Origin of the sequence: Burkholderia sp. Ac-20353 (assembly GCF_017104785.1) — a bacterium.
In the GTDB taxonomy this organism is placed as follows: domain Bacteria; phylum Pseudomonadota; class Gammaproteobacteria; order Burkholderiales; family Burkholderiaceae; genus Burkholderia.
Map to the genome: position 1 here is coordinate 57,672 of NZ_JAAGPL010000013.1, position 57,671 is coordinate 115,342.

Sequence of the window (57,671 nt, forward strand, 5' to 3'; positions counted from 1 at the left end):
CGTAAAGGGCAAGCGCTTGTTCCTCGTGGGTGCGGGCGGCGTCGAGGTTACCCTGGAGCAACAAGCACGCGCCAAGTGAGCCATGCGCCTCCACAAGCAAGCCCGGATCCCTTGCACGCCGCGCCATGCACAGCATTTGCTTACCCAATTCCCGCGCAGTCGCATACTCCGCGCGCGTCAAATAGTGAATCCTCAGTCCGAGTTGCACCGCGAAGAGCTGCGAAGTTTCACCAATTTGCTCGCACAACGTCAGGGCGCGGGTATAGGTCGCCGCCACCTCCGGCACGCCATATCCTCGCACGTCCATCAAGGCCGGCCCCAAGGAGAGCAGCAGCGTCAGCTCTCGATGCGCGCGTGTGGGCGTGTCGGGCAGACGCTTGAGCAACTCCAGCGCCGCGCCGAGGTGATGCATCGCATCCGGATGGGCTGAATGCCGGAGAGCCTGCTGTCCGGCACGGTGCAGGTACTCCACGGCCTTCGGGATGTTGCCGCTTAGGCTGTAGTGATGCGCCAATTCGCTGCAATAGTCTGCGATGCGGGTTGGGAACAGCGCCTCGATCGCCTGCGCTGCGCGCTCATGCAATGCACTGCGCCGCTCGGTCAGCAGCGAGTGGCCGGCGACCTCCTGCGTCAGCGCGTGCTTGAAGGAATATTCGACTTCCGGGAACGCGGGCCGCTCATAGATGAACTCCGCGGCTTCCAGGTGTGCAAGAAGTTGGCGAAGATCGTCGTCCGTGTGCGCGCTCGCGCCGCCACAGATGCGCTGGATCAAGCTGAACGGAAACTCCTTGCCGATCACCGAGAGAGTCTGCAGCAGTTCCTTTTCCGCGACCGGGAGCCGATCGATGCGGGCGGCGAGCACCCCTTGCACGGTGGTCGGAATATGCAGCGCGGTCGGAATTTTCTCGATCCGGTAACGGCCGGGCTCGCCGAGCAGCGATTTCTCCTCGGCCAGTGTCTGCATCACTTCCTCCATGAAGAACGGATTGCCCTCGGTCTTCTCCAGGATGAGCTGCTTAAGGGGCACAAGGGTGGCATCGTCCCCGAGCAGGGCCGTGAGCAATCCCTGGGCGTCGGCCGGGCCAAGCGGTTCGAGCCGCAGTTGGCTGCAATAGCCTGCGCTTTCCCGGACAGGCTGGTATTCCGGGCGATAGTTCAGCAGCAGCAGAATCCACGAGTTCGTCACGCGCTCGATGAGGCACGCGAGAAATGCTTCGGTCTCGCGGTCGAGCCATTGCAGGTCCTCGAACAGTAGTTCGATCGGCTGATCGCGGCTCTCGCGCACCAGAAGTTGTGTGATTGCATCGAAGGTCCGATCCCGCCGGATCCGAGGATCCATCTCCGCCAGCGCCGGGCTGGGTTCGCCGATGGCAAGCAGATAGAGCAAGTAAGGCACCAGATTCTCAAAGCTGCGCTCGAGCGTCAGCACCTTGCCCATGACCTTTTCCCGGCACCGTCGCTCGTCGTCCTGCGCTGCGACCTGGAAATAGTTCTTCAAAAGCTCGATGAGCGGCAAATTGGCAAAAGCCTTGCCGTGCGACACCGAAAACGTCTCCAGCACCAGGCAGCCGCGACGCGAACGCTCCTTGAACTCGTGGAACAGCCGCGACTTCCCGACGCCCGCCTCGCCAACCACGCCAACCACCTGCCCGTGCCCCGTCCGCGCCTTTTCCAGCGCTCGGTTCAAGTGTTCCAGTTCCGCCTCACGGCCAACGAACCGCGCGAGGCCGCGATGCGCGGCCAGTTGTAGGCGTGTGCGCAATGCGCCGAGACCCAGCACCTCGTATACCGAGAGTGGCGCGGGAATGCCTTTGATTTCGGTGGCCCCCAACGCCTTGAACTCGAAATAGCCCTCGGCCAGCCTGTGGGTAGACTCACTGACCAGGATCGAGGCGGGCGTGGCGATGCCCTCCATTCGGGACGCAATGTGGATCGTGTGTCCGACTGGATCGTAGTCAGTATGCAGGTCGTCCGTGCGGATTGAGCGAACGACGACCTCCCCGGTGTGGATGCCGACACGTATCTGCAGCGGAATACCTTTGTCCAGACGGATTCGATCACCGTGGCACCGCATCGCCTCCTGCATGCGCAACGCCGCGAAAAGTGCCCGCTGTGGGTGGTCCTCGTGGGCGATGGGCGCACCGAACAGCGCCAGGATGCCGTCGCCAAGCGACTTGGCGACATAGCCCTCGTAGTAGTGGACGGCCTCCATCATCAGCGCGATGACTGGTTCGATCAGGCGATGGGCATCTTCCGGGTCCAGATCGTGAATCAGCGCCGTAGAGCCGGCCATGTCGGCAAACAGCGCCGTCACGGTCTTGCGTTCGCCAGCAATCTCGCCCCGCGCTTCCATGGCCGCCTGCTCGGCGCGGATGCGCTCGGCAAGGTGGTGTGGCGTGTAATGGATCGGAGCCGGAGAGGATTCGGAGACCGGCGCGCGCGGCATGGGCGCTGGACCCGCAGAAGTCAGGGGTGCGCCGCATTCACTGCAGAATTTGGCGGACGGGTCCGATGCGTGGCCACACTGCTGACAAGTGCGCGACAGCTTGGCGCCGCACTTTTCACAAAGGGTGGCCCCGATGGCGTTCTCGCATCCACAATTTGCGCAGCGCATACCACTCCTTCCCCTTACAGAAGGCAGGCATTTAGACATTATGCGCTGCATCCACTCCCGGCAAGCGTGAATCAAAAGGGAGTCTCCGGCTGCGATCCTCGATCGGTGAGGCTCTCCCGATAATGCGGTCGATGGTCAGGCGCTGCGAGAAGTTGGACTCTCAAACAACAAGTCTCTTGCCCTCCGCAGTGTCGACATACAGGTCACTCAACTAAGTCTCTCAAAGTGGTGCGGGCGCTATGTGATGCATCGGCTGGATGGTCCGCGCGACGCACCGCGTCCGGGTGTGCCCAGATCGATCGACGATGCGCGTGATCGGTGGGGTTTGAAGCGGTTTTTTGTCCGCCCCGTCCGCGCGAACGGAATAGGAGTCGATGACCACGCGTGAGAAGTCGATCCACTCCGCTGCTTGATGTTTCGCTAGATCGAGTGTGTTACCGGTCGAAGCTCGTAAATCGACCGAGCCATTCAGTACAGGGGGTACGGGTGAAGAGGTTGAGGCGGGTATTTCTTGATGTGCTGCACGGTGCCACTACTCGATGTGACAGTTGGAACTAAGAAGCGTGCGCGTCACTGCCATACGCTGTGCTTGCCGAAGTCGATGAGCCAATCGAGGAAGATGCGCGCGGGTGTGCTGAGCTCCTCGCTTTCGGTATAAATAATGTATTCCGACAAGCCCGTCTTGACTGAGATATCAAGCGGGCGAACAAGGAGTGTCTCCCGTGCCTCGTCCGGAATCCCATAACTCCAGGCCAGAGCCACTCCTTTCCCGCTACACGCAGCCCGGTACACCAGATCGAAGTTCGAAAGCGTCAAGTTCTTGTGCAGGGCACCATGCGGCGCGCCAACTTTCTCGAACCATGCATCCCATGAGTTGAAGTCTGTAATGTTCGAGTCGAGTTCGATAAGCTCGCACACCATGAGGTCCTTGAGGCTGTTGATGCAGTGTTCCTCCCGGTAGGCGGGGGTGCATACGGGGAAAATCTCTTCATCAAACAGTTTGACCTTGGTTACGTTCGGCCAGTGTCCATCGCCGTAGCGAATGGCAAGGTCGACCGGATCCTGCCATGGGTCGACTGGTGTATTGCTCGCTAGTACGCGGATATCAATGTCCGGGTGTTGACTGCGGAAATCGATGATCGCCGGCATCAGCCAGAAGCTGGCCATCGCGTTGCTCGCCGCGATGGTGACCGTACTTGTATCAAGCGCCTCAATCATCGTCACGGCTCGACGAATGGTATTGAGGCTCTGCGCGATGGCCTGCTGGAAGATGAATCCAGCCCGCGTCAGCTGAATTTCCTTGTGGCGCCGGTTAAAGAGCGCCACGCCCATTCTTTCCTCCAGAACCTGAATCTGTCGGCTCACCGCACCCTGTGAGAGATGTAGTTCCTCCGCGGCCTTGGTGAAGCTCATCAATCTCGCTGAGGCTTCGAATGCTGCAATCGTGTTTAGCGGCGGTAATCGCTTGCGTGATGTGGCCAACTGGAGCCCCTCTGAATCCGGTCCTTCGAAAATGCGTCTGCATCATGGCGTTGAAGAGGTCAATTTACTGGATTCAAAAAATGCGGGCTAGTCGACGGAGGCTCAGCGGTGATCGGGATTTACCCTACACGTGAAGCCCTTGGGCGGCGGGCCTCGCCGCAAATCCCCCGGTAACTCAGCGATTTGAGGCCGCTTTCTGCTGCATCAAAAAACGCATGCATAACCCCAACACTTTTGAGTTTCCCGAGATTTTATGGCTGCCTAAGTTTGAGCCATCGAAGCTCGTCGTCCGCGTACCGCGTTCGCGAGTCGGTGGAAGCCTTTCGGCCAAGTCAAACTGTTCCAACGTGGCGAAAAAATGAAATCTCATTATCAGGCTGTCGTGATTGGCGGCGGTGTCGTTGGTTGCTCTGTTCTCTATCACCTGACCAAGTTCGGATGGAAGGATGTTGCGTTGCTGGAACGCAAGGTCCTGACCGCGGGTTCCACGTGGCATGCCGCCGCCGGTTTTCATGCGATCAACAGCGATCCTAATGTTGTACGTTTGCAGGCATACACCATCGCGCTTTACAAGGAGATTCAGGAGGTCGGGGATCAGGACGTCGGGCTGCACGTGCCTGGTGGCATCGCAATGGCCGCAACACCCGAACGGTGGGAGTTTCTGCGTACGGAGTGGTCGCGCCATCGCTTTATGGGCATTGAAAGCGAGCTCATTACGCCGGCTGAAATCAAGGCGTTGTGTCCTCTCGTCGACACAAGGGATGTACTCGGCGGTTTGTGGACTCCGGATGAGGGGCATCTGGACCCATATGGCGCCACGCAAGCTTATGCGCGGGCCGCAAGGAAAGGTGGTGCCGAGATTCATCAGCACACCAAGGTCGAAAGTCTGGAGCAGCGACCGGACGGCACGTGGAATGTGTATACCGACAAGGGCATGATTCACGCCGAGCATGTCGTTAACGCTGCTGGGCTGTGGGCACGCGAGGTCGGCATGATGGCGGGCGTCAAGCTTCCGCTGATCCCGATGGAGCACCACTACCTGATCACGGAGTCGATTCCCGAGCTGGAAGCCTTCGGGAAGGAGATCCCAGTGATCGTGGACCTCGACGGCGAAATCTACATGCGACAGGAGCACTCCGGAGTGCTCTTCGGTGTGTATGAGAAGAACTCGACGCCGTGGTCGCTTGCCGGTACGCCGTGGGACTACGGAGAGACCGACTTGCTTCAGCCGAAGCTCGAAAAGATTGAGAACGAACTCATCAAAGGCTTCGAGCGTTTTCCGAGCGTGGGGAACGCCGGCATCAAGCGCATTGTGAATGGTCCCTTTACGTTTACACCGGACGGCAACCCGCTCGTCGGCCCCGTACGCGGCAAGCGCAACTATTGGGCCGCCTGTGGCTGCATGGCTGGCTTCAGCCAAGGCGGTGGAATTGGGCTCGCGCTCGCGCAATGGATGATTTACGGCGAGCCGCAGGGCAATGTGTTTGGATTTGACGTCGCGCGATTCCCGAAGCTTACGCAGAACTTTGTCACCGAGAAAGCAAAGGAATTCTACGAGCATCGCTTCTATCTTGCCTGCCCCAACGAGCAGTGGCCGGCTGGCCGCCCGATGCGGACGACGCCCCTTTACAGAAACCAGAAAGACAAGAATGCAGTCTTCGGTGTCAGCTATGGGCTCGAAATGCCGATGTGGTTTGCTCGGTCAGCGGAGGAGGCGTTCGAGACACCAACTTTCAAGCGTTCGAACGCATTCGAAATGATCGCCGAGGAGTGCGCGAACGTGCGCGAGAACGTCGGCATGTTCGATGCGAGCACCTATGCAAAGTACGAGGTAACGGGCCCAGGAGCATACGCTTGGCTGGACCGCATGTTCGCTTCGAAGATACCAGCGGTTGGTCGCGCCCGCTTGGCTCCCATGCTCGGCGAATCTGGTCGCCTGATGGGCGATCTCACGATTCTTCGTCCGACAGAAGAAACTTTCTTTATTACTGGCTCGGGATACCTGCAGGAGTGGCACATGCGGTGGTTCGAATCCCACTTGCCCTCGGACGGGTCAGTGCGCATCGAAAACCGCAGCGACTCGCTCTCGATGTTGGCGATCGCCGGCCCGAAGGCGGCAACACTCTTGGAACGGCTGGTGGGGACAACCGCCATTGACGCGGCGAAACCTCTCCTTTCCGTGACCGCTGCCGAAGCGGGCGTAGTGCCGGTCATGATGGCGCGCATGTCATTGACCGGTGAGTTCGGATACGAGCTTTATTGTGATTCAAGTTACGTACGCACCCTCTACGAACAGCTCTTTGAGGCAGGTGGCGATCTCGGGTTGCGCGAGTATGGCGTCTGGGCATTGCTGTCGATGCGCCTCGAGAAGGGGTTTGGCATCTGGTCGCGCGAGTTCGGACCGGAGTACACGCCGTTCATGAACGACCTCGGTCATTTCGTTGATTTCTCCAAGCCCGAGTTCATGGGGCGTGAAGCCGCGCTGCGTAATAAGGACGAAACCCCAAGCCACCGGCTTGTGATGTTTGAGGTGGCCGCCACCGATGCGGATGCGAGCGGATTTGAACCGATCTGGATTGGCGAAAAAGTGGTCGGATTCACGACATCAGGTGGCTATGGGCACACCGTCAAGAAGAGTCTGGCTATGGGTTACATCGAGACAGCACACATCGACGCAAGTGCAGCCTACGAGATCTCCGTGTTGGGCGAGCGGCGTGGTGCCAGCCTGCTTCGGGAAATTCCGTACGACCAGAAGGGCGCGCGCATGCGGGCTGCCGGGTGAAGGGTAAGGGAGGCGATAAAGAATGAAGGTTCTGGTAGGTGTAAAGCGGGTTGCAGACCCGAATGTGAAGGTTCGCGTTCGAAGCGACGGCAGTGATGTTGATCTTGCGAACATAAAAATGACCATCAATCCCTTTGACGAGATTGCCGTCGAGGCAGCGATTCGGCTGAAGGAGCAGGGAGTGGCATCCGAGGTCGTCGTTGTGTCGTGCGGAACGACGGCCTCGCAGGATGCGCTGCGAACGGCGTTGGCGATGGGGGCCGACCGGGGGATTCTGGTCCAGACTGATGCGGAATTGCAGCCGCTCGCAGTGGCGAAGCTTCTGAAGGCGGTCGTCGGGCAAGAGTCGCCCGAAGTCATCCTTCTCGGCAAGCAGGCCATCGACGACGACTCCAATCAGACGGGGCAAATGCTCGCTGCGCTTCTTGACTTGCCGCAGGCTACGTTTGCTTCGTCCATCGAGCGTCACGATAAGCAACTCGTCGTCATCAGAGAGACCGACGACGGACAGGAAACAGTCGTAATGGATCTGCCGGCTGTCGTCACGGCTGACCTGCGGCTGAATGAGCCGCGCTACGTAACACTTCCGAACCTGATGAAGGCAAAGAAGAAGCCGCTTGACGTACTGGACGCAGCCGAACTTGGCGTAGATATCGCCCCGCGGTTCAAGACAATCAGCGTTCAGGAGCCTGCGCCGAGAAAGACAGGCGAACTGGTGCCGGACGTGGCTACGCTCGCGTCGCGCCTTCGTGCCAAAACCACTTCGATTTAAAGGGCGAAACCATGTCCATTCTCGTTATTGCCGACGTTCTCGAAGACGAATTGCTTCCATCGACCCCGTGCACGGTCACGGCCGCGCGTGAGATTGCGCGTCACACTGGTACTGGCGTGCACATCTTGCTGGCAGGACATCGCCTCAACGCATCGATTACGACGGCCTCGATGCTCGGAGTCGAGAAGGTCTTCGTGGCAGATTCGGAAGTACTGGCCGATCGGAATGCCGAGAGCATCTCATTAACGGTGCTCGCTGTCGGCGCGCTTGGATATACACACATACTGTTCGGGGCCAACAACTTCGGAAAGAGCGTGGCTCCTCGCGTTGCAGCAAAGCTTGATGTGGCGCAATTTTCCGACATCACCGCCGTAAAAAGCGATACGGTTTTCGAGCGACCAACGTATGCCGGAAACGTGATTGCTATGGTAGAGGCCATCGATTCGGTCAAGGTCGTAACCGTGCGTTCCGCCGCATTCGAGGCGACTGCAAGTTCGAGCGCTGTGGCCCCCATCGAGGCGTGTGCTGCCGTCGAGCACCCTGGCAGAGCGCGAGTCACCGAACGTAATGCCGATGTTTCGGACCGTCCGGACCTGAGCTCCGCGAAGATTATCGTGTCTGGCGGACGCGGGTTGGGGAGCAAGGACAACTATGACAGATTGCTCACGCCGCTCGCCGACATGCTGGGTGCCGCACTTGGCGCATCGCGTGCCGCAGTGGATGCCGGGTTCGCTTCCAATGATCGCCAGGTTGGCCAGACGGGGAAAATCGTCGCACCCGACGTGTACATCGCTATTGGAATTTCCGGCGCCATCCAGCATCTGGCTGGCATGCGGGATTCGAAAATCATCGTCGCTGTCAATTCCGACCCGGAAGCACCTATCTTCGGCTTCGCCGATTACGGGCTCGTTGCCGACTTGTTCACTGCTGTTCCGGAATGGCTGGCAGCCAACTGATAGCGGGTTGTGCCGGCGATTCCCACCGGCCAATGTAAGCATGAAGCCGCTGGTCTCTTCCGAGACCAGCAGGACTCGGAGAGAATGCAGTGAAGGACATTTTCATATCAGTGAATCTTGCGGACGCAATCAATCGAGGATTCGCGCAGATTGTTCAGCAATACGCGGAACAGTTTCACAAGGCAAGTACCTGGTTGCTGTTTTGGTTGCTTAACCCCATCGATCATTGGCTACAGGCCACACCGCCGCTCGTTCTGCTGTTTTCCCTGGGACTGTTGACCTGGCTGGGGACTCGACGGTTGGGAACGAGCCTCGCCATGGTCGGGCTTACCTATGCGATTGGTTGCCTCGGTCTGTGGGACAAACTCATGTCGACCGTGTCCATTATGCTTGTATCGGTGCTGGTTACGGTTCTTATCGGGATCCCATTGGGTATCGCCATGGCGAAGTCGTCAAAGCTTCGCAGGGTGTTGAATCCAACTCTCGATATGATGCAGACACTGCCATCGTTCGTATACCTGATTCCAGTGCTGATGCTTTTTGGTCTGGGACGTGTGCCGGCTATTTTCGCTACGACGGTGTATGCCCTCCCGCCGCTCATGCGTTTGACAGAATTGGGATTGCGGCAGCTTCCAGAGGATGTTCTCGAGGCTTCGCAGGCTTTCGGCGCGACGTCGTTTCAGCAGCTTTTCAGCGTCGAGCTTCCTCTCGCACGTCCATCCATCATGGCAGGCCTGAACCAGGCAGTGATGATGTCGCTCGCGATGGTCGTGATTGCTTCAATGATTGGTGCGAGGGGGCTTGGCGAAGATGTGTTGTCGAGCATCAACAATCTGGATATGGGCCAAGGCCTTCAGGCAGGTCTCGCCATCGTCATGCTGGCAATGGTATTTGACCGGGTGACACAAGCCTACGGGCGGTCCCGTCGGGAACGGCTGCGGTCGGCAAAGGGTGGAGCACAGCGGAGGTCAAGGTCCAGTTCAATCGGTACGGAAGAGCGCCAGGAGGCAAATGTATGAGTGCAACGCTGCTTGAACTGCGAAACGTCTACAAGATTTTTGGGCGCGACTCAAAGAGTGTGCGTGCAGCTCACGAGTCATCGAAGAAGGGCATTGGCCGTCAGGACATACTGGACAGCACGCATTGCACTGTCGCAGTCCGTGACGTGTCCTTTAACATTATCGAGGGCGAAATTTTCGTCATCATGGGCCTTTCGGGTTCTGGAAAATCGACTCTAGTCCGCCACTTCAACCGGCTCATCGAACCCACCTCCGGACAATTGCTTTTCCGCGGGAAAGACATCCTGAAACTGTCCGCGGCAGAGATGCGATCGGTGCGTCGGCACAATATTGGTATGGTTTTCCAGAGCTTTGCTCTTCTGCCGCACAAGACGGTGCTGGAAAACATCGTCTTCGGACGCCTTCTCCGCGGGGATTCAAAGGCAGAGTCCATCGCGGACGCGCAGAAATGGATTGACGGCCGTATCGGTTTGAGAGGCTACGGCGACAAGTTCCCGGACGAACTGTCGGGTGGCATGCGGCAGCGCGTTGGTCTTGCTCGCGCGCTTGTGTCTAACCCAGATGTGTTGCTGATGGATGAGGCATTCTCTGCGCTAGATCCGCTGATTCGGAGCGATCTCCAGGATCTGTTGCTTCAGATGCAATCGGAGCTGAAAAAGACCATCATTTTTATTACGCATGATATCGATGAGGCGATGAAACTCGGTTCGCGAATCGCGATTATGAAGGATGGGGAAGTCGTTCAGATTGGGACGCCGGAGCAAATCCGAAATAACCCCTCAAGTGATTATGTTCGACGCTTTTTTAACAAGAAAGAGGCTGTTTGATGTGTCTGTCATTTTTTTCTCTTATTTCCAGTGTTATGCCTGCGTAGTGATTGCGGAATGGTGGAATTGAGGATTTTATGGATTATTGCAAAGAGCTTGCTTTGGCGTATAGAGGAGAGATTTTCGGGCGAGAATTCTTTCTGACGATGCGGGAAAGTGCGACGGCAGACTGGTATGGGAGACGCGCGTTCTCAATTCTAGCGAGCCTAGAGCACGCAGCTGGTATTTTGGTAGAGAGTATGTTGGAAAAGCATGGTCCCACGATTTTGCCGTCTGACGTCTCACGGTCCAGCGGTGTGGAATTAGCACGCGTATTCGAACTGTTGCCATGGAACGCGTTGATGGACGCATTGGCTGAAAGAATATTGCCCGCCATCAAGCATTTTGAGGCGATTGCACTGTGTGCTCCGCCATCAGATCTCGAGGCTATTCGTTTGTTGTTAGAGCACGAACGTGCGCTTGCCGAATTCGCGCTCTACGGTCGGTCCAGAGGGGTCCGTCCCATGATGCCGGCACTGCAATGCTTGCGACGCTTGCGAGCCTATCTTGGTCCCGTTCGCATGGCCTCTCTCGAGGTCGCATAGGCTACTGCATCGAACTCGATGACTACCTGACGCATACATGGAGTGGAGTTCAGGTGGTTGCATCAGAAAGCGCATGATCAGCATGCAATTTATTCGATTGCCGCAGAAATAACGGCTTAATAGTCTTTGCTCTGCAAGAAGGCAAACATCTCTTGCTGGCCGGAATGAGTTGAGTTTTCCAGGATTTTGATAAATTAATCGGATTATAAAAATCATTTTGGAGGTCTAAATGAAAATGAAGGCAATTGCAGCAGGGTTGGTGGGACTCGCCTCGACACTGGCGTACGCACAAAATTCGGTTACGTTGTACGGCGCGATTGATGATGGCTTCAACTATACGTCGAACGTTGGCGGGAAACAGAGCTATCAAATGCAAAGTGGCTACGCGCAGGGCAGTCGCTGGGGGCTCAAGGGCAAGGAAGATCTTGGTGGAGGGCTGAACGCCATTTTCACACTGGAAAGCGGTTTCGACCTGAACACGGGGCGGGCCAACCAGGGGGGGCGCTTGTTTGGCCGGCAGGCCTATGTTGGCGTGCGGAGCGACAGCTTCGGCACTTTGACGATGGGGCGGCAATACGATTCTGTCGTCGATTATTTGGCGCCGCTTACGGCGAATGGTTGGTATTCGGGCTATCTGTTTGCTCACCCGTATGACAACGACAATACCGACAACTCGTTCCGGGTCAGTAACTCCGTGAAATACGCAAGCCCGAACATCGCAGGCGTGACGTTTGGCGGTGTCTACGGCTTCAGTAATTCCGCTGGGGCATTCGCGAACAACCGTCTCTATAGTGTCGGTGCCGCATATAACTACGGACCGCTGTCGCTCGCTGCTGCCTATTTGGACATCAACAATGTCGGGGCGAACTCCGCGGGCGCAGTTGCGACCAACGACACCAGCTTTTTTGCGGGCCATCATCGAACCTATGGTGCGGGCATCTCGTACACGGTCGAAAACGCGCTGTTCGGGTTTGTTTATTCCCACACCTCCCTCGACAACCCTACGGGCAATGGTTACCTGACGCCAGGGACCTTCCCAACCGGGATCACGGTCGGCGCGCTGCGCTTTGACAACTTTGAGGTGAACGCGAAGTACAGTTTCGCACCAACTTTCTTTGCCCAAGCGATGTACACATATACGCTTGGTAAATACGAGGGAAGTAACGGCTCGGCACGGCCGAAGTGGCACCAGGCGGGCTTGATGTTTGACTATTTCATTTCGAAACGCACGGATATCTATTTGCAAGGGGTTTACCAGAAGGTCGCTGGAGGCAATACTGGTACGTTCCTCGACCAAGCGTTCATTACGGGAACAGATAACTCGTCGTCTTCGAATCACCAGTTTGTCACGCGCATCGCAATGCGGCACCTTTTCTGATCTACGATCCACGCAGTACCGGCCTATAGAGACGTCGTTTCTCGGTCGGATTGAGCGCGCCTCCAGTCAGATCGGAGGCGCGCTATTTTTCTGAGCATTTGTTGACCGACGCGAAGATACGGAATACCACAGGCAATGGGGGCATGGCGCGCAACCGGGCGGCCAGAGTCAGCTCAACGTCGTGACGTGTGCTTTGCAGGCCCTCGGGGCAGCGCAGCCAGCTCGTGTCGTCACCAGGTTGCCCGTGATTAGGACGAGAACGTCAAACTGGGCGTCAATTTCCTCGTGTTCCACCTCAAACCGGTCGAGCATGCCGATCCAATAACGGCCCGCGAAGGCCGGCCTAGCGTGTTGCGTAAGCGTCGGCTGGCGTGTCTGCACGGAGGAAACTCGGGCGACAAGCCGCGCAGTAGTCGTCATCACGCCGGCCGGCTGGACGAAGATCTACAGTGCAAGCATGCAACACGTATGGATTGGCTCCGTGAGCACCTGCATGTCGTGCATGTAGCCGGTTTGGTAGTTCACCTGGGCAATGCACGCACACCAACGCATTCAATTTGCAAGAACGTGCTGCGCTGGTGCCATTTGCCATCAAAAAACGCATGCAGATCATGCGAGGAAATGAATTGCGGCGGGGAATTTGGATACTTAATCTCAAGCTTACCAGCTTCAAGAGTGACAGATGGGCTGTGCTGAGGTAATAAGAAATCGACGCGATACGACGAAAATTAGTGCGCGATGGCCATTGATGGTGAGTTGCGACGCGCTAAGAGAATCAATAATTAAGAATAAAATCCGGAAGAAATCTGAAATAAATAAATTTCAAGGTATGGAGGAATATTCAAATGCGTAGAACGTTTCGTTTGATCGCCGGTTGTGTTGCCGTAGTGTCAGGTTCAGCTTTTTCATCCATGGCATTTTCTGCCGAGACTGCACCATTATGCAGCAGTGCGAAGCCAATACGTTTCGCTGAGGTCACGTGGGAGAGCGGGCAATTTTTTGAAGAAATTCTTCGAACTGTTCTGGAAAATGGCTATGGGTGTAAAACGGAACTGGTCAAGGGCGCCAGTCCAATTATGCAAACCGCGGTCATCAATGGTGACGTCGACGTTTTTTCGGAGATGTGGCACGGTCGCGTTCCGTCTATCGAACAAGCTGAGAAGGACGGAAAAATCGCCTTGCTCGGTAGCCTGATTAAAGGCGGTGGTGGAGTGGAGGGATGGTGGGTGCCTGAATACGTTGTCAAGGGTGACGGCAAAAGAGGCATTAAGGCAGCCGCACCAGACCTAAAATCGGTTGAAGATCTGAAGAAGTATGCCGCTCTTTTCAAAGACGAAGAGGATCCATCGAAAGGACGATTTTATAATTGTCCTACCGGGTGGCAGTGCGAAAAGGATAACACACAGAAGCTGAGGGCCTACGGGCTAAACTCTTCGTACACCAATTTCCATCCCGGAACGGGTGCGGCGTTCGATGCGGCCATCACATCCGCTTATCAGAGAGGAGAGCCGATCGTTTATACGTACTGGAAGCCATCGGCCGTCATGGGAAAATTCAAAGCAATTCAGTTGAAGGAAGCCAACTATAACGAGGCTTGCTGGAAATCGATCCAGTCTGGTCAGGCGAATCCTTGCCCGTCCGCGACACCGGAAACTAAAATTAGCGTAATGGTGAACAAGCAGTTTGCGGACCGCAATCCGGTAATTGCTTCTTTCTTCTCGAAAGTTTCGGTGCCCTTGGACAGTGTAGATGCGGCTATTGCTGCCACCATGCCGCCTGCCCGTACTCCGCCGCGAGCGATTGCAGTGGAGTTCCTGAAGAAGAATCCGGGCTTGCTCTCGGACTGGGTTCCGCCGGAAATTGCAAAAGGCGTTTTGAACTCGCTGAAGTAACTATAGAGGCGAGCGAAGACATGTATTTTTTCTTTTGGGAAAAGTGGATGTCTTCCGTCGATAATGCTTTCCGAAAGGGGCATTTTGGACGGCAGTTGAAGTTTCGAGCTCTCCTTTCAAGGCGATTTGGGTGGTATTTTTGCGACCATCGTTGCGTGATAGAGAGATGAAATTATCAGAAAATGTGACCTCGAGTGAGCTGTCCCAGCCAGAGCGGGGTCATTATTTGGTATTGACAAGGACATTGTAATGCGCCCTCAGATTCTGCTCGATCGCGATCTGCCCCGTACTGACGACTCCCGTATCGCCGAGCTTTTTGCGCAACGGGCAGCGGGGCATACCTTGCCGCAGGCACTCTATATGAGCGATGCGGCCTTTGATTTCGACATGCGCGCCATATTCGAGCGCTCGTGGCTGCAGATCGGTTTTGAGGCGGAAATCTGTGACGTTGGCTCGTACATTACGGTCGAGATCGGAAAATCGTCGGTTGTAATCATCCGAGATCGCGACATGAATGTGCGAGCATTCATGAATACGTGCCGACATCGTGGAGCCCGCATTTGCCCGGAGGGATCCGGCGCGGCACGCCGACTTGTCTGCCCTTATCACCAGTGGACATACGACCTGTCCGGCACGCTGATTCATGCCAGAAATATGGGTCCGGATTTTGATCAATCCATCCATGGTCTGATCCCCGTTCAGTGCGAGACCGTGGCAGGTTTGATTTTTATCGCACTTTCCGAGGACGTCCCCCCGTTTGGGCCGTTCCGGACGGCCCTTGAACCGTTGTTGGCTCCGCATAACCTGAAAGATGCGAAGGTCGCGCACGCAATGGTGATCGTGGAAGACGCGAATTGGAAGCTCGTAATGGAGAACGGCAGAGAATGCTACCACTGTAACGCTCGTCATCCGGAACTGCTTACCGCGTTTCGCGATCCTTCCAAGGAAAATTACTTCGGTCAAACGCCACCTTGGATGACGGAATTCCAATCGATGTGTACCGGGCTGGGGTTCAAGGTGGGACCCGAAGAGGGCGAGTGGTATGACATGCAACGGTTTCCGCTGGCGGAAGGGGCGGTGTCGCTCACGACCGACGGAAAACTCGGCTGTAGGAAGATGTTAATGGAGGCGCCTGCCCAGGGTCTCGGTTCGTTCCGATGGGCAACCGAACCCCAGTCGTTTAGCCATGCACTGGCTGACTATGCGTTTTCATTTGAGGCGTGGCCGGTCTCGCCCACGCGGACAAATGTGAAGGCAAAGTGGCTGGTGCACAAGGATGCTGTCGAAGGCGTCGACTATGAAATTGAACACTTGACCGCGCTTTGGCGAGCCACTAACGATCAGGACAAGTGGCTGTCCGAGAACAATCATCTCGGCGTCGCGTCGGCAGGATATAGACCCGGACCGTATTCGAAGAGTGATGAGGGTAAGGTATTGGACTTTGTCGACTGGTACTGCCGTAGGGCGGAGTCGTACATCAACCGGAAAATCTGAATACAGTTTGACCCGAAGGTTCAGAGCGGGATTGATGATTGAGGGGTGTTGAGTGAACGTTGTTGTAACGGATATCCGGGCCGTAGCGAAAGACGTAGTCGCGGTCCAATTGCGGGCGGAAGATGGTGGATCGTTGCCGACATTTACCGCCGGATCGCATATCGACGTAGCGTTGACGGACTCGTTGGTGAGACAGTATTCGATTTTTAATAGCCCGCTTGAAGGGGACAGATACTGTATCGGCGTGCTATTGTCGCCGACATCACGAGGTGGGTCGATCGCCGTGCACCGGTTGAAACTCGGCGACAAAGTTGCGATTTCGCCGCCGAAAAATCATTTCCCGCTTGTTCAGGACGGTCAATACTCGTTGTTGATCGCTGGCGGTATCGGCATCACGCCGATACTCAGTATGGCCACTCAGCTCCACGAAAGCGGCCGCCCCTTTCATCTTTACTATTCCGCACGCGATCATGAACGAATGGCCTTCAAGGATCTGATCGAGTCCGTGGCGTGGCGGGACAATGTGACACTGCATTTTAGTAGTTTAGGCGGATCGCGGCTCGATCTAGCGACGATTCTCGCCAATCCTCGACAGGATGCGCATGTTTACGTTTGCGGCCCAAACGAGCTGATTGATGCGGTTGTCGCGACAGCGGATTCGCTCGGATGGGCCGGCGCCAATGTTCATCGGGAGCGCTTTTCCGCTGAAGTGGTTCATGCTGAGACAGATCATGAATTCGTGGTGGAGCTCTCGAATAGTGGAAAGAGGGTAACAGTTCCAAAGAACCAGTCGATTGCTCAGGCTTTGAGAAGCAACGGTGTCGCGGTGCCGACTTCGTGTGAGCAGGGGCTCTGTGGTACATGTTTAACGGGGTTAAAGGGGGGGGTTGCGGATCATCGAGATGAGTATCTGACTGATGAGGAAAAACGTGAAGGCAAGCAAATCCTCCTTTGCTGTTCTAGGGCGATTTCGGACACGCTAATATTGGATATGTGATCGCAATTTCGGCCGCGCCTGTTATGTGCAAAATCCTCATAGCTCGTGAATGCCGTTTAGCGGCGCGGACACGTTGTCCGCGCCGTTCTTGCTGCGGCAGTCCTGCCACGTTATAGTTTGGTCCCGCTTTGTACCTCCAGGTAGCGTGCTGACAACCTGACTCGGGCAAATATAGAGAATTCTTGCCCAAGTCAGGTTGTCAGCTTTGCGGTAACCCGTGTTCTCGACGAATTCTTGCGAGTGGGCAATGTGCTGTCCGCCGATGCGCGCGACTTTTTTCGCGACGGCGGGAGGCTCGCGAGGCCATTCGCACATTGCCATATCGAAGTCCGAAGAGAATTGCCGCTCGTCAAGAACGGGGGTGATCAGTTGCGAAGGCGGCACCCTGCCAACTGCCCACACTCCGTCGGATCCGATTCATGTGGCTGAACGAGGGACTTCGCGGCGCGGTCGTTGCCCCTTGCGAGAACTATCTAAATATCGCCGGTACCTCGTCAATGTTTGAGATTAGCCAGATTCGTTGCTTTGTCGCAGTCGCAGAGGAATTGCACTTCAGTCGGGCTGCCGAACGGCTGAATATGACCCAGCCGCCTCTGAGCCGACAGATCCGGTTGTTGGAACATCAGATCGGCACGCCGCTCCTGGATCGGTCCAGTCGTGCAGTTCGTTTGACGGCGGCCGGCCGATCGTTCTTTCCAGAGGCTGCGCGCATTTTGCGTTTGGCCGAGGAAGCAACGTATATCGCGCGGCGAGTCGCAAGGGGTGAGATAGGCTCTTTGTCAATCGGATTCACCGCGGCCGTGGGCTACGGGTTGCTACCGAAATTAGTGCGCTTGGTGCGGCAGCAATCACCGGGTGTTTCACTCACGCTCAAGGAATTGGTCAGTGGCAGCCAGTTGGAGGCGCTCGCGTCAGGACAACTCGATATGGGGCTGATGCGGCCCCATATCGAGCATGTCGAACTGGAGACCGTTCGCCTCGCGAAGGAGGGGCTGGTTCTCGCGATTCCTGAACGGGAGGCGGCAGATTGGCCCGAACACCCAGTAGCCGCGGACCTTCACGGCAAGCCATTCTTGATGTACTCGCCGTATGAGGCACACTATTTCTACCGTCTGTTGCAGGGCATCTTCGATCGGGCCGGGATTGCTCCGGACATTGTCGAATATGTCGCCCAAATTCACACCATGCTGGCTTTGGTTCACATGGGGATCGGGGTGGCCCTGATTCCGGAAGCGGCGACACGCCTGCATTTCGAGGGCGTCGTGATGCGACGCATTACCACCGAACCTGAGTTGCCCGTGGAGACGGTGTGTTCTTATCGGAGGAATAACGATAACCCGATCCTTGGGATCTTTCGGGCTCGCATTCTTGGCGAGTTCATGAATCGATGACCGATCGCGCACGGACTCGGTCATGTGCCATCCCCGGCCGATGACCTCCGAGTATTCATTTTTTGAATCGGAGCCGTCATCAGTTGATTTGATAGTGAATTGATCGTCTTCCACAATCTGGGACACAAGTGGAGGCGCGGCACCCATGCTCGCCGCGCTCCGACCCTGAGTAGGAGGAGACATTCATGGAACACACACAGGCAAATAGCGCGCCTGTCGTGGGCAAGTTGGCTTCCCACGCGCGTTGGAGCATCCTTGCGATGCTTTTCGTCATCACGACGATCAACTATGCGGACCGCGCGACAATTTCCATCGCCGGATCGGCGATCAAGAATTCGATGGGGCTTTCCTCTGTCGAAATGGGCTACGTTTTTTCAGCCTTTGCGTGGTCCTACGTGATCGCACAGTTGCCCGGCGGGTGGCTGCTCGATCGATTCGGTTCGAAGGTCACGTATTTTTTCAGCATCCTGCTATGGTCGGTTTTCACCCTGTTCCAGGGTACGGTCGGTTTCCTGACCGGCGGAGCCGCAGTTGCCGCGCTTTTCGCGCTCCGGCTGCTCGTCGGGGCGGCGGAAGCCCCGTCCTTTCCCGGTAACAGCCGGATTACCTCCGCGTGGTTTCCCACCCACGAGCGTGGGTTGGCGTCGGCAATCTTCAACTCCGCGCAGTACTTTGCGACCGTGCTCTTCGCGCCGATCATGGGGTGGCTCGTACACACCTATGGCTGGCAAAGCGTGTTCTTGTTCATGGGAGCAATCGGCGTCGTTGCCGCATTCGTATGGCTCAAAACCATCTACAGTCCGATTCAACATCCGGATATCAGCGCAAGTGAGTTGAAGTATCTGGAGGACGGCGGGGCTCTGATCAACCTCGACGGCGCGAAGACTTCCGCGAAGCGCCGTGAGGTGGACGCGTGGACGTGCATCAAGGAGCTGCTCGGCAACCGGATGTTGCTCGGTGTCTATATCGGGCAGTACTGCATCACGACTCTGACGTACTTCTTTTTGACCTGGTTTCCTGTCTATCTGGTGCAGCAGCGCGGGATGACCATCCTTGCTGCCGGCTTCGTTGCCTCGCTGCCCGCGATTTGCGGATTCCTCGGGGGAATCACCGGAGGGTGGTTCTCGGACCGCCTCAAGAAGGCCGGCTTTTCCCTCTCGGTTTCTCGCAAGATCCCCATCGTGGTCGGCATGCTGATGTCGACCAGCATGATTGCCTGCAACTACATCCAGGCCGATGCCATCGTTGTGGCGGTGATGTCCCTGGCCTTCTTCGGAAAGGGCGTTGGCGCACTGGGGTGGGCAGTGGTCTCCGATACTTCCCCCAAAGAGGCGGGCGGACTGTCGGGCGGGCTGTTCAACACGTTCGGTAACACCGCCGGCATTACGACCCCAATCGTCATCGGCTACATCGTCCAGGCGACCGGTTCGTTCGCAGGCGCGCTGTTGTTCGTCGGTGCAAACGCGGCGATGGCCATCGTCTGTTACCTGTTCATTGTCGGCGAGATCAAGCGCGTCGTGCTGGTCAAGTCGTTGGTCAAGTGACCCGCGCCACGGCCAAATTCATTCGACTTTCCGGAGATCCCTATGACTACACGATTTTCCGACGCCCCGACCGTGACCGACCTGCGAGTCATTCCAGTGGCAGGCCGGGACAGCATGCTGCTGAACCTGAGCGGCGCCCATGGCCCCTGGTTCACCAGAAACATCGTAATCCTAACCGATAGCGCTGGCAATACCGGGCTCGGCGAGGTACCGGGCGGCGAGGCGATCAGGAGGACAATCGACGACGCACGTCCGCTGATCGTTGGCAAGACGCTGGGCGAGTACAACGGCGTTCTCAATGCGATGCGCGTCGCGTTTGCCGATCGGGACGCTGGCGGCCGCGGGCTGCAGACATTCGACTTGCGTACCACGATTCACGCCGTAACGGCGGTCGAGTCGGCGTTACTTGATCTGCTCGGCCAGTTCCTGGGCGTGTCGGTGGCCGCGCTTCTGGGCAACGGTCAGCAACGCGATGCCGTGGAGATGCTCGGATATCTTTTCTACATCGGCGACCGCAACAAGACGAATCTCGACTACCGCTCCGAACCGGATGCCGACGATGCATGGTTCCGGCTGCGCAACGAAGTCGCGCTGACGCCGGAGGCGGTCGTTCGGGTTGCCGAGGCCACCCGGAACCGTTACGGATTCAACGACTTCAAGCTCAAGGGCGGGGTGCTGGACGGCGCCGCGGAAATGGACGCGATCGTTGCGCTGCACGAACGGTTTCCCGACGCGCGGATCACGCTGGACCCGAACGGCGCCTGGTCACTCGCGGAAGCCGTTCGTCTGTGCCGCGACAAGCACGGCGTGCTCGCTTATGCGGAAGACCCGTGCGGCGCCGAGAACGGTTATTCGGGACGCGAGGTGATGGCGGAGTTTCGCCACGCGACCGGACTGCCGACGGCAACCAACATGATCGCGACCGACTGGCGCCAGATGGCGCACTCGATTCAATTGCGGTCGGTGGACATCCCGCTGGCCGACCCGCACTTCTGGACGATGCAGGGCGCGGTCAGGGTGGCGCAACTGTGCGAGATGTTCGACATGACGTGGGGTTCCCATTCAAATAATCATTTCGACATCTCGCTGGCCATGTTTACACACGTCGGCGCGGCCGCGCCCGGCAAGGTGACGGCGATTGACACGCACTGGATCTGGCAGGACGGGCAGCGTCTGACCCGCGAGCCACTCAGGATCGAGGGCGGGATGGTGCATGTTCCGAAGAAACCTGGTTTGGGTATTGAAATCGACATGGCGGAGGTGGAGAAGGCGCATCTGGCGTATAGGAACATGGGACTGGGAAGCCGCGACGACGCGGTCGCGATGCAGTTTCTGATTCCCGGATGGACCTTCGACAACAAGCGTCCTTGTATGGTGCGCTAAATTTTCGCATTCCTTTTGACATTTCGGCGATGGAGCATGAAGCTATGCGAGACAATCGACTTCGAAGAATATGGCGAGCCGGTGGTGCGGTTGTAAACGGCTGGCTGGCGATTCCCGACGGCTTTTCGGCAGAGTGTATGGCGCATCAGGGCTGGGACTCGCTGACGATCGATATGCAGCACGGAGTCGTAGATTATCAGGCCACTGTGTCGATGCTGACGGCGATCTCGACGACTGCTGCCGTGCCGGTCGTGCGTGTTCCGTGGCTGGATCCGGGAATTCTCATGAAGGTGCTCGATGCGGGGGCCTATGGCGTCATTTGCCCGATGGTCAGCACCCGGGAAGATGCGGAACGACTGGTTGTCTCGACGTCCTATCCGCCGCGAGGTGGCCGCAGTTTCGGTCCGGTGCGCGCGCTGCTCTACGGAGGATCGGATTATCCAGATCATGCCGACGAGACCATCGTCCGATTCGCGATGATCGAGACCAGTGAGGCGCTTGACAACCTGGAAGCGATCCTGAGCGTCGAAGGGCTTGACGCGGTCTATATCGGACCGTCGGATCTCTCGCTATCCCTTGGCTGCAAACCGGCCTTCGACGATGTCGAGCCGCCAGTGGACGAGGCAATCGACTACGTGCTGGCGAAAGCACGCGAGCACGGTGTGATCGCCGGCATTCACAACGGCACTCCCGAGAGTGCGCTGCGACGTATCGCGAAAGGATTCCAGTTCGTCACCGTCAGTTCCGACGCCCGGCTGCTGGCAGCCGGCTCGCAGCAGATCCTTAGCACAATGCGAAGCCCGGCATCTGCTGCCGAGGCTGTGGGCAAAGGCTATTGATACATCCCATCATGGAGAAAGCGATCATGAGCAAAATCGGTTTTATTGGCCTCGGCATCATGGGTGCGCCCATGGCCGAACACCTCATCAAGAGTGGGCGCGACGTATATCTGTACAGTCGCACCTGCATTCCCGACGCCTTGGTTCAGGCGGGCGGAACGCCGTGCGGCTGTGCGCGGGAGGTGGCGCAACACGCAGACGTGATTATCACGATGGTGCCGGATACACCACATGTCGCGTCCGTGCTTTTCGATGCGGATGGCGTAGCCGAGGGGATTTCCGCCGGAAAAATCGTCGTGGACATGAGTTCGATCTCCCCGGTGGAGACCAAGAAGTTCGCCACGCGTATCAATGCGTTGAATTGCGAATATCTCGATGCACCTGTATCTGGGGGCGAGGTCGGTGCCAAGGCCGCGACGCTGACGATCATGGTCGGGGGGCCCCAAGCGGCATTCGAGAAAGTCAAGCCACTATTCGAATTGATGGGCAAGAACATCACGCTCGTCGGAGAAAACGGTGCCGGCCAGACATGCAAGGTTGCCAACCAAATCATCGTTGCACTGAACATCGAAGCAGTCGGGGAAGCGCTGCTGTTCGCATCAAAAATGGGAGCGGACCCGGCAAAGGTGCGTCAGGCATTGATGGGGGGATTTGCGGCGTCCCGTATCCTCGAAGTGCACGGCGAGCGCATGATCAAACGGACATTCGATCCAGGTTTCCGTGTCGAACTGCACCAAAAGGACCTCAACCTGGCATTGGCCAGTGCTCGCGCGATCGGCGTGTCGTTGCCCAATACCGCGACTGCACAGGAACTATTCAATGCCTGCGCCGCACATGGCGGGAACGCTTGGGATCATTCTGCCATGGTCACAGCGCTCGAGACTCTCTCCAATTTCAAGATCGGACAAGAGGCCCCTTGAATCTCTGACCTGAACGTTACTCTATAGTTGTTCGGCAAATTCGGCTCACTGAATCGCCGAACGATGACCGTCTGGCGCTCAAAGCTTGACGCGCTAAAGGCGCACCAGGATGAGGTCATGGTCGAGTGCGGAGGGACCGAATTGTTCGTCATGCCGGTCGAGCATGTATTCGTGCTCGGGAGGGCGCTGAGCCGGTGATCGCCTTGAGAAATTCACTGTAGCCATAATAGCCACCGACATTTTCGGGTGGGTAGGCATTGGCACTAACGAGGTACGTGGGAGTTGTGGACAGGCGTTGTGCCAAAGCGATCAAAAAAAGGCCCACGTTAAATCATGGGCCCATTCCTGAAGATCAATTAATGGTCATGCTGTCCGTTCGATAAACTCCTCCGCTGCGTCCAATATCCATTTGAGAGCGAACTCGATGTAGCTGACATCGAAGTAGACGACGAATTCTCCCTCGTTCCGATGCATTACCATTGCGGGCAGGTCGGCGAATCGAGTCGTCACAACACGTCCGACCGGGAAGCTGGCGGGATGCATGTCGATCGAGCAACCTTTTGCCAGAAACGCCGTAGCATCGGTGCCAGTGATTAGGAAGCAGACACGACTATCCGAATACAGCGTCGCGGTTGCAAACTGTCCTGCCAGTGCCGCAGTCAATGCCGAGAAGGTTCGTTCCTCGGCGTCGAGCGGACAGAAACAGAGGTACTCGTTCGGCCCCACCCACGCAAGCTCAACGTCAGCTCCTGGCGAAAAAGTCTCCGCCAACGGGAGCTGTACACTAACGGTTGCGGAAACGCTCGCTCGGAACTCAGGATCATCTGTGCGACCTTGGAGGCGAATGATGCCAGCTAGCGGTAGCTCGAAAATTTGCAGCGATCCTGCTCGAATCGGAAACACCTGCTCCGAAACGTACAACGGCGCTACCACGGTGCGTGCGATGAGCTTATCCATTGAGGCGTTCTCCTTTCGGGTCAAAATGTGCGGTCGGCACCACGCGTGCTGAAATCGTCTTGCCCCGCGTATAAATGGTGACAACTTCGCCCAAGCGCGAGAAGCCGTTACGCAGAATGCCCAATCCGATTGCCTTGTTGAGCATGGGACTCACGCATGCGGACGTAACGTAACCATCAGACTTAATAGGGATATTGGTGTTGTCACCGTTGATGAAGTGCCCGCCGACAGGAAGCGGTATTTTCGGGTCAACCGATTCGAGACCAACCAATTCGAGCCGTCCGTTCGCCTTGTCAGCGGGACGTTGAAGCGACCGCTTGCCGATGAAGTCTTCTGTCTTCTTTTCGATGATTTTGCCCCAGCCGACATCCAGCGGATTCGAGTTCCCGTCGGTATCAGCGCCAACGTGCAGATAGCCCTTCTCGGTACGCATCACCTCGAGAGCTTCGATCCCGTATGGTGTAACGCCGAATGCATCGCCGACCTTTTTAATGAGGTCCCACAGTGCATTGCCGTAACGGCTGCCAACCGAAATTTCATACGTCACTTCACCCGTGAAGCTGGCTCTGAGAATTCGCACCGGCACGTTGGCAAGCTTGCCACTCCGGAAGTGCATATGCGGGAAGCTCTCGGCCGAGAAGTCGATGTCGGAATCCAGTTGCTGGAGCACGAGACGTGCTTTCGGCCCGGAGACCGTGACATTTGCCCATTGACTGGTGACGTTGTTGATGTGAACGCGCAGGTCAGGCCAATCGTACTGCAGGTATTCCTCTAACAACAAGAACACGCGCCCGACGGCGGCGCTAGTTGCGTGGACGAGATAATGGTCTTCGGCCAGGCGTACTATGACGCCGTCGTCGATAAGCACGCCGTTGTCGTTTGTCAGCATCGCATAGCGCGCTAATCCAGGCTTCAGCGTGGCGAGGTTGTTCACGTACACGCGGTTCAAGAACTTGGCTGCGTCCGGCCCCTTCACCTCGATCTTGCCGAGCGGCGAGCCATCGAACATGCCGACACCGCTGCGCACTGCGAGTACTTCGCGACGGGTGGCCGCGACTATATCCTCGTGCCCGCGAGGGTAATAGTCGGGACGGCGCCATCCATACTCGCCGTATCGTGCTTTCGCAGCCGTATGTGACGACGTCGCGGGCAGTGTTTGCCACGGAGAATACAACTCGCCGACCGCCCCTCCCACAAAAGTACCGATCGTTACCGGTTGATAGGGCGGACGGAAGCGCGTCGTGCCGACCTTTACAATCGGCTGCCCGCTCAATTCCGCCATGATGGCGAGAATATTGAAGTTGCTCGACTTACCTTGGTCGACACTCATGCCGCCGGTCGTATAGCGCTTAACATGCTCGACGGAACGGAAATTTTCGCCCATGGCCAACTCGACGTCCGAAACTTTTACGTCGTACTGGAAATCGAGCCACTGTTTGTCCGTGCGCGTGTTCGTTGTGTACCAGTACGGCTCGATTCGCAACGACTCGCGCTCAGCATCGTGCGTTTGGGGAATCGTCGAGGGCGAGGTCAGTTTGGCGCCAAGCTTCGCAACGGCCGATTCTGCCGCCTTGACACCTGCTTCGATACACTCGGGCAACGAGAAGTCCCCATTTGCGGCGCCGATGATGCTTACCGACTGCACACAGGATTGAGGGATCAGGCATGCAATTCCTTCCTTGTATTGAAGGGTGCCACCGGCCTGACTGTACAAATGGATCGTCGGCGTCCATCCACTCGACATCGCCACCAGATCGCATTCGATGGTGGTCACGTCGGGGGCGAGTGTTCCATTGCCGATATGGCGTGACAGCTTAAGCGCCTTGACTCTCCGCTTTCCGACGACGTCGCGAATGCCATAGCCAACATAATGAACAATGCCGCGTCCCTTCAGTTCTCGGACCAGTTCGTCTGAAACTTTCGAACGAGTGTCGACGACACAGATAGACTTGACGCCAATGGTATGTAGGTCAAAGGCCGTCCGATACGCGTCGTCGTTGTTCGTCGCGATCACGGCTTGCGAGCCAGGCACGACACCGAATCGGTTCACGTACAGCCGGACAGCCGATGCGAGCATGATGCCGGCGCGATCGTTGTTAGCAAATACGAGTGGTCGCTCGATGGCGCCCGTCGCCAAAATCACCGCTCGGGCACGAATGCGCCATAGACGCTCACGCAAACGACCTTTTTGCCCGTTAGGGCCAAGGTGATTGCTGACACGTTGTGCTGCCGCGAGGAAATTGTTCTCGTAGTAGCCGCTTACGTTCGTGCGCGGCATCAATTGTACGTTGGGCAGCTGTTTGAGCTGGGCAACGGTTCGCTCGACCCATCGTTCCCCTGACACGCCGTTTACGTTGAAGCGTTCAGCCAGCAATGAACCACCGAACTGTTCTCGGTCGTCGACGAGAATCACGCGAAGGCCGGCATTGCCCGCCACGACTGCAGCCGAGAGCCCAGCTGGGCCGCCGCCGACGATCAACAAGTCACAATGAATATTGCGCTTTTGGTAATTCTGGGCATCCGGCAGACGAGGCGCTTTGCCTAGTCCGGCGATCGGGCGCACGAAGCGCTCGTAGAAGTGCCAGTTCGGCCAAATCATCGATTTGTAGTAGAACGATGCCGGCAACATTTTCGCAAAGCGATCCAGGATGCCAAGAACGTCATTTTGAGCATTCGGCCAAGCGTTTTGACTCGTGGCCCGCAGACCGGGATACAACGGGATCATTGTCGAACGGACATTGGGCTCGTCGAACTCCCCCGATTCGAGTTGTACGAGCCCATTCGGTTCTTCGACTGAGCTGCCCATAATGCCGCGAGGCCGGTGAAGTTTGAAGCTGCGGCCAACGGTATCGACGCCATTTGCGAGCAGTGCTGCCGCGAGGGTATCGCCCTCGAGCCCTTCATAGGTCTTTCCGTCGAACGTGAACTGAACCTTGCGGCGAGGTTCATTTGCGGGTCGCCCGAATACCGGGACGCGCTCAAGCTGTTTCATGAACACCTCCCTCGGTGCGTGTTACCGTCTCGCCGATCTGCGGAACCTCGGCAAAAGTGAATACTCGGAGCAGTTCGTGGCTGACGGTGTCACGCTCGACGCCGAACCACTGCCGGCAACCGATCGTATGGCGCCAACGCTCGAGCGAGTTGCCCCTCGCATTCTCGTGCGTGAAAAGATAATCGGCCCACTGCTGATCTGACAGACCCTGTGGAGCGCTAGGCCGAACTCGCTCGAGCGGTCCGCCGTAAGTGAATTCGTCTTCGTCTCGCGTGCTACCGCAAAACGGACACGGAATGCGTAACATGGCTCTTCTCGCTTAATGGTTAACACCGGCGGCGGCGGCTTCATTAATGAAACGGCCAGTCACGAAGCGGTCCAGGCCGAACGGCTCGATGAGAGGGTGGAGACGGTCGTTAGCAACTGTGTAGGCGAGTGTTTCCCCGCCAACGGGGATCGCTTTGAACCCCCCGGTTCCCCAACCAGTGCTGATGTAAAGCGCCGTCACCGGCGTCTTTCCGAGAATCGGGCTGGAATCCGGAGAGATGTCAACGATACCGGCCCATTGCCGCATCAGCTTTAGGCGGCTGAATCTCGGGAACAAATTCAGGGCGGCGCTCAACGTCTCCTCAAGCGCCGGAAGAGTGCCGCGTTGGCCGTATGAGGGATATGCATCAGCACGACCGCCAATCAGGATTTCGCCACGATCGGACTGACTTACGTAGGCGTGCACAACCGGCGAATTAACGACGCCCGAAAGGACGGGCTTCACTGGCTCGCTGACCATCGCTTGCAGTGCGACGCTGGTGATCGGCAATGAAAGCCCGGCCATCTTGGCGAGGACGGAGGAATGGCCCGCAACTGCGATGACAACCTTGTCGGCCTCGATGAAACCATTTTTGGTTTCTACACCACGTACTCGATTGCCACTCATGCGCAAGCCGGTCACTTCGCAATTCTGGATGATGTCGACACCGAGGTTGTCGGCACCACGCGCGTAACCCCACGCCACGGCATCATGCCGTGCGACGGCGGCGCGGCGTTGAATGAAGCCGCCGAGAATTGGATATCGCGCATTGAGACTCGTGTCCAGGGCGGGCATATAGTCCCTGACTTGGTCGACATCGAACATTTCGGCGTCGATACCTTGCAACTGAATGGAATTGGACCAGCGTTCGAGCCCGTCCATTTGGTGCGGTGTGTGGGCGAGTGTCAATATGCCATGCTGACTCAACATGATGTTGTAGTTGAGTTCCTTACTCAGGCCTTCGTATAGCTGCAGCGAGCGCTCGAAAAAATTCGTGCTCTCGGGGTAGAAGTAGTTCGAACGAATAGCCGTCGTGTTGCGCCCGGTGTTTCCGCCACCCAGCCAGCCTTTCTCGAGCACGGCGACATTCGTGACACCGTGGTTCTTCGCAAGGTAGTACGCAGTGGCGAGGCCTTGACCTCCGCCACCTACGATAACAACGTCGTAACGTGATTTCGGTTCGCGGGAGCGCCACGCAGGCGTCCAGGTACGATGGCCAAACAGCGCGTGCTTCGCCAGTGTCCAGAATGAATAGTGTTCCAAGCGAGACCTCTTCCGCGTTTCGATTACAGGATGACGGTGCGATGACCATTCAGGAAAATTCGGCCTTCGCTGAACAGTCGGACGGCGTTGGCGAGTGCCACTGCCTCGGTATCGTGGCCGACCAGCACCATGTCATCTGCGGTATAGGTGTGATCGATTACCTTGACTTCCTGCGCGATGATCGGACCTTCGTCGAGGTCGCTGGTTACGAAATGCGCCGTCGCGCCAATGACCTTCACGCCGCGGTCGTGGGCCTGGTGATACGGGCGTGCGCCCTTGAACCCCGGGAGGAAGGAATGGTGAATGTTGATCGCGCGACCTTCGAGCTTGCGACTCATGTCGTCGGACAGAATCTGCATGTAGCGGGCGAGCACGAGCAACTCAGCTCCCGTAGTTGCAAACAGATCGAGAATCTGTGCTTCCTGTTGCGGTTTCGTTTCCGACGTGATCGGGAAGTGGTGGAACGGAATGCCGTACCACTCGACGAGACTGCGGCAGTCGTTGTGGTTCGCCACGACACCGACGATGTCGATTGCGAGGGCACCGGCGCGCCACTTGGTCAATAGAAGGTTAAGGCAATGGTCGTATTTCGAGACGGCAATCAGCACCTTCGGGCGATAGTTGGCCAGACGAAGCGTGAATTTCATCTCGAGTGATTGGGAAAGATCCGTCAGTTTCGCGCGAAGATCGTTGATAGACGACTTCAGCACGTGGTCGTTGAAAACCATGCGTGCGAAGAACATCTGAGTCTGGGGGTCGCCATAGTGGAAGGACTCGGTGATGTATGCGCCCTGTTCGAACAGCAAGTTCGACGTCTTGGCGAGGATACCCAGACGGTCCGGGCATTCGAAGGTCAACAGGTAGTCGGAGATTTTTTGCTCGGCTGCGGTGGACATGGAGTGTTCCTAAATGCAAGTGAGAGATCTGTTTGGTAGTGCAATTTGTTACGCGGCGGTTTGAACGCGCTCTTGGTTCTGAAGGACTTCCTTACGATATCGTCCCGTCGCGCGATGGGCGACGCAGACAACGACATGCCGGAGGGACATCACGTAGGCGCTAACAGCATGTGGAAACGCAGCCACGCTGGCGATAGCGTGAACAAGCACCATCGACGGGCCGGGTAGGGGCAGCACATCTACAGACTCAAGAAGCCGGCCATCGCCAATGCTTCCCCCGTGAGCAGTTAACTGGGCATGGCGATTTCTGAACTGGCGTTTCAGGCTGGCCGTCTCATCTCTTCGGTCTTGCATAACGTTCACCTTGTTACCGGGCCAGTGGCCCTTGCGTGTTCCCTTGACCAGGCAAGCTTCATCTCAGGTTCGACAACAAACAATAATTATTTATCGTTTGTGGGGGTGCCAGGGCGGGAGCGGGGCACCATTGTGCCAACGCGCCACTGTTCGACTGCGTCAAGCCTACTTTGTGGGGAGTATATGGGTAGCCAAGTCATAGAACAATAAAAAATTAATGTTACATGTGTGTCGTTTACCCTCGATCGGCTGGCCGTGCTTCGTTGCGGCGCCATCCTGTAATACACTTCGTGCGCATGCTCACGAACGTTGGCTTATGAGTACAGTTACGAAACCAGAAGCGTCCCGGCAGACCGGGCGGCGGCGCACCCAGGAAGAGCGTAGTGACGCGACGCGTCGACGCATCATTCAGTCTGCGATGCGTCTGCTGCAAAAGAGGGGATTCCGAGCGGCAAATCTTCAGGACATTGCGCGAGGAGCTCGTGTGACGCTCGGTGCCCTTCAACATCACTTCTCGAGTCGGCAAGTGCTGATGGAGCGGCTTATTGATGAAGTGATGGCACCGCTAGCCGACGATGGCGTGGTGTGGCCGCCGCTCGATTTGCCTCTGGAGAAGCGTGCGCGTGAGTTCGTGCACCTCGCCTGGCAGACAATTTATGGGGTTCCGGGTTATGTTGCGGCCTGGAGTCTGTTTTTCGGCTGCAAATCCTCGCCGGAGTTATTCGCTCGCATCGACGCTCATCGCGCTCGGTCAGACCCTGTTTTTTTTGCGCGGTTCATCAGCTGCTTTCCGGAAGTCGACGCGCAACATTCGAATCCACAGCGATTCGCAGGCTTTGTCTTTGCCAGTTTGCGTGGAATGGCGATGTTCGACCTGTTCGACCTCCCGCCAGAGGAGACGGAGGGGCAGCTTGATGAATTGGTCAGGATCATCGTGCAGGCAGGATCTCCGTCGAGCAAGTAATGTGCCGGGTGTGAAGCTAGTCCGCCCCGTCATCGGCGAGGCGTAGATGCGCGACCGCGCGTGGTTGAGCTGCCGCCTCTGGTTGGAGCCCGGCGTAAGCTTTGGGGGATGACCGATTCCCCGTCAGCACCACTTGACTCCCCGTGACGCGCTCGCCGCTCCTGCCATTGTGGCGGTTCGTGCTGCCGGCTGGCTCGGCTCCGCTAGGTACCGATTTCGAGCAGGGCTATACGGGATTGCGGCTGCGCCTCACACAACTGACTGTCGCGTTGCTCTGCGAGGGAGAGGTGGAGCGCACCAGCCTGATCTAAGAGGCCAGTTCAAAAAGGCTGCTCGATGCGCCTGAAGATGTTCCAACAGACAAGCGAGCAACCGAGTTTCAGGAATGCTTCGTGAATGTCGGCACGTCGCTCGAAGCGAGTGCGTAGGCGACGAAAATTGTGGAGCCAGGAGTGCGTACGTTCGACCACCCAACGATACTTGCCGAGTCCGCTGCCGTGTTCGGTGCGGCGCTTGGCGATCACTGGCTGGATACCGCGATTGCGCAGGGCTCGCCGATGCCGCTCGGAGTCGTAGCCACGATCGGCGTAGACCACGCGAGGCCGTTGAATGGGGTGGCCGCGCAAACCTCGAATCGACGGAATCGCGTCGATCAACGGCAGCAACTGCGTAACATCGTTGACGTTCGCGCCAGTCAGGATCGCGGCGAGCGGTGTGCCGTTGGCGTCGGTGACGATGTGATGCTTGGAGCCGGGTCGCGCGCGATCGGTGGGGTTCGGGCCAGTTTTTGGCCCGCCCCAACGGCCCGTACCGATGATGAATCGACGGCGGCACGTGAGAAATCGATCTGGTCGGCCGCCCGCAGTTTGGCGAGCAACAGTGCATGGAGGCGATCCCACACGCCGACTTCGTGCCAGTCGCGAAGCCGGCGCCAACAGGTCGCCCCCGAACCGAAGCCGAGCTGGGTCGGCAGATGGTTCCATCGAATGCCGGTCTTGAGCACGAACAGGATGCCGTTCAATGCTGCACGATTCGGAACCGGAAGCCGTCCTGGATTCTTTGTTCGCCGCGGTTTCGGCAGCGGCAGCAATGGTTCGATGAGTATCCACAATTCGTCATCAACGATCGGCGCTTGCATTCCTCATGATCCCGTTGCTCAGATGCTTGAGGTTAACAGGTCGCCGGCGAAGTTAACAGCCCCTCGGGGGTCTTTTTGAACTGGCCTCTAAGAGATCAAAGGGCAACGCGTTAGTGCGTGCAAGTCCCGCATCACCGTTCGGCTCATAGTCGGTGCAATGCACGTGCTTTGAGTGGGCCGTGAACTGTTGAGCTGACAAAAATGGCGTCAGCGCGCAAAAATTCGCGGCGAGAAATGATACGTTCCGTTGCTCCAAAGGCCGGGTCATTGAGGACAACCTCTCTCATGACTCCATTATAGAGGCCGCATGAAGTAGGAGGCGTATACCAATTGCCATCCAGTAAGACAAAGACATTTGAGTGCGTGCCTTCAGTTAGTTCGTAACGCTCATTGAAGAAAATCATGTCATAGCACTCCAGTTTTTTTGCCTCGTCCCTCGCACGTTCATATTCTCGAGGTAGCGTTGTCTTGTGCCTCAGAAGCGGATCATCGGAGCGGGAGCATTGAAACCCGTGTTCATGCGCCAGAACTACTCCGACAATGTCGTTGTCCGTAGGGTTGACAGGATTGGTCGTGAACTGGGCAACGCCTGGCTTTGCTATCTGGATTTCGAGTTCATATGCGACGTCGGGTGAAAGCTGGGCGCACTGAGCTTTGATATCGTCGAGAAGGCGATCAATGTCTACAGGAAAGTTGAACCAGCGCGCGCTCTCCTGAATTCGTTCAATATGTGCATTCAGATGGCGGACACCGTCCCGTTGCGTAGCGTACATGCATTCAGTTAGCGCTAGTCCGGGATCCAATTCTGTCAGAAATCTGGCTTTCAAGGTTGTCTCCTCATATTCAGCGTCGACTTGGCTGTCCAATACAATTCCGCCCCCAACTCCAAAGATCCCTCGGCGGATACCCGCCTTACAAGGGTTGCTAAGCTCGAGCGTTCGAATGGCTACCGAAAGACAGAAGTCACCGAAATCTTCCATACCGGTGCTCGAGGCCTTATCAATCCATCCAATCGAACCCGTGTACGACCCTCTGGTCGACGCTTCGACCTTGCAGATGATGTCCATCGTGCTCAGCTTCGGCGCCCCGGTTATCGATCCGCATGGAAACATCGCCCGGAAAATATCGAAAAAGGTCGCATCTGGACAAACATTGGCTTCGATTGTGGAGGTCATTTGCCAAACTGTCCCGTGGGGTTCGATGGTGAAGAGGGCTGGTACACGTACTGAGCCCGTTTCAGCGATCTGAGAGATGTCATTGCCCAGGAGATCCACAATCATTACGTTTTCTGCGCGATTTTTCGGGTCAGCTCTAAGAAACTCGGCATTGGCGTGATCTTCGGGGGATATCGTCGAGCGAGCGGCAGTTCCCTTCATTGGCCGTGCTCTTATCACGTTGCCACTTCGTTCGACAAATAATTCGGGCGAAAATGAGAGGATGGATCTGCCATCTGGCAGAGAAATAAAAACCCCGAAAGGTACAGGTTGACGATCTCGAAGGCGCCGATACAGACCAACGGGGGATCCGAACATATCGAATCCTAGACGATATGTAAGATTTACTTGATAAGAATCGCCGTTGATCAGCGATTGGCGGATATGCTGGAATTGACGACTGTACTGCTCAAACGAAGTGTCGGTCGACAACCCACCAATGCCGGCGACACTGGGCGTTTCACGGCCGAGATCCAGACGCCTTAGCCAATCGTAAACTTCATCGCTTGATAGGCGAGCGCGGTCTCGGAAGACGAGCATGCGGAGAGTTGCGTTACCGTGGACCTGTTGACGGAATTCATAATCGGAAATGAGAAGGGCATGCAATCCCTGGTGCAGCTCCTCTGCAACAGCACCCAGTGCAAGCTCGAAATCATGAAAATCACGACAAACATGCTGGTGGACATAGTCCGTATAAAGATGACTTGTCTTGTAATCCTGTTTGGAAGTGCAGTCGTCGAGGAGTGCAAAAACGTTCATTATTTCCAGCTATGACGGAAGTTTCTTGTCATGCATGATTTGTATGAAAGTGAAGTATAGGGTCGCATTTGCTTCCTCGCGAAGACTTAATTTCAATGCGTCAGCCTGAGTATTAAAAATATAAAAACTATCATAATCTATTTTGAATTTTATAATGTCAAATCAGAATTTTTGATGCATTGCATGAAATATTCGATGCATCATCTGGCAATTGTGGCTTGTGTTTATTATGAAAAGCAGCATAAAGTACGCGGGAATTCGGGGTATTGAGATGTTCGAGATTTCATATTTTTCTAGTACTCATTTTTGGAGAAGCTTTGAAGACGAAAGCCGCGATTGCATGGAAGGCCGGCGCGCCGCTGACGATCGAAGAGGTCGAACTCGAAGGGCCGCGCGCGGGTGAGGTGCTGATTGAAGTGAGGGCGACGGGCATCTGCCACACCGACTACTACACGCTGTCAGGCGCGGATCCGGAAGGAATCTTCCCGGCGATCCTCGGCCACGAAGGCGCGGGCGTCGTCGTCGACGTCGGCCCCGGCGTCGGCACGGTGAGGAAGGGCGATCACGTGATTCCGCTCTACACGCCGGAATGCCGCGAGTGCAAGTTCTGCCTGTCACGCAAGACGAACCTGTGCCAGAAGATCCGCGCGACGCAGGGCAAGGGCCTGATGCCGGACGCGACGTCGCGCTTCTCGCTCGATGGCAAGCCGATCTTCCACTACATGGGCACGTCGACGTTCTCGAACTACATCGTGGTGCCGGAGATCGCGGTCGCGAAAGTGCGCGAGGACGCGCCGTTCGACAAGATCTGCTACATCGGCTGCGGCGTGACGACGGGCGTCGGCGCGGTCGTCTACTCGGCGAAGGTCGAGGCGGGTGCGAACGTCGTCGTGTTCGGTCTCGGCGGCATCGGCCTGAACGTGATCCAGGGCGCGAAGATGGTCGGCGCGGACAAGATCATCGGCGTCGACATCAATCCGAAGCGCGTCGAGCTCGCGAAGAAGTTCGGGATGACGCACTTCATCAACCCGAACGAAGTCGAGAACGTGGTTGACCACATCGTGCAACTGACGGACGGCGGCGCGGACTATTCGTTCGAATGCATCGGCAACGTGAAGGTGATGCGCCAGGCGCTCGAGTGCACGCACAAGGGCTGGGGCCAGTCGTTCATCATCGGCGTCGCGGCGGCCGGCGAGGAAATCAGCACGCGTCCGTTCCAGCTGGTGACGGGCCGAGAGTGGAAGGGCTCGGCGTTCGGCGGCGCGCGCGGCCGCACGGACGTGCCGAAGATCGTCGACTGGTACATGGAAGGCAAGCTCAACATCGACGACCTGATCACGCACACGCTGCCGCTCGAGAAGATCAACGACGGCTTCGACCTGATGAAGAAGGGTGAGTCGATCCGCTCGGTCGTGCTGTTCTGATCGACAGGAGACGACGATGCTCGAACTCGTTTCGTCGCACGCGTGCCACGGCGGCGAGCAGCGCTTCTATCGCCATGACTCGACGGCGATCGGCCTGCCGATGAAGTTCTCGGTGTACCTGCCGCCGCAGGCCGCGCACGGCCGCGTGCCCGCGCTGTTCTACCTGGCGGGGTTGACCTGCACCGAGGAGACGTTCGCAATCAAGGCGGGCGCGCAGCAATTCGCGGCACGGTACGGTATCGCACTTGTTGCGCCCGACACGAGTCCGCGCGGCGCGAACGTGCCGGGCGAGACCGACGCATGGGACTTCGGTGTCGGCGCGGGCTTCTACGTCGACGCGACCGAAGCGCCGTGGTCGACGCATTACCGGATGTACTCGTACATCGTCAACGAACTGCACGAGACGGTGTTGTCGCAGTTGCCGATCGACGGCGCGCGGCTCGGCATCTTCGGTCACTCGATGGGCGGGCACGGCGCCCTCGTGCTCGCGCTGCGCAATCCGAACGTGTACCGCTCAGTATCGGCGTTCGCGCCGATTGCCGCGCCGATGCGTTGCCCGTGGGGCGAGAAGGCGTTCTCGGGTTATCTGGGCGCAAACCGTGATGCGTGGAAGCGTTACGACGCAAGCGAGCTGGTGGCGCGCGCGGATGCGCGAAAGTTCGACGAAGGGATCCTGATTGATCAGGGGCTCGCAGACCAGTTTCTCGCGAATCAGCTGAACCCCGACGTGTTCGAGGCGGCCTGTCGTGACGCCGGCCAGCCGCTGACGCTGCGCCGCCATCCGAAGTACGACCACGGGTATTACTTCATCACGACGTTCATCTTTGACCACATCGCCTATCACACGCGGCAACTTAGCCGTTTGGGGTGACCCCAAAGCTTTGCGTAGTACACGAACTCAATAGGAGGAAATATGTCTGTTTTCACGCATGTGACTGTCGGCACCAACGACTTGGACAAGGCTCGGAGTTTCTATGACGACATTTTGGGAAAAATTGGGTTGAAGCGAGTGGCGGACCTGGGTGACAACGGTTCGATCTGGGGGAACGGGGCGCCGTCGTTCTTCGTTCTCAAGCCTGCCAATGGCCAGCCCGCTACTGTGGGCAATGGCGTGACGGTCTCATTCGAAGCACCTGATCGCGCTTCGATTCATGCCTTCTACGACGCGGCATTGGCCGCGGGTGCGAAGGACGAGGGTGCCGCTGGCCCGCGCGGCTGGGCACCGCACGCATATGCGGCTTATGTACGCGATCTTGATGGTACCAAGCTTGCGGTCTACTGTTTTAAACCCGAGTAATTCATCGACTTGCACGCCGGAGTAGTTGAAAGGGAGGCGGAGCGCTTGCATCGCTCCGCCTCCACGAAATTTTCACGTAGCTTATGCTTGCCGATACTGCGAGTTTCAGCCGACCCGGTAAGCTGCATGATTGGATTTTCGCACTGCAGCGTCCTTGAGCAAGCGGCCAGAATCTGGTCGTCGTAGAGATCATAGGCGTGGAACACGGTCTATAAAAAGCTTGCCGTCAGGACACTGCACACAGGGCGGCGCCATCAACGAAACACTACTCGAGCATGCTGCGCCTGCGCGGTGGCTCTACATCATTCTGGCCGGCGGCTATCAATGGCGGAAAATTAAGCGCGTCGAAAAGGACTGACTTCGACCGTTGCGGACTCGTTCTACCGCTTAGCGTACTTCGGCGCCCCCTTCGTCGAATGCCCTCCTGTCCGTCCCCATATCGGATTGCGGCGTCCCCTGGCTCGCTTCGCGAAGCAAGTGGCTGATTGCCAACCAATAATCGTGCATCAAATTTTGCATGCACCGTATCAGGTCTATTGGCTTTCCCGACAAGTTGGGTCGGCATATTTTTTAGTCTGTCGCGGCGGTCGATGTGGCCGGCTTCCCTTCATCGGTCATTCTCCCAAAAGTGGTCGCAATAGCACAGGTGAATCAATGAAATCACACTATCAGGTTGTCGTAATTGGCGGAGGCGTTGTCGGCTGTTCCGTGCTTTATCACCTCACGAAGTTTGGGTGGAAGGACGTCGCACTTCTTGAGCGGAAAGTGCTCACAGCCGGTTCGACGTGGCATGCTGCAGCGGGATTTCATTCGATTAACAGCGACCCCAACATCGTGCGGCTCCAGGCATATACGATTGCTCTTTACAAGGAGATTCAGGAGGTTGGCGACCAGGACGTTGGACTTCACGTTCCGGGCGGTATCAGTTTCGCTGCGACACCCGAGCGTTGGGAGTTTTTGCGAACTGAATGGTCGCGTCATCGCTTCATGGGCATCGAAAGTGAGTTGATCACTCCAGCCGAAATCAAGGCAATGTGTCCCCTGGTGGATACCACGGATGTTGTGGGCGGCCTTTGGGCGCCCGACGAGGGCCATCTCGACCCGTACGGCGCAACGCAGGCATACGCAAAGGCGGCGCGGAAGCAGGGTGCCGAGATTTTCCAGCACACCAAAGTTGAGGCCCTGAAACAACGGCCTGACGGCACTTGGGATGTGATCACGGACAAGGGGGAAATCCATGCCGAGCATGTCGTCAATGCGGCGGGCCTTTGGGCCCGTGAAGTTGGGGCCATGGCGGGAGTGCGGTTGCCACTTATTCCGATGGAGCACCATTATCTCATCACTGAGGATATTCCTGAACTCGTGGCTCACGGCAAGGAGATCCCTGTCACTATTGACCTCGACGGCGAGATCTACATGCGCCAGGAGCACAACGGGGTGCTTTTCGGTGTCTATGAGAAGAACTCGATTCCTTGGTCGCTCAACGGTACTCCTTGGGAATATGGCGAGACCGATCTGCTGCCCCCGCGGCTTGAAAATATAGAAGACGATCTTCTTAAGGGGTTTACGCGGTTTCCGAGTGTTGGAAATACGGGTATCAAGCGAATCGTAAATGGGCCGTTTACTTTTACGCCCGATGGCAATCCGCTCGTTGGGCCGGTGCGAGGCCTGAAAAATTATTGGGCCGCATGTGGATGCATGGCAGGGTTCAGTCAGGGCGGTGGGGTCGGCCTCGCGCTTGCGCAATGGATGATCAATGGTGAGCCGGAAGACAACGTCTTCGGGATGGACGTTTCGCGCTTCCCGGGTCTATCGCAGAACTTTGTCACTGCCAAAGCCAAAGAATTCTATGAACACCGGTTCTACCTGGCCAGCCCGAACGAGCAGTGGCCCGCCGGTCGGCCGCTGGCGACTTCGCCGCTCTATGATCGTCAAAAGGCCGCAAACGCAATTTTTGGAGTCGTCTACGGTCTTGAGACGCCGTTGTGGTTTGCGCCCGAGGGCCAGGAACCCGTCGAAACGCCGACTTTCCGTCGGTCTAATGCGTTCCCGACGGTTGCTGAGGAATGCAAGGCAGTTCGTGAGGCTGTCGGCGTTTTCGACGCAAGTACATATGCAAAGTATGAGGTGTCCGGCCCCGGCGCAGCGCAATGGCTGGACAAAATGTTTGCAAGCAAACTGCCTGCAGTAGGTCGTGCCAAACTGGCGCCAATGCTTTCCCCGGCCGGGAGGTTGAAAGGCGACCTTACGATCTTGCGCATTGCCGAGGACCGTTTTCTCGTAACGGGCTCTTACTACCTTCAGAACTGGCACATGCGCTGGTACGAGGAGCATCTTCCGTCCGACGGTTCCGTCCGTCTGGAGAATCGGAGCAACTCGATGGCAATGCTGGCGATTGCAGGTCCAAATGCAAAGGCACTCTTTACTGCGCTCGCCGGTGAGGATGCGGCAACACAATGTGCGCCCTTTATGAGTGTCAATACCGCAGAAGCGGGTGTTGTCCCGGTTGTCGTCGCACGCATTTCGCTTACTGGTGAGTACGGCTATGAGATCTACTGCGAAGCGGGACACGTCCGCACGCTCTATGACAATCTGATGCGGCTTGGCAAGGAGTACGGTTTGCGCCAGTACGGAGTCTGGGCGCTGTTGTCATTGAGACTTGAAAAGGGTTACGGCATCTGGTCGCGGGAGTTCGGCCCGGAATATACACCGGCGATGAACGACCTACATAGATTCGTCGACCTGTCCAAAGAAGACTTCATCGGACGCGATGCCACCATTGCGAGCGCCGATATTTCACCGACGCGGCGACTCGTTGCTCGAAGTGGATGCAATGGATGCTGATGCAAGCGGGTTTGAACCGATATGGCGCGACGACAAGGTAGTTGGTTTTACTACGTCGGGTGGATATGGGCATACGACAGGCAAGAGTCTGGCGATGGGGTACGTCGATGCAGACGCGATTGACCGTCATTCGACATTCGAAATTCACGTCCTTGGCGAAAAACGCGCGGCAAAACTGCTTAAAGAACCGCCATACGACCCTGAAGGGCTGCGCTTGCGTGGCAAGTAAGTGTTGTGGGGGCCGGGCCCGCACAGTCGGCTTTTTGTGAGTACCTAAACATAGCAATACACGCTTGGAGGCCGAGAATTAACCAACTTGCACAGGTGGTGGTGGAAATGCCTCTCGCCTGTCAACTTGGCAAAGAAGATCTCGCCTTCGCCAAACTAAGTGACGAATGACTCAAGGAGATAAGGTTAGAGTGGCCGCGCTGGAACGTGAATCGATGGAATACGACGTGGTGATCGTCGGCGGTGGCCCCGCCGGGCTGTCGGCCGCGATCCGGATCAAACAGCTCGCCGCCGAGAAGGGCGTCGAGATCGGCGTCTGCGTGCTCGAGAAGGGTTCGGAGATCGGCGCGCATATCCTGTCGGGCGCGGTGATGGACCCGCGCGCGATCACCGAGCTGTTCCCCGACTGGAAGGAACGCGGCGCACCGCTCGAAGTCGAGGTGACGGAAGACCGCTTCCTGTTCCTGTCCGAGCAGAGCGCGGTGCAGACGCCGAACTGGGCGCTGCCCGGCAACTTCAAGAACCACGGCAACTACGTCATTTCGCTGGGCAACGTGACGCGCTGGCTTGGGGCACAGGCCGAGGCGCTCGGCGTCGAGATCTTCCCCGGCTTCCCGGCCGCGGAGATTCTCTATAACGACGACGGCTCGGTCAAAGGCGTCGCCACCGGCAACATGGGCGTGGGCAAGGACGGCGAGCCGACCGAGAACTTCCAGCTCGGCATGGAGTTGCACGCGAAGTACACGCTGTTCGCCGAAGGCTGCCGCGGTCATCTTGGCCGCCAGCTGATCTCGAAGTTCAAGCTCGACGCGAACGCCGATCCGCAGGCGTACGGGATCGGCATCAAGGAACTGTGGGAAATCGATCCGGCCAAGCACAAGCCGGGCCTCGTGATCCACACGGCCGGCTGGCCGCTGAAGTCGGACACCTACGGCGGCTCGTTCCTGTATCACATGGACAACAACCAGGTCGTGGTCGGCTTCGTGGTCGGCCTCGGCTACACGAACCCGTACCTGTCGCCGTTCGAGGAATTCCAGCGCTACAAGACCCATCCGTCGATCCGCGCCTTCCTCGAAGGCGGCAAGCGCGTGTCGTACGGCGCGCGTGCGATCACGGCGGGCGGCCTGCTGTCGCTGCCGAAGACGGTGTTCCCGGGCGGTGCGCTGATCGGCGACGACGCGGGCTTCCTGAACGCGTCGCGGATCAAGGGCAGCCACGCGGCGATCAAGACCGGCATGCTGGCGGCCGATGCCGCGTTCGACGCGGTGCAGGCCGGCCGTCAGTCGGACGAGCTCAACGCGTACCCGGACGCCTTCAAGCAATCGTGGCTGTACAACGAGCTGTACCGCGCGCGCAACTTCAAGCAGTGGATGGCGAAGGGCCTGTACCTCGGCACGCTGATGGTGGGCCTCGAACAGAAGCTGATGGGCGGCAACGTGCCGTGGACGCTGCATCACCAGCACGCCGATCACGAGATGCTGAAACCGGCGTCGCAATGCGAGCCAATCGTGTATCCGAAGCCGGACGGCAAGCTGACATTCGATCGCCTCTCGTCGGTGTTCATCTCGAACACGAACCACGAAGAAAACCAGCCGGCGCACCTGACGCTGAAGGACGCGAGCGTGCCGGTGAACGTGAACCTGCGCACGTACGCGGGGCCGGAGGGGCGATTCTGCCCGGCGGCGGTGTACGAATTCGTGAAGAACGACGACGGCAGCGATTGCCTCGTGATCAACGCGCAAAACTGCGTGCACTGCAAGACCTGCGACATCAAGGACCCGACGCAGAACATCGTGTGGGTCACGCCGGAAGGTGGTGGTGGGCCGAACTATGGAGCCATGTGACGCTTCGTGTTTCACCTCCATCAACATCCGCTCATTCGACTAGCTGCGGTACATGCGGGCTGAGAAATCGTGCCCCAATTTGCGAAGGAACATCAAATGGAATCTACGGTTGAATATCGCAACGTCCAGGCAAAGCTGGTCGACGGCCGAGCACTTGCCACTGCGATGAGGGCGAAATTCAGAGAGCGCGCCCAGTTTCTCGCTTCTCAAGGAATTGTCCCTGGTCTTGCCGTCATACTTGTGGGTGACGATCCTGCGTCGCAGGTCTATGTCAACAACAAGACCAAGGCGTGCAGTGAAAGCGGGATTCGTTCGATGATGCATCGCTTCGGGGCCGACTGCACAGAGGCGGACCTCCTCGATACCATTGCCTCGTTGAATGCAAACGCCATGGTCCACGGCATTCTCGTACAGTTGCCGTTACCTGTGGGCATCAACGTACGGCGGGTCATCGAGGCAATTGCCGTCGACAAGGATGTGGACGGCTTCCATCTGTATAACGTCGGAGCGCTCGTGGTCGGGGATTCAATCTTCCCACCCTGCACACCGTATGGGGTCCAGCTCCTACTGGATACGACGAACATCGACGTGAGCGGCAAAGATGTAGTAGTGGTGGGGGCAAGTAATATCGTCGGCAAGCCCATGGCACTCATGCTGCTTCAACGTGAAGCGACGGTGACTGTTTGCCATATCAAAACGCGCGACCTCAAGCGCCATACCCGCGAAGCAGACGTGCTTATCGTTGCTGCTGGCAAGCCAGGATTGATTACTGGTGATATGGTCAAGGACGGGGCCATCGTTATTGATGTCGGCATCAATCGCCTCGCGGACGGCAGTATCGTTGGCGATGTCGACTTTAGTTCGGTCAGCCGGCGTGCTAGCTGGATAACGCCCGTTCCAGGTGGAGTCGGACCGATGACGGTCACGATGCTTTTGGAAAACACGCTGCGCTCTGCCGAACGGTATGCGAAATTAGAGGCATTCCATCCTGACCAGCCGTTCTGGGAAGTACCGGCGAAATAGCATTGCACCATCGCGTGCCGAAACGAACGCAGCCATGAAGCGACTTGATACCAGACAGCTAGTCAAACGTGTCGGGGAATCCGGCGATGCGACCGCTGCGTTAGCGCTCTATGAGCACAGTATTGGATGTCGACACCGCCGAATCGCGCTTCTGAGATACCTCGATGCGAAGGATTTAGCGGCTCCACTCTCCCGAATGCATCACGAATACGCTGAGCAAGTCATCGCGACGCTCAGCGATGCTGAATTGCATTCAATTGTGCGGCAGGCCTCGTTGCGTAGTGCACACAGGAAGATGAGCACTCTTCCAAAGAATGGCTCATGACGCGACGCAACGCCGTCAATTCGCGATGCAATCTGCCGATCACCATATAGGTGGAAGTCTGCGGAGGTGAATCGATATCGCCCGATTGTGGGATATGCGCATAGGTTGCGTCTCCAGTCCCAGCTTAACCTGGCACCAAACGCTACAGCTAGTGGTGGTGTGCCGGTTATGGAAATGGGACATGATGTCGATGCACCGCGCCGAACAAAATGCAGGCATACGTCGCACCTTATGTTGCCTGAATCCGGAAATTGAAGTTAGTAGTCTGGCGTCATGCCGCTAACGAGTGAAAGATCTACATGATTTTCGATCGCCAACAACTGGAAGCTTTTGCTGCCGTCGTGGAGATGCGGCATTTCGGAGAAGCCGCTGGGGCGTTGAACGTCACGCGTGGTGCCGTGTCACAGCGACTCAAAGCACTGGAACAGTCACTCGGTTTGCCTCTATTGGTGCGCGAGGGAAACATCCCTACACCCGCAGGTGAGGCACTGCTTCGACATATCCGTGTGCTCAAGGTACTCGAGGCGGATACTTTGCAGCGCATCAAACCGATGGACGCACCGCGGCCTCGAATCGCCATCGCTGTGAATGCCGATTCGCTAGCAACGTGGTTCGAACCTGTCGCTTGGGAGATCGCCAAGGCGAATGTCGCCCTTGAACTCATGGTTGATGACCAGGATTACACACTTCCTCTACTGGCACGCGGTGAAGCGATGGGATGTGTTTCCACATCGAAAGATCCTCCTACGGGGTTTCTGGCCGAGTTTATCGGCGCGATGGAATATGAGTGTGTCGCAAATGAAGAATTTACTCGTGAATTCTTCCCGAAGGGATTGACCTTACACAGCGTGCTGGCGGCACCTGCAGTGCTGTTTAATCGGAAAGACGGGTTGCATGCACTGTTTCTTGAGCGATTGCTGGACTTTAAGGTGAGAGGTTATGCGACGCACTTTTTTCCATCTCCGTCAGCCCTACTGACTGCAATCGAATTCGGAGTAGGGTACGGGCTTGTGCCGTGTCTGCAGGCTCAAAAGCTCATCGATGCAGGAACGCTGATACCCTTGGTGCCTAGTCACAGAATCGCTGTCGAGCTCTATTGGCACCATTGGGAGGCAGCACCTTCGAATGCGGAGGTTATCAGCGATCTTGTGATCCGTCACGCGCGCCACACGCTAATTCAACCCTTCGACCATGTTCCGCCCGAACTCGACGATGACGGTGAGTCCACCGAGTGATTATCCCGATGAGCTTGGACGCGAGGGACCGCCTTGACACTTGACGAACCTGGACGCTGATCGCTGTTCCAGGCCGTAACGCTTCGAGCAACGCACAGGGCCACGCGAGCATAAGTGCCAGTGATTCAGGCAGATTGACTATATCGATCCATTGGATTAGAAAGCATGCCGTTGAGATACAGAACCCGGTGAACATCGATCGCTTTGCGGCCCGAAACGTGATATGACAGCCAATAAGTGTTAGTCCGAGCAGCGGACCGACTGCACCAAGGTAGATGATGTTCAGCGTGACCATCATGTCGATGATGCTTTGTCCGTGAGTAGCGACCAACGTCGCGGCGAGAACGGGTAATACCCGGCCCAGGGCGGACCGGCAATACGCACTTGGCCATAAGGTAGCAGTTGCGTCAGACATAGCGCGGAGAATCGAGCATGCAGCGCCTAGGGCGGTCACCACTAGTAGCGATACGACGACCGCTTGCGTGATGCCACCGGAATTCCCGAGCGCGCTGGTGAGCTCCGTAGGAATCACCTGAAGCGAATCCGGCAGCGCGTTCAAGTGCCACAGTTCGGCACTGGCGATAACCGTTGAAGCAGGAAGAAACCCCACGACAAAGACGACAATCGCGGCGATCAGACAACCAATGCGTGCGCCCGACGGCGTGCGCGCCTCAAGTGGGAATTGTTGATAGTCTGCGCCACAGATGACCAGTGCGACGACGGATAAGAAGGTCAGTCCAACATGATCGATTGGCTTGAGGTAAATCGACTGCGCAAAACTTTCCGGAGCCCGGATCCACATGGTCAGATGATGCACCTTGATCAGAGCGTAGACCAAGATCGCGTTGCATCCGCCCATGCAGATTGCGAATAGGCCAGAAAGCCACGAGAGGCGAAGGAACGAGAATCCGACCACAAGGCAATCGACGACCATGATTGAGGTCGTGCGTGGCACGCCAGGCATTGCTAGCAAGGCTGATGCACCGCGGATTTGCGCGCCCAATACGCCTGTCATCCAAATCAAGGAAAGAGAAGCAACTTGCTGACCGACAGTTGGACCATATGACGCGTCGAAATAGGTCCAAATGGACTGTCCCGTTTTCCAGAGGTGCGGTGCTGCGAAAGCCAGGACGAGGAGTCCGATCGCCGTGGCGACGGCGTACAGGCAGGCGGCCATACCCTGCCGAAGTGCGAGTTCCCCCGTCCCCAATAGAAAGCCGATTCCGCAACTGGTTGAGACGAGCAGGCTCGCGACGTGCCAGACGGATAGCGTTCGATTAGCCATGGCTTGCTCCCCAACCAAGCACGCTTGATGGAAAGCCGATCAGGTATGCCGGGCATACGACGGCGCGGTCGCTGAATTCGTCGAGACCCATCAGCTGCGTATGTAAGTTGGGCAACTGGTGATAAGGGATCGTCGGGAACAGATGGTGCGTCAGGTGGTAGCCGTTGTGATGCGGGTGGACCAGCGTCGATAGCAGGCCGTGATCAGGGATCTCTCGCGTGAAACCGAAGATACCTGATGGCTCGAGTCCGTAATGATCCGTCATCTCCCGGAAAGTGGTAATGGCGTGGAAGACGGTGATGCGCGAGCCGATCCAAAGCGCGACGAATAATACAGCTAAGTGTGGATTGGCCGCCGCCACTGACAGGCCGACCACTACCCACCATGCCAGAATCCCGAGTTGCTGGTAGCTTGTCAGGGTTCCATTCGAGAAATGGCCGATCAGCGAACCACGAAAGACTGAGAACTTCGAAAGGCAGCGCACGTAGACGTGATACCAGTTGTCTCCTTCGTGTGTGAGCGACGGCAACAAATCGGGGTCTCGTTGAGGGTCGCCCAGCCATGCATGATGGCGTGCGTGCAGATCTCGGTAGACCGGAAGGCTGTTCAGCAACGGTGCCGCGAGCAACAGATGTGCAAGATAATCATTGATGTGGCGGCGCGCGCTCAAATTGCCGTGACTGGCCTCATGGAGTAGATTGCCCAATGCACGCTGTCGATTTCCTATCATGACTAGCGCGATTGGCGTGATCGTCCAGCCAATGCGGTGCGTGGCCCAAACGGCGACGAAGATCGCTATCCAGTCGAAAGCGATGTCTCGAATGGAGCGCCACGTTCGTGGTTTTGGTCGCTCCCACGCAGGGATACGAGCCAACATGGCCTGCTTGATTGAGATCCGGTCGGCACGGATCGACGGAGATGTATCGCTTTGGTTCATTGCAGCTTCCCTCAGGCGGTGTGAACTCCCCGTGGTTCGAATTACTGGATGTATTTACTTTTCCGGATGCGATGACCTGAGCTTAGGAAACGAATTGACCTGCGGGTGAGGCGGTTAGGAAGGCTATCGGCCGATGAATTTTTCTATTCGCCACGAAACGCCAGCGTGTGGTGTAATTTGCAGAGAATGCGTCACTACCGATGGAGGAGATATTGAGCGAGAAAGACCTGGCGACGCTGTGTGCAACGATCGAGCCGGAGATGGCCCGGCCGGTCTATGTCTACTGTTCCTTTCCCGACTTCACGTTGCCGGCGGACTTATTGCCGTTATGTACTTTCCGGGAAGTCGAAGGATTGACCGCGGTGATCGATCTGCAGGATGCCGACCGTCATGCGCTGCCGTATACTTTTATGGCACGCCTCATCACCCTCAAGGTGCATTCGAGTCTCGACGCGGTGGGTTTTCTCGCTGTCGTTTCATCTCACCTGGCCGAAGCCGGAATTCCATGCAATGCGATCGCCGGTTATTACCACGATCATATTCTTGTCCCCGTCGATCGCGCGGATGAGGCGCTTGCCGTTCTCGATGGGATACGTCATTCAAGTGTGTGCTCGCACTGGGGATAGTGGCCGGAATCTGCCATGATTCAGTGAGTTTTATTGACAGGTGGATAGTTAACGTACCGGAAACGATGCTCGCCTTGCATCGAATGATTCTCCTTTCTAGATTGCCTCTGTAGGGTTATACATAAGAGCAATTGAGAATTGGGGAGTCGTTACCCTCTCGACAGACGCTCGAAGAGGAAGGGAGGGCATATGTGCCAGTCCGATAACGGTCATCCTGATACAGCCGATAGCGAGGACACAGCCGGGTCAGTCGATTACTGGCGAACGCGTTTCAGGGATGCCGAATCTGCAGTATCCCGCCTGTCGGCCCGTTTGCGTGGGCGCGATCAGCGGATCCTGCTGCTCGAGCGCGCACTTGCTCGCACGGTCGCCCTCCACCATGCACTCGAAGATAGCCTCGAGCAACGTCTGGAGCAGTGCACCGGGCAACTCGACGGCGTTCGTGAGCCGGAGAAGACGGGGAGGGAGCCAGCAGATCAGCCTGACAAGGGCGTGACGATCCGGCTGCCGCACCTGACCCGCACGCTCTCGCAACTCTTTGACGTGATGTGGGAGCATTGGGCGCAGTGGGATCCAGAGCGTCTGCCCAAGTCCTCTACCGTTGCTCGTGCAATTGATGTGAAGATGGGCCTCAAGGGGCAGGCCACCGGTGAAGCCTCACGCAGCGCGCAGACATTTGCGGCGGCGTTGCGTCCCGACGCCGTCAACGAGACAGATGGACGCCACCATTGACGATTGATTCCGACGGACGGTCCTGACGACATGACGGAATTGCCCGTCAATGCATCCTGTTGCTTGAATCGGATCTGTGCCGAGCAGATCCGGACAGAGCCAGGAGGACGGAAGTCATGTCGGATTCAATACGTGTGGTGGGCGCGATCTTGCGTCGTAAACAGGTCGAGCAGGTTGTCGGTCTGTCTCGTTCTACCATCTATCAGCGCATCAAGGACGGTACGTTTCCAAGGCCGGTATCGCTGGGCGGACGAATGGTCGGCTGGCGCACGTCGGATATCGAGCAGTTCCTGGTCGATCCGGCCGGATACCGAGTGTCGTCGAGCCCGTCCGACGGGGAGCGCAATGATGATTGATGCCCCCCGCGCTTCACTGGAATCCCGGCTGGATAACTGGGCAAACGCACCGCGTGGTCCACACGATCCGATTGACGCGGCGAAGATCGAGGAGGCATGGAGATGTCTCGAGCCTCGTCACAAGGAACTGCTTCGCATGGTATTTCTGTGGCATACCGGACGTGAGATTGTGTGTCGCCGCCTCAAGATTCCGCGCCATCCGCGCAGTCGTTTCGAGCTGGAACTCGCCTCGGCGAAGCAGGCTCTCGCCCGTCTGCTAGAGAAGGGGCGGGCGTAAAAAAGTTTCGGATCTTGCTGGATTGTCCCGGAAATTGACGGACGATGGAACGGAAATCTCGGCGATTTTGAGGCTTGCATCGCTACAAAATCGCGCCTACAGTGCAGTCAACAACTTGTTCCGGTCGACGAGCAAACGCACGACCGAGTACGCGTTAGCGGCCCCGATGTACCGACGTATGTGCGTTGGCGTGGTGGTCGCAATGCGAGCAAAGCCTGCGAACCTGATGGTTGCAGGCTTTTTTAATTTCTGGCGCTGATCCCCTTGAACCCGCGGCGTGCCTCCCCGGCCCCGCGGGTTCCATTTTCCGCGCACATCCGTTCCGGTATCTCGGTGCTTGATGGATCGGATCGACGGAAGGTGGGACATGAAGATGGATCGAGTCGTTCTCTGGTGTCGTGAACTGCGCGTGATGCGCAGTATTGCGCGGCGTTGGTCGATTGCGCTGGTACTACTCGCCGGCGCCTCAGTCTTCACACGGGGTGAGGCACATGCGGACGACTGGGGCTGCCAGGTCATGCTCTGTCTGCCCAACCCCGGCGGTCCCGAGCAGTACGGCGAGTGCGTGCCGCCGATCGAAAAACTGTGGCGCGCGCTGCGTCACGGCGATCCGTTTCCGACATGCGATTTCGGTGCAGGTGGCTCGCAGGGCACGTCCGTAACCAACACTTTCGCCAGCGGTGGCTATTGCCGCGAGGACTTGCTGTACTGGGGCGGTCCGGAGCAAAGCGAGCTGCTGTGCCGTGCAACCGGTGCAATCAACGTCGAGATCAACAACCAGCTCTATACCCGCGTCTGGTGGGACGTCGGCGGACATGGGCCAACGATCACCGAATTCTACGGCGCAGGCGGCACGCCGGTGCCCTATGATCCGGCGCGGTCGGCAGCGCTTTTGCTGCGGCGTATGGAACAGCAGGCCGATCGCTTTGGTGGGGGGAATTGATCATGCCCCTCGACTTCATGACGCTCGCGCAGCAATGTGCACCGCAGATCGCTCCGATCACCATGGCAGCGATCGTGCGCACCGAGTCTGGGTTCAATCCCTATGCGATCGGCGTGGTGCATGGTCGGCTGCGGCGGCAACCATCGAGTGTCGCCGAAGCGATGGCAACGATGCGCGCGTTGGACGCGAGTGGCTGGAACTTCAGCGTCGGACTCGCACAGGTGAATCGCGCGAACTGGTCGGCCTATGGCCTGACCACTGAGAACGCATGCGAGCCGTGCCGCAATCTGGCGGCGGGCGCCGCGATCCTGCAAGGCTGCTTCACTGCGGCCCGGAACAGGCGGTTCCATGCAGAGGCCGATTCTCAGGCTGATGCGCAGACTGCGCTGCGCGCGAGCCTGTCTTGCTATGCGAGCGGCAACTTCTCGACCGGCTACCGGACGGGGTACGTACAGCGCGTCGTGGACAACGCGGCGGCATGGTCGCCATCGGCACCGACTGTGCCGGCGATCACACCCATCCCGGTCGTGCCGATCGATTCCGCGACATTGACTCGCTCACCGCGCTTCAGATATGTGATTCGACAGCCATTACGACAGGATGGTGATGGCGTGACTGCCACATCACCAACCACGGAGCAGCAGCGCGAACAGGAAAGTAGTGCAGTGGTGTTCTAACTAACCGTTTTGACCAAAGCAGATAGCGATCGATCGAACTGGAGAAGATCATGTATTTAGGATTACATTTTAAATCGTGGAAATTCGATGTATGGGCGACGCGACTTCTGTTCGACCGAAAGGCGGCGCGGGCAATCGCTATCTCCGCTTCGACCCTGATGTTCGCGACCTCGGCATGGGCGCAGCTCTCCCAGGTCAATACGCTGCTGAACACGATCCAGACGACGCTGCTTGGCGTAGGCGGCGTCATTTGCTCGATCTCGATCATCTGGGCGGGTTTCCGGATGATGTTCCAGCACGCGCGCTTCGGCGATATCGCGAATGTCTTTATCGGCGGGCTCTTCGTCGGCTGTGCGACGGTGATCGCCGGGATGTTAATCCCGACGAGCTGATTTCGAGAGCCGAATCATGAACTCGCTCAAGGATACCGTCTTCAAGGGCTGCACCCGTCCCGCGATGCTGTGGGGTGTACCGCTCGTGCCGTTCCTGATGATCGGCGGCGGCATGCTGATTCCGGCCGTCTGGGCGCTGCTCGCGAGTCCTCCGGTAGGCGTCGCCATCCTCGTTCTAATGATTCCGGTATTCGTCGCGATGCGCGTGATTACGCGACACGACGACCAGCGCCTCGCGCAGTATGCGTTGCGCCTTCGCATGAGGCTGCGTCAGCGAAACCGCCGGTTTTGGGGCGCGCACGCCTACGTGTCGGTCTGCCTGAAGAGGAGGGCGTGAGATGCCGGCCGAACCGCAACTTGTGTCCGTCGCGAACCGGGAGGTGCCGCTTGCGAGCTATATCCCGTACTCGGCGCACGTGACCGACCACGTCATCAAGACACGCGAAGGCGACTACCTGCAGATCTGGAAGGTCGCCGGCATTGCATTCGAGGCAGCAGATCCCGCCGACATCCTCGCGCGGCATGATGGGTTCAACCAGTTCGTGCGCGGGCTCGCGGGCGGGCATGTGGCGCTTTGGTCGCATCGCCTGCGCCGGCGCGTATCGGATCACTTCTCGACGCAGTACCGCAACCGCTTCTGCGAGGAGCTAGCCACCCGCTATTACGCGAGTTTTTCCGGCTACCGGATGATGGCCAACGAGCTGTACCTCACGATGGTCTACCGGCCAAACCGCACCCGGCTGGGGCGCGTCTTTAGCCGCGCTGCACGCCGCACGCGCGACGACATTCGGCGCGACCAGCTCGACGCGCTGAAGGTGATGGCGGAGCTTGCTGCCCAGGTTGAATCGAGTCTCAAACCCTACGATCCGGTCGAGCTTGGCGTCTATACCCGGCAAAGTCCATTTATCCCGACACCGCGCCGCTATTCGTCGGCACTGGAACTGCTCGGCTATTTGGTCAATGCGGTCTGGGAGCGCGAACCGGTGCCTGCTGGCCCGATTCGAGAGGCACTGCCGACCTCGCGCCTCTTCGTCGGGGCCGAGAAGGTCGAGATTCGCATGCCGGCGGCGACCCGCTTCGCCGCGATGCTCGACCTCAAGGATTATCCGGAAGACACCGAGCCGGGCATGCTCAACGGCCTGCTGTATGGCAACTTCGAGTATATCGAGACGCAGAGCTTCACGATCCTCGACAAGCCCACGGCAAAGCAGGCGCTGGAGCGGCAGCGCAACCAGCTCATAGCGGGCGAGGATGTCGCCGTGTCCCAGGTCGAGGCGATCGACCGGGCGCTCGATGACCTGATCAATGGCGATTTCGTCCTCGGCGAATACCACTATTCGCTGGCCGTGCTCGGGGATACGCTGGACGAGGTGTCCCGAAGCATCGCGAAGGCCCGCACCCACCTGGCCGATGCCGGCTTCCAGGCAGCGCTGATCGATCTCGTTGCCGATGCAGCCTGGTTCGCGCAGCTACCGGGTAACTGGCGCTACCGGCCGCGCGAAGCCAAGCTCACGTCCCGCAACTTCTGCGGCCTGTCAAGCCTGCACAACTTCGCAACCGGCAAGCGCGACGGCAATCCATGGGGCGAGGCGATCACGATCGTCAAGACACCCAGCGGCCAGCCGCTCTATCTGAACTTCCACGCGACGCCGGACAAGCAGGACTCGCTCGACGAGAAGGCGCTCGCCAATACCCAGATCATCGGCCGGGCCGGCGCGGGCAAGACGGTCCTCGAACTGTTCCTGCTGGCGATGGCGACGAAGTATGGCATCACGGCTGTGCTGTTCGACAAGGATCGCGGCACGGAGATCGCGATCCGTGCGATGGGCGGCACCTATACCGTGTTCCGCCGCGGCGAGCCAACCGGGCTGAATCCGTTCCAGATGGCACCGGGCGAGCTCGTGATCGACTTCTGGGAGCGGCTCGTGCGCAAACTCGTCGACATCGGTGAGCCGCTGTCCGCGAAGGACGAGCTCGACATCTCGCGCGCCGTGCGCGAGGTCGCGCGCATGGACAAGCCCTTGCGTCGCCTGTCGATGGTACGGCAGCTCCTGCCGAATGTGGGCGAGAACAGCCTGCATGCGCGGCTTGCCAAATGGTGCGCGGGAGGGCGGCTCGGCTGGGTGCTCGACAACCCGGCCGACCATATCGATCTGGCGCACTCGAACCTCTTCGGTTTCGACGATACCGAACTGCTGGACGATACCGAAGTGTCGACGCCGGTCACGATGTACCTGCTGCATCGGACCGAGAACCTGATCGACGGGCGGCGTTTCATCTATGTGATGACCGAATTCTGGAAGCGCCTGGGCGATCCGGTCTTCACGGATTTTGCGAAAAACAAGCAGAAGACGATCCGCAAGCAGAACGGGCTCGGGATTTTCGATACCCAGTCACCGGCGGATGTGCTGCGCAGTGACATCGCGAGTGCGCTGATCGAGCAGAGCGCCACGTTCTTCTTCCTGCCGAATCCGCGTGCCGACTACGACGATTATGTGCATGGCTTCAAGCTGACCGAGGCCGAATTCAACATCGTGCGAAACCTCGGCGAGAACAGCCGCCTGTTCCTCGTCAAGCAGGGCCATCGCTCGGCCATCGGCCGGCTCGATCTCGCGAGTCTTGGCGACGTGCTCGACGTGCTGTCCGGCACGACCGACAACGTGGAACTGCTCGACACGATCCGCGCGCAGGTCGGCGATGCCCCGCGAGACTGGTTGCCCGTCTTCCATGAGCAACTGGCGAAGCGGCGGGCGGCCCAGGTCAGTGTGCGCCCGTCTCCATTGCCGGGCTCGGGAGGTGCGCGATGAGCGGCCTCTTTACCGCCGTGGGCGGCACGCTCGAGAACGGCATGTCGACCTACGTCACGAACGTGTCGTCGGCGCTTTCCGGCGCGCTCGCGCCTGTCGTCACCACGGCCGTCACGATCTGGGTGATGGCCTACGGTCTCGCGGTGGTGCGTGGCGAAGCGCACGAGGCGGTGCCGGCTTTTGCCTGGCGAGGGCTGAAGGTGGCGATCACGCTGGCATTCGCGCTGAGCGCTGGGATCTACCAGCAGCAGGTCGTGACCGCTGTCGATGGTGCGACGTCGGGGCTCGCCCAGACGATTCAGAACGCGGCGAACACGACGGGTGGTGGCAATCCAGGGTGCGGCGCGGTCAACGGCGGCAGCGTAACGGGACAGGGCACCGCGACCAGCATCTACCAGACGCTCGACTGCTACGACCAGCAGATCGATCTCGTGATGGACGCCTACTTCGACAAGGCGACGCACGAGGGAATCAGCCCGAGCGGCGTGGCCGCCGCCATTGGCGATTTCCTGTGCGGCCTGATCGCCGCGCTCGGCGGCTCGATCTTCCTGATTGTCCTGGCCTTCGAGGTCGTGATGGCGCGCATGCTGCTCGATCTCGTGCTCGGGCTCGGCCCGATCTTCATTGCCTGCGCGGCGTTCGCGCCGACCGCGCGCTTTTTCGAGGCGTGGACCGCGAAGGTCGTCAATTACGCGTTGCTGCAGGTTCTTGTTGCCGCCTTCCTCGGCATGGCGCTCACGGCATTTTCGGCCGATCTCACTTCGTTTCATGCGACGGGCAGTCCACCCCGTGCCGATGCGTCGGCCCTGGTGCAAGCCATTTCTGCCTCTCTTGACGATGCTGCTGCGGCGGCTGCCGCGATTGGCCTCTTTGCGACCGGCGCGTTCCTCGCGATGGTCGGCTGGCAACTGCCGTCCGTTGCGGCGGGCCTGTCTGGCGGCGCAACCCTGTCGGGCTTCGGGGCGTTTGTGGCCGGCATGGCGTCGCGAAGCCTCGTAACGGCGATCGGACGGGCGTTCAGCCGCAACGGACGAGGGCCACGGCCCGGTGGCGAGATTCACGACCGGACGGGTTCAGGTGGTGGATCGGGCGGCGCTACGGCGCCGGCTTACCAGCGCGCCGCACGCGCGAATCTGGGCCAGCAGGGCAGTTGAAGAGGAGGTGGTGGCCATGAACGGACGAAGCAGATGGATGAGTGCCGCACTTGTGTGGGCGGCATGGTGCGCCGGAGCTCAGGCACAGGGTATCCCGGTCTATGACGCGCAGAACGTGCTGCAGGCCATTGCCACGGTTGGCCAGCTCAAGCAGGAAGTGCAGCAGGAAATCCAGATCTACCAGTCGACGGTGGGCACGCGTGGCTTCGGCACGCTTCTGAGTAATCCGGTCGTCGCCAATTCGCTGCCGTCAAACTGGCAGAGCGTCTATACGGCGGTCCAGAACGGCGGCTATGCGGGCCTGACGGGCAGCGCGCAGGCGTTGCGCTCAACGAGCCAGATCTACAACTGTGAGGACCAGACTGGGATCAACCAGCAGGTGTGTCAGCGCGCGCTCAACAAGCCGTATCAGGACAAGGCGTTCGGCCTGCAGGCGTACCAGACCGAGCTGCAGGAACTGAACCAGATCCAGAGCCTGATGCAGCAGATCGACGTGACTCAGGATCCGAAGGGCGTCGCGGAGTTGCAGGCGCGTATCCAGACCGAAACCGCGGCGGTCGGCAACGAGATGACCAAGCTGCAGCTTTTCCGGATGCTGGCTGACGCCGAGGACAAGCTCGTCGCCGAGCAACTGAGCGAATTGGTGCTGAGCCGGGCGGGCAAGACCAACCGGCTGCAGGACCAGATGGTTCCGGCGGTGTTCGGAAACTGAGGAGATCACCATGTCCATGCTGACCTCCCTGACGCTGGCCGGGTGCCTCACCTGGAGCCTGGCCGCCTGCAGCAGCGGGCCGCCGAAGCCCGTGTTGCCGGACGGCCTGCATCGTGTGCCGGTCAACCGCGTGCCGCCTGTGCCTCATGTGCCGGCTGCTCCGGACCAGCCCGCTTCTCCGGATGCCGGAGAGCGGTTATGAGCGCGTCGCACGATTATGGCCGCGTGCTCGACATCGAGGCGTCGCTGACCCACCTGCAGGAGCGCTCTGAACGGCGCGCGTGGCATGTCGCCTACGCGGCGATTGGCGTCGCCGTGCTCAGCACCACGGCGCTTGCGGTGATGGTGCCGTTCTATCGCGTGGTGCCGTTGCCCATTGAGGTTGATCGTCTGACTGGCGAATCCCAGGTGATTGACGTGCTCGACGCGCGCCATGTGCATACGAAGGAGATCCAGGACAAACACTGGGTCGAGACCTACGTGCGCGCACGCGAGCGCTACGACTGGGGGCTGCTGCAGATGGACTACGACAGTGTGCTCGCCATGAGCGATGACGTCGTCGCACGCGATTACCGCGGCATCTATAGCGGTTCCGATGCGCTCGACCGACAGTTGGGACCCGGTGTCGAGCGGCGCATCCGGATTCTTTCGGTCACGCTGCCGCCCGACGAACCCGGTCATGCGGTCGTGCATGTCGGGCGTACGTCGTTCAGGAACGGCGAGGCCCATGCCGAGCCCACACAGCGTTTCGTGATCACGCTGGCCTATACCTACCGGCCACCCGTGTTCACGCGTGAAAGCGTGGCCATTGCCAATCCATTCGGCTTCAAGGTCACGGCCTATAGCCGTGACGCGGAATATACGCCGCCGGCGTCCGCCGCGGCTGAGGGAGGCACGCCATGAAAACGCTTCCCTTTGGTATCGCGCTGGCGAGCCTGCTGTTCTCGGGTATGGCTCACGCGTCCGATCTGCCCGGATGGAACGACGACTCACGCGTTCGCCAGGTGATCTATCGCGCGGACGAGGTGGTGCGCATCGAGGCTCAGCGCGGCTTTGCCACGCACATCGCGCTCGATCCGCACGAGCACATCCAGGTCGTCGCGCCCGGAGACCGGGACGGCTGGCAGGTGGTCGCGAACAAGGGCGATCACGACGTGTACCTGAAGCCGCAACTCGCCGCGCACGACTCGAACCTCGAGATTCGCACCGACCGGCGCAGCTACAGCTTCGATCTGGTGGTGCTCCCGCTCAAGTCGAAGTTCGGCAACGACCGTGTGATGTACCGCGTGTCCTTCGTTTATCCGGTTGAGCTGGAGAAGCAGGCTCATGGGGAGTCGGATGCGGTGCTGGTCGCGAAGCGCCTTGCGCAGCCGCCGGCCGTGCGTAACGCGCGGTATTCGATGCAGGTCATGCCGAACTCCGACGACATCGCGCCGATTGCGGCATGGGACGACGGCCGCTTTACCTACCTGCACATCCCGAACAATCGACGCATGCCGGCGATTTTCCGGGTAGCCGACGACGGCACGGAAAGCGTGGTCGACAAGCACATCGAAGGCGACACGATCGTCGTGCACGAGGTCGCGAAACGTTTCGTGCTGCGGCTCGCGGGCGAGGTCGTTGGAATCTGGAACGACGCTTATGACATGGGCGGCGTGCCGCCCCATGACGGCACGACGGTCAACGGGGTGAAGCGCGTTCTGCGGAGCCACGGCGATGAATGACGATACCCCACGCAATGTGATCGAGCCGGACGATGCTTCCGGCTCGCAGGCTGGACGTGGCCAAAACGAGGGGGCGTCGGGTGCTTCTGCGGATCGCGGTATGCCGGCGCTGGGCCAATACCGCGGCGCCCGTCCGTGCGCTTGGTGGGTGACGCCGGTTGTGATCGTGTTGGTCATCGGTGCCGGTGCAGTCTGGACCGTGCATGGTTTCCTCGCGCGCCACGATGCTGAGGCGAAGGCGCGGCGCGATTCGGTAGCCGATACGTCTGCCCAAGGCCGCGTGTTCAAGGATCTGCCTGCGTCGGCGGCTGGTAGTCCGGCCTCGGCCCCGGTACCCACGAGCGCGGTTGCAGCTCATTCCACGCCGGCGTCGGGTACGGCTGCTGCTGCATCTGCTCGCACCATGCATGCCGTGGCGTCTCGCAGCTATTACGACGCACCATTGCTGGCGACCGGCAACGGGTCAGAACTTGCGGGTGGATCGCCAGGCACCCTGGAGGCGGTGGGGATTGCAGGTGCGGCTTCATCGGATGCAGCCGCCGTGAGCCGTGGTGCGGGGGCTTCAGCCCAAGGGCCGGGGCAGGCGGGCGGCGCGCTCGCCCAGGCGCTGACGCCGACCGTCACGCCGCGCGTGCAGGCCGGGACGCTGGGCAACCGGAGTTTGGTGCTCGCGCTGGGTGCCAAGATCGACTGCGTGGGCGATACGGCCTTCGATTCGACCGAGGCCGGTATCTCGACCTGCACGGTGACGAAGAACGTGTATTCCGACGATGGCAGCGTCTTGCTGATTGAACGTGGTTCGCAGATCAACAGCCAGTATCGCTCGAACTTGTCGCCGGGCCAGAAGCGGGTGTTCGTGCTGTCGGCCCGTATCAAGACGCCTCTCGGCGTCACGGTCGAGATCGACTCCCCCGCGGCCGATGCGCTCGGCCGTATGGGCATCGACGGCTACGTGGACAACCACTGGCCCCAGCGCATCGGCGCGGCGATGCTGCTTGGCATTACCGAGGACGCGATCGGCTACCTGTCGACACGCGGCGGTAACACCAACGGATCGGTGGTGTTCCAGAGCACGCAGCAGCAGGGCAACGACATGGCCACGCGCGTCCTC

50 protein-coding genes (2 of these 50 cut by a window edge) are annotated in these 57,671 nt (G+C 58.3%); 39 read left to right on the plus strand and 11 right to left on the minus strand.

Translation table 11 applies throughout. The features are described 5' to 3' along the window. Nucleotides 1-2,614, minus strand: partial view of an adenylate/guanylate cyclase domain-containing protein gene (locus G3N94_RS06450; protein ID WP_205791270.1) — the 5' portion only. Its footprint begins 848 nt before the window's first position; the window shows 2,614 of its 3,462 coding nt (coding positions 1-2,614); the start codon lies at nucleotides 2,612-2,614; the stop codon falls past the left edge of the window. Nucleotides 2,615-3,184: 570 nt separating this feature from the next. Further along, nucleotides 3,185-4,027 carry a LysR substrate-binding domain-containing protein gene (locus G3N94_RS06455; RefSeq protein ID WP_205791271.1) on the minus strand — a complete coding sequence of 281 codons (843 nt, stop codon included), beginning with the start codon at nucleotides 4,025-4,027 and terminating at the stop codon, nucleotides 3,185-3,187. On the opposite strand from G3N94_RS06455, the gene G3N94_RS06460 reads away from it, so the two are divergent. The 15 genes from G3N94_RS06460 (at nucleotide 4,017) to G3N94_RS06530 (ending at nucleotide 22,874) form a co-directional block, all read left to right on the plus strand. After that, entirely contained in the window at nucleotides 4,017-4,187 is a 171-nt protein-coding gene (locus G3N94_RS06460) for a hypothetical protein (protein WP_205791272.1), read from the plus strand. The genes G3N94_RS06455 and G3N94_RS06460 overlap by 11 nt on opposite strands. 267 nt (nucleotides 4,188-4,454) lie before the next feature. Then, nucleotides 4,455-6,878, plus strand: coding sequence for an FAD-dependent oxidoreductase (locus G3N94_RS06465; protein WP_205791273.1), 2,424 nt, complete (start codon nucleotides 4,455-4,457; stop codon nucleotides 6,876-6,878). Nucleotides 6,879-6,900: 22 nt separating this feature from the next. After that, the gene (locus G3N94_RS06470; RefSeq protein WP_205791274.1) at nucleotides 6,901-7,650 is read left to right on the plus strand and encodes an electron transfer flavoprotein subunit beta/FixA family protein; all 750 of its coding nucleotides are present in this window, start codon (nucleotides 6,901-6,903) and stop codon (nucleotides 7,648-7,650) included. 11 nt (nucleotides 7,651-7,661) lie between these two features. Further along, nucleotides 7,662-8,606 carry an electron transfer flavoprotein subunit alpha/FixB family protein gene (locus G3N94_RS06475; RefSeq protein ID WP_205791275.1) on the plus strand — a complete coding sequence of 315 codons (945 nt, stop codon included), beginning with the start codon at nucleotides 7,662-7,664 and terminating at the stop codon, nucleotides 8,604-8,606. Between the two features lie 89 nt (nucleotides 8,607-8,695). After that, a complete protein-coding gene (locus G3N94_RS42240) occupies nucleotides 8,696-9,625 on the plus strand; it encodes a proline/glycine betaine ABC transporter permease (protein WP_205791276.1) in 930 nt (309 codons plus the stop codon). Further along, nucleotides 9,622-10,452: a betaine/proline/choline family ABC transporter ATP-binding protein gene (locus G3N94_RS06485; protein ID WP_205791277.1), complete on the plus strand. Its 831-nt coding sequence runs from the start codon at nucleotides 9,622-9,624 to the stop codon at nucleotides 10,450-10,452. Before G3N94_RS42240 ends, G3N94_RS06485 begins: the two co-directional genes overlap by 4 nt. Nucleotides 10,453-11,265: 813 nt before the next feature. Continuing rightward, nucleotides 11,266-12,414: a porin gene (locus tag G3N94_RS06490; RefSeq protein ID WP_205791278.1), complete on the plus strand. Its 1,149-nt coding sequence runs from the start codon at nucleotides 11,266-11,268 to the stop codon at nucleotides 12,412-12,414. Nucleotides 12,415-13,259: 845 nt separating this feature from the next. Beyond that, a complete protein-coding gene (locus G3N94_RS06495; RefSeq protein WP_205791279.1) occupies nucleotides 13,260-14,306 on the plus strand; it encodes a glycine betaine ABC transporter substrate-binding protein in 1,047 nt (348 codons plus the stop codon). A gap of 249 nt (nucleotides 14,307-14,555) precedes the next feature. Beyond that, a complete protein-coding gene (locus tag G3N94_RS06500; RefSeq protein WP_205791280.1) occupies nucleotides 14,556-15,800 on the plus strand; it encodes an aromatic ring-hydroxylating dioxygenase subunit alpha in 1,245 nt (414 codons plus the stop codon). A 52-nt stretch (nucleotides 15,801-15,852) separates the two neighbouring features. Next, on the plus strand, nucleotides 15,853-16,797 hold the full coding sequence (locus tag G3N94_RS06505; protein WP_205791281.1) for a PDR/VanB family oxidoreductase: 945 nt from the start codon (nucleotides 15,853-15,855) through the stop codon (nucleotides 16,795-16,797). A 497-nt stretch (nucleotides 16,798-17,294) separates the two neighbouring features. After that, on the plus strand, nucleotides 17,295-18,188 hold the full coding sequence (locus G3N94_RS06510) for a LysR family transcriptional regulator (protein WP_205791379.1): 894 nt from the start codon (nucleotides 17,295-17,297) through the stop codon (nucleotides 18,186-18,188). 185 nt (nucleotides 18,189-18,373) lie between these two features. After that, complete coding sequence (locus G3N94_RS06515) at nucleotides 18,374-19,732, plus strand: MFS transporter (protein ID WP_205791282.1); 1,359 nt, start codon at nucleotides 18,374-18,376, stop codon at nucleotides 19,730-19,732. A 42-nt stretch (nucleotides 19,733-19,774) separates the two neighbouring features. Continuing rightward, on the plus strand, nucleotides 19,775-21,115 hold the full coding sequence (gene gudD, locus G3N94_RS06520) for a glucarate dehydratase (protein ID WP_205791283.1): 1,341 nt from the start codon (nucleotides 19,775-19,777) through the stop codon (nucleotides 21,113-21,115). Nucleotides 21,116-21,159: 44 nt separating this feature from the next. Continuing rightward, the gene (locus G3N94_RS06525) at nucleotides 21,160-21,954 is read left to right on the plus strand and encodes an aldolase/citrate lyase family protein (RefSeq protein WP_205791381.1); all 795 of its coding nucleotides are present in this window, start codon (nucleotides 21,160-21,162) and stop codon (nucleotides 21,952-21,954) included. Nucleotides 21,955-21,980: 26 nt separating this feature from the next. Continuing rightward, the gene (locus G3N94_RS06530) at nucleotides 21,981-22,874 is read left to right on the plus strand and encodes a 2-hydroxy-3-oxopropionate reductase (protein WP_205791284.1); all 894 of its coding nucleotides are present in this window, start codon (nucleotides 21,981-21,983) and stop codon (nucleotides 22,872-22,874) included. Nucleotides 22,875-23,237: 363 nt separating this feature from the next. Here the strand turns inward: G3N94_RS06530 and G3N94_RS06535 are convergent, their stop codons facing one another. Genes G3N94_RS06535 through purU form a run of 5 tightly spaced genes read right to left on the minus strand, consistent with a single transcriptional unit; the run spans nucleotide 23,238 to nucleotide 29,289 of the window. Beyond that, a complete protein-coding gene (locus G3N94_RS06535; protein WP_205791285.1) occupies nucleotides 23,238-23,831 on the minus strand; it encodes a sarcosine oxidase subunit gamma family protein in 594 nt (197 codons plus the stop codon). Further along, the gene (locus G3N94_RS06540) at nucleotides 23,824-26,823 is read right to left on the minus strand and encodes a sarcosine oxidase subunit alpha family protein (RefSeq protein WP_205791286.1); all 3,000 of its coding nucleotides are present in this window, start codon (nucleotides 26,821-26,823) and stop codon (nucleotides 23,824-23,826) included. The genes G3N94_RS06535 and G3N94_RS06540 overlap by 8 nt, the downstream gene beginning before the upstream one ends. After that, nucleotides 26,810-27,130, minus strand: coding sequence for a sarcosine oxidase subunit delta (locus tag G3N94_RS06545; RefSeq protein WP_205791287.1), 321 nt, complete (start codon nucleotides 27,128-27,130; stop codon nucleotides 26,810-26,812). The genes G3N94_RS06540 and G3N94_RS06545 overlap by 14 nt, the downstream gene beginning before the upstream one ends. Nucleotides 27,131-27,142: 12 nt before the next feature. Beyond that, nucleotides 27,143-28,393 (minus strand): sarcosine oxidase subunit beta family protein, encoded by a 1,251-nt coding sequence (locus G3N94_RS06550; protein ID WP_205791288.1) that lies wholly within the window; start codon nucleotides 28,391-28,393, stop codon nucleotides 27,143-27,145. A gap of 23 nt (nucleotides 28,394-28,416) precedes the next feature. Next, nucleotides 28,417-29,289, minus strand: coding sequence for a formyltetrahydrofolate deformylase (gene purU, locus G3N94_RS06555; RefSeq protein WP_205791290.1), 873 nt, complete (start codon nucleotides 29,287-29,289; stop codon nucleotides 28,417-28,419). Nucleotides 29,290-29,959: 670 nt separating this feature from the next. Here purU and G3N94_RS06560 point away from each other — a divergent pair. Next, complete coding sequence (locus G3N94_RS06560; protein ID WP_205791292.1) at nucleotides 29,960-30,607, plus strand: TetR/AcrR family transcriptional regulator; 648 nt, start codon at nucleotides 29,960-29,962, stop codon at nucleotides 30,605-30,607. Nucleotides 30,608-30,927: 320 nt separating this feature from the next. On the opposite strand, the gene G3N94_RS06565 is transcribed toward G3N94_RS06560, so the two are convergent. Together G3N94_RS06565 and G3N94_RS06570 are read right to left on the minus strand one after the other, a co-directional pair. Further along, a protein-coding gene (locus tag G3N94_RS06565) for an IS5 family transposase (protein WP_205791294.1) occupies nucleotides 30,928-31,745 on the minus strand; the annotation gives its coding sequence in 2 pieces (ribosomal slippage) (nucleotides 30,928-31,397 and nucleotides 31,397-31,745; 819 coding nt in all). Between the two features lie 143 nt (nucleotides 31,746-31,888). Next, complete coding sequence (locus tag G3N94_RS06570) at nucleotides 31,889-33,718, minus strand: bifunctional chorismate-binding protein/class IV aminotransferase (protein ID WP_205791296.1); 1,830 nt, start codon at nucleotides 33,716-33,718, stop codon at nucleotides 31,889-31,891. 317 nt (nucleotides 33,719-34,035) lie between these two features. Between G3N94_RS06570 and G3N94_RS06575 the strand changes: the two genes are divergently transcribed. The 8 genes from G3N94_RS06575 (at nucleotide 34,036) to G3N94_RS06610 (ending at nucleotide 43,938) form a co-directional block, all read left to right on the plus strand. Then, a complete protein-coding gene (locus tag G3N94_RS06575) occupies nucleotides 34,036-35,142 on the plus strand; it encodes an S-(hydroxymethyl)glutathione dehydrogenase/class III alcohol dehydrogenase (protein ID WP_205791298.1) in 1,107 nt (368 codons plus the stop codon). A gap of 16 nt (nucleotides 35,143-35,158) precedes the next feature. Beyond that, nucleotides 35,159-36,013, plus strand: a complete 855-nt coding sequence (gene fghA / locus G3N94_RS06580; protein WP_205791300.1) for an S-formylglutathione hydrolase — start codon at nucleotides 35,159-35,161, stop codon at nucleotides 36,011-36,013. A gap of 42 nt (nucleotides 36,014-36,055) precedes the next feature. Next, on the plus strand, nucleotides 36,056-36,439 hold the full coding sequence (locus tag G3N94_RS06585; protein ID WP_205791302.1) for a VOC family protein: 384 nt from the start codon (nucleotides 36,056-36,058) through the stop codon (nucleotides 36,437-36,439). A 654-nt stretch (nucleotides 36,440-37,093) separates the two neighbouring features. Continuing rightward, nucleotides 37,094-39,283: an FAD-dependent oxidoreductase gene (locus G3N94_RS06590; RefSeq protein WP_205791304.1), complete on the plus strand. Its 2,190-nt coding sequence runs from the start codon at nucleotides 37,094-37,096 to the stop codon at nucleotides 39,281-39,283. After that, nucleotides 39,264-39,512: a glycine cleavage T C-terminal barrel domain-containing protein gene (locus tag G3N94_RS06595; RefSeq protein WP_346778659.1), complete on the plus strand. Its 249-nt coding sequence runs from the start codon at nucleotides 39,264-39,266 to the stop codon at nucleotides 39,510-39,512. The genes G3N94_RS06590 and G3N94_RS06595 overlap by 20 nt, the downstream gene beginning before the upstream one ends. Before the next feature lie 214 nt (nucleotides 39,513-39,726). Then, nucleotides 39,727-41,355, plus strand: coding sequence for an electron transfer flavoprotein-ubiquinone oxidoreductase (locus G3N94_RS06600; RefSeq protein ID WP_241021644.1), 1,629 nt, complete (start codon nucleotides 39,727-39,729; stop codon nucleotides 41,353-41,355). Nucleotides 41,356-41,451: 96 nt separating this feature from the next. Beyond that, nucleotides 41,452-42,378, plus strand: coding sequence for a bifunctional methylenetetrahydrofolate dehydrogenase/methenyltetrahydrofolate cyclohydrolase FolD (gene folD / locus G3N94_RS06605; RefSeq protein WP_205791310.1), 927 nt, complete (start codon nucleotides 41,452-41,454; stop codon nucleotides 42,376-42,378). A gap of 624 nt (nucleotides 42,379-43,002) precedes the next feature. Further along, on the plus strand, nucleotides 43,003-43,938 hold the full coding sequence (locus G3N94_RS06610; RefSeq protein ID WP_205791312.1) for an HTH-type transcriptional regulator ArgP: 936 nt from the start codon (nucleotides 43,003-43,005) through the stop codon (nucleotides 43,936-43,938). Here the strand turns inward: G3N94_RS06610 and G3N94_RS06615 are convergent. Further along, nucleotides 43,841-45,223, minus strand: a complete 1,383-nt coding sequence (locus G3N94_RS06615; protein ID WP_205791314.1) for a hypothetical protein — start codon at nucleotides 45,221-45,223, stop codon at nucleotides 43,841-43,843. The genes G3N94_RS06610 and G3N94_RS06615 overlap by 98 nt on opposite strands. Next, complete coding sequence (locus G3N94_RS06620) at nucleotides 45,216-46,160, minus strand: fatty acid desaturase (protein ID WP_205791316.1); 945 nt, start codon at nucleotides 46,158-46,160, stop codon at nucleotides 45,216-45,218. Before G3N94_RS06620 ends, G3N94_RS06615 begins: the two co-directional genes overlap by 8 nt. A 212-nt stretch (nucleotides 46,161-46,372) precedes the next feature. On the opposite strand from G3N94_RS06620, the gene G3N94_RS06625 reads away from it, so the two are divergent. From G3N94_RS06625 to virB10, 15 genes are all read left to right on the plus strand, one after another. Continuing rightward, on the plus strand, nucleotides 46,373-46,786 hold the full coding sequence (locus G3N94_RS06625) for an ACT domain-containing protein (RefSeq protein ID WP_346778658.1): 414 nt from the start codon (nucleotides 46,373-46,375) through the stop codon (nucleotides 46,784-46,786). Nucleotides 46,787-46,975: 189 nt separating this feature from the next. Beyond that, complete coding sequence (locus G3N94_RS06630; protein ID WP_205791320.1) at nucleotides 46,976-47,518, plus strand: hypothetical protein; 543 nt, start codon at nucleotides 46,976-46,978, stop codon at nucleotides 47,516-47,518. A gap of 116 nt (nucleotides 47,519-47,634) precedes the next feature. Next, nucleotides 47,635-47,874, plus strand: coding sequence for an AlpA family transcriptional regulator (locus G3N94_RS06635; protein WP_205791322.1), 240 nt, complete (start codon nucleotides 47,635-47,637; stop codon nucleotides 47,872-47,874). Then, nucleotides 47,864-48,151, plus strand: coding sequence for a hypothetical protein (locus G3N94_RS06640; protein WP_205791324.1), 288 nt, complete (start codon nucleotides 47,864-47,866; stop codon nucleotides 48,149-48,151). The genes G3N94_RS06635 and G3N94_RS06640 overlap by 11 nt, the downstream gene beginning before the upstream one ends. 367 nt (nucleotides 48,152-48,518) lie before the next feature. Further along, nucleotides 48,519-49,094 (plus strand): hypothetical protein, encoded by a 576-nt coding sequence (locus G3N94_RS06645; protein ID WP_205791326.1) that lies wholly within the window; start codon nucleotides 48,519-48,521, stop codon nucleotides 49,092-49,094. Between the two features lie 2 nt (nucleotides 49,095-49,096). Continuing rightward, entirely contained in the window at nucleotides 49,097-49,771 is a 675-nt protein-coding gene (locus G3N94_RS06650) for a lytic transglycosylase domain-containing protein (protein WP_205791328.1), read from the plus strand. Between the two features lie 50 nt (nucleotides 49,772-49,821). Continuing rightward, nucleotides 49,822-50,163: a TrbC/VirB2 family protein gene (locus G3N94_RS06655; RefSeq protein ID WP_205791331.1), complete on the plus strand. Its 342-nt coding sequence runs from the start codon at nucleotides 49,822-49,824 to the stop codon at nucleotides 50,161-50,163. Nucleotides 50,164-50,179: 16 nt separating this feature from the next. After that, nucleotides 50,180-50,500, plus strand: a complete 321-nt coding sequence (locus tag G3N94_RS06660) for a VirB3 family type IV secretion system protein (protein ID WP_205791333.1) — start codon at nucleotides 50,180-50,182, stop codon at nucleotides 50,498-50,500. Between the two features lies 1 nt (nucleotide 50,501). Next, entirely contained in the window at nucleotides 50,502-52,970 is a 2,469-nt protein-coding gene (locus tag G3N94_RS06665) for a VirB4 family type IV secretion/conjugal transfer ATPase (protein WP_205791335.1), read from the plus strand. Continuing rightward, nucleotides 52,967-54,124, plus strand: coding sequence for a type IV secretion system protein (locus G3N94_RS06670; RefSeq protein WP_205791337.1), 1,158 nt, complete (start codon nucleotides 52,967-52,969; stop codon nucleotides 54,122-54,124). Before G3N94_RS06665 ends, G3N94_RS06670 begins: the two co-directional genes overlap by 4 nt. A gap of 16 nt (nucleotides 54,125-54,140) precedes the next feature. Next, nucleotides 54,141-54,836 carry a P-type DNA transfer protein VirB5 gene (gene virB5 / locus G3N94_RS06675; protein ID WP_205791339.1) on the plus strand — a complete coding sequence of 232 codons (696 nt, stop codon included), beginning with the start codon at nucleotides 54,141-54,143 and terminating at the stop codon, nucleotides 54,834-54,836. A gap of 10 nt (nucleotides 54,837-54,846) precedes the next feature. After that, a complete protein-coding gene (locus G3N94_RS06680; RefSeq protein ID WP_205791341.1) occupies nucleotides 54,847-55,038 on the plus strand; it encodes a hypothetical protein in 192 nt (63 codons plus the stop codon). Next, nucleotides 55,035-55,739 carry a type IV secretion system protein gene (locus tag G3N94_RS06685; protein ID WP_205791343.1) on the plus strand — a complete coding sequence of 235 codons (705 nt, stop codon included), beginning with the start codon at nucleotides 55,035-55,037 and terminating at the stop codon, nucleotides 55,737-55,739. The genes G3N94_RS06680 and G3N94_RS06685 overlap by 4 nt, the downstream gene beginning before the upstream one ends. Next, nucleotides 55,736-56,560 (plus strand): TrbG/VirB9 family P-type conjugative transfer protein, encoded by an 825-nt coding sequence (locus G3N94_RS06690; RefSeq protein WP_205791345.1) that lies wholly within the window; start codon nucleotides 55,736-55,738, stop codon nucleotides 56,558-56,560. Before G3N94_RS06685 ends, G3N94_RS06690 begins: the two co-directional genes overlap by 4 nt. Then, nucleotides 56,553-57,671 carry the 5' portion of a type IV secretion system protein VirB10 gene (gene virB10 / locus G3N94_RS06695; RefSeq protein ID WP_205791347.1) on the plus strand. It continues 123 nt past the right edge of the window, so only the first 1,119 of its 1,242 coding nucleotides appear in the window; its start codon is at nucleotides 56,553-56,555; its stop codon lies beyond the right edge, outside the window. Before G3N94_RS06690 ends, virB10 begins: the two co-directional genes overlap by 8 nt.

Bases quoted from the DNA above. Each gene is read 5' to 3' on its own strand.
- G3N94_RS06690 (WP_205791345.1), top strand. From the start codon at position 55,736: ATGAAAACGCTTCCCTTTGGTATCGCGCTGGCGAGCCTGCTGTTCTCG.
- G3N94_RS06615 (WP_205791314.1), bottom strand. From the start codon at position 45,223: ATGGCTAATCGAACGCTATCCGTCTGGCACGTCGCGAGCCTGCTCGTC.
- G3N94_RS06590 (WP_205791304.1), top strand. From the start codon at position 37,094: ATGAAATCACACTATCAGGTTGTCGTAATTGGCGGAGGCGTTGTCGGC.
- G3N94_RS06510 (WP_205791379.1), top strand. From the start codon at position 17,295: ATGTTTGAGATTAGCCAGATTCGTTGCTTTGTCGCAGTCGCAGAGGAA.
- G3N94_RS06650 (WP_205791328.1), top strand. From the start codon at position 49,097: ATGCCCCTCGACTTCATGACGCTCGCGCAGCAATGTGCACCGCAGATC.
- G3N94_RS06535 (WP_205791285.1), bottom strand. From the start codon at position 23,831: ATGGATAAGCTCATCGCACGCACCGTGGTAGCGCCGTTGTACGTTTCG.
- G3N94_RS06475 (WP_205791275.1), top strand. From the start codon at position 7,662: ATGTCCATTCTCGTTATTGCCGACGTTCTCGAAGACGAATTGCTTCCA.
- G3N94_RS06620 (WP_205791316.1), bottom strand. From the start codon at position 46,160: ATGAACCAAAGCGATACATCTCCGTCGATCCGTGCCGACCGGATCTCA.
- G3N94_RS06515 (WP_205791282.1), top strand. From the start codon at position 18,374: ATGGAACACACACAGGCAAATAGCGCGCCTGTCGTGGGCAAGTTGGCT.
- G3N94_RS06490 (WP_205791278.1), top strand. From the start codon at position 11,266: ATGAAAATGAAGGCAATTGCAGCAGGGTTGGTGGGACTCGCCTCGACA.
- G3N94_RS06465 (WP_205791273.1), top strand. From the start codon at position 4,455: ATGAAATCTCATTATCAGGCTGTCGTGATTGGCGGCGGTGTCGTTGGT.
- G3N94_RS06600 (WP_241021644.1), top strand. From the start codon at position 39,727: ATGGAATACGACGTGGTGATCGTCGGCGGTGGCCCCGCCGGGCTGTCG.
- G3N94_RS06455 (WP_205791271.1), bottom strand. From the start codon at position 4,027: ATGAGCTTCACCAAGGCCGCGGAGGAACTACATCTCTCACAGGGTGCG.
- G3N94_RS06665 (WP_205791335.1), top strand. From the start codon at position 50,502: ATGCCGGCCGAACCGCAACTTGTGTCCGTCGCGAACCGGGAGGTGCCG.
- G3N94_RS06570 (WP_205791296.1), bottom strand. From the start codon at position 33,718: ATGAACGTTTTTGCACTCCTCGACGACTGCACTTCCAAACAGGATTAC.
- G3N94_RS06635 (WP_205791322.1), top strand. From the start codon at position 47,635: ATGTCGGATTCAATACGTGTGGTGGGCGCGATCTTGCGTCGTAAACAG.
- G3N94_RS06645 (WP_205791326.1), top strand. From the start codon at position 48,519: ATGAAGATGGATCGAGTCGTTCTCTGGTGTCGTGAACTGCGCGTGATG.
- G3N94_RS06530 (WP_205791284.1), top strand. From the start codon at position 21,981: ATGAGCAAAATCGGTTTTATTGGCCTCGGCATCATGGGTGCGCCCATG.
- G3N94_RS06660 (WP_205791333.1), top strand. From the start codon at position 50,180: ATGAACTCGCTCAAGGATACCGTCTTCAAGGGCTGCACCCGTCCCGCG.
- G3N94_RS06560 (WP_205791292.1), top strand. From the start codon at position 29,960: ATGAGTACAGTTACGAAACCAGAAGCGTCCCGGCAGACCGGGCGGCGG.
- G3N94_RS06610 (WP_205791312.1), top strand. From the start codon at position 43,003: ATGATTTTCGATCGCCAACAACTGGAAGCTTTTGCTGCCGTCGTGGAG.
- G3N94_RS06540 (WP_205791286.1), bottom strand. From the start codon at position 26,823: ATGAAACAGCTTGAGCGCGTCCCGGTATTCGGGCGACCCGCAAATGAA.
- fghA (WP_205791300.1), top strand. From the start codon at position 35,159: ATGCTCGAACTCGTTTCGTCGCACGCGTGCCACGGCGGCGAGCAGCGC.
- purU (WP_205791290.1), bottom strand. From the start codon at position 29,289: ATGTCCACCGCAGCCGAGCAAAAAATCTCCGACTACCTGTTGACCTTC.
- G3N94_RS06525 (WP_205791381.1), top strand. From the start codon at position 21,160: ATGCGAGACAATCGACTTCGAAGAATATGGCGAGCCGGTGGTGCGGTT.
- gudD (WP_205791283.1), top strand. From the start codon at position 19,775: ATGACTACACGATTTTCCGACGCCCCGACCGTGACCGACCTGCGAGTC.
- G3N94_RS06485 (WP_205791277.1), top strand. From the start codon at position 9,622: ATGAGTGCAACGCTGCTTGAACTGCGAAACGTCTACAAGATTTTTGGG.
- G3N94_RS06640 (WP_205791324.1), top strand. From the start codon at position 47,864: ATGATGATTGATGCCCCCCGCGCTTCACTGGAATCCCGGCTGGATAAC.
- G3N94_RS06585 (WP_205791302.1), top strand. From the start codon at position 36,056: ATGTCTGTTTTCACGCATGTGACTGTCGGCACCAACGACTTGGACAAG.
- folD (WP_205791310.1), top strand. From the start codon at position 41,452: ATGGAATCTACGGTTGAATATCGCAACGTCCAGGCAAAGCTGGTCGAC.
- G3N94_RS06670 (WP_205791337.1), top strand. From the start codon at position 52,967: ATGAGCGGCCTCTTTACCGCCGTGGGCGGCACGCTCGAGAACGGCATG.
- G3N94_RS06685 (WP_205791343.1), top strand. From the start codon at position 55,035: ATGAGCGCGTCGCACGATTATGGCCGCGTGCTCGACATCGAGGCGTCG.
- G3N94_RS06470 (WP_205791274.1), top strand. From the start codon at position 6,901: ATGAAGGTTCTGGTAGGTGTAAAGCGGGTTGCAGACCCGAATGTGAAG.
- G3N94_RS06630 (WP_205791320.1), top strand. From the start codon at position 46,976: ATGTGCCAGTCCGATAACGGTCATCCTGATACAGCCGATAGCGAGGAC.
- G3N94_RS06495 (WP_205791279.1), top strand. From the start codon at position 13,260: ATGCGTAGAACGTTTCGTTTGATCGCCGGTTGTGTTGCCGTAGTGTCA.
- G3N94_RS06655 (WP_205791331.1), top strand. From the start codon at position 49,822: ATGTATTTAGGATTACATTTTAAATCGTGGAAATTCGATGTATGGGCG.
- G3N94_RS06500 (WP_205791280.1), top strand. From the start codon at position 14,556: ATGCGCCCTCAGATTCTGCTCGATCGCGATCTGCCCCGTACTGACGAC.
- G3N94_RS06545 (WP_205791287.1), bottom strand. From the start codon at position 27,130: ATGTTACGCATTCCGTGTCCGTTTTGCGGTAGCACGCGAGACGAAGAC.
- virB5 (WP_205791339.1), top strand. From the start codon at position 54,141: ATGAACGGACGAAGCAGATGGATGAGTGCCGCACTTGTGTGGGCGGCA.
- G3N94_RS06680 (WP_205791341.1), top strand. From the start codon at position 54,847: ATGTCCATGCTGACCTCCCTGACGCTGGCCGGGTGCCTCACCTGGAGC.